The 57,671-nt window shown below is 45.1% G+C and carries 44 protein-coding genes and 1 pseudogene (1 of these 45 running past the window's edge); 24 read left to right on the top strand and 21 right to left on the bottom strand.

Going from position 1 to position 57,671, the window contains the following annotated elements; genetic code table 11:
* From accC to DW640_RS08000, 4 genes are all read left to right on the top strand, one after another.
* Positions 1 to 1,493: the 3' portion of an acetyl-CoA carboxylase biotin carboxylase subunit gene (accC, locus tag DW640_RS08015; RefSeq protein ID WP_008761157.1), read on the top strand. It extends 19 nt beyond the left edge of the window; the window shows 1,493 of its 1,512 coding nt (coding positions 20-1,512); its start codon lies off the left edge, out of view; its stop codon occupies positions 1,491 to 1,493.
* Positions 1,494 to 1,513: 20 nt separating this feature from the next.
* Entirely contained in the window at positions 1,514 to 2,023 is a 510-nt protein-coding gene (locus DW640_RS08010; RefSeq protein WP_008761156.1) for an acetyl-CoA carboxylase biotin carboxyl carrier protein subunit, read from the top strand.
* A 20-nt stretch (positions 2,024 to 2,043) separates the two neighbouring features.
* Complete coding sequence (locus tag DW640_RS08005) at positions 2,044 to 3,579, top strand: acyl-CoA carboxylase subunit beta (RefSeq protein WP_113748213.1); 1,536 nt, start codon at positions 2,044 to 2,046, stop codon at positions 3,577 to 3,579.
* A gap of 162 nt (positions 3,580 to 3,741) precedes the next feature.
* Entirely contained in the window at positions 3,742 to 5,244 is a 1,503-nt protein-coding gene (locus tag DW640_RS08000; protein ID WP_074856247.1) for an arylsulfatase, read from the top strand.
* Positions 5,245 to 5,426: 182 nt separating this feature from the next.
* Here DW640_RS08000 and DW640_RS07995 read toward each other — a convergent pair whose 3' ends face one another.
* Positions 5,427 to 6,461: a YeiH family protein gene (locus tag DW640_RS07995; protein ID WP_022470621.1), complete on the bottom strand. Its 1,035-nt coding sequence runs from the start codon at positions 6,459 to 6,461 to the stop codon at positions 5,427 to 5,429.
* 579 nt (positions 6,462 to 7,040) lie between these two features.
* Positions 7,041 to 8,081: an N-acetylmuramoyl-L-alanine amidase gene (locus tag DW640_RS07985; RefSeq protein WP_117577792.1), complete on the bottom strand. Its 1,041-nt coding sequence runs from the start codon at positions 8,079 to 8,081 to the stop codon at positions 7,041 to 7,043.
* Positions 8,082 to 8,202: 121 nt separating this feature from the next.
* Between DW640_RS07985 and DW640_RS07980 the strand changes: the two genes are divergently transcribed.
* Entirely contained in the window at positions 8,203 to 9,483 is a 1,281-nt protein-coding gene (locus DW640_RS07980; RefSeq protein WP_022470619.1) for an O-acetylhomoserine aminocarboxypropyltransferase/cysteine synthase family protein, read from the top strand.
* A 213-nt stretch (positions 9,484 to 9,696) separates the two neighbouring features.
* Positions 9,697 to 10,464, top strand: a complete 768-nt coding sequence (locus DW640_RS07975; protein WP_054960008.1) for an MBL fold metallo-hydrolase — start codon at positions 9,697 to 9,699, stop codon at positions 10,462 to 10,464.
* A 279-nt stretch (positions 10,465 to 10,743) separates the two neighbouring features.
* Here DW640_RS07975 and DW640_RS07970 read toward each other — a convergent pair whose 3' ends face one another.
* From DW640_RS07970 to DW640_RS07930, 7 genes and pseudogenes are all read right to left on the bottom strand, one after another.
* Entirely contained in the window at positions 10,744 to 11,268 is a 525-nt protein-coding gene (locus DW640_RS07970) for a DUF4369 domain-containing protein (RefSeq protein ID WP_055298849.1), read from the bottom strand.
* A gap of 99 nt (positions 11,269 to 11,367) precedes the next feature.
* Entirely contained in the window at positions 11,368 to 12,234 is an 867-nt protein-coding gene (locus DW640_RS07965; protein WP_016269629.1) for a BT1926 family outer membrane beta-barrel protein, read from the bottom strand.
* Positions 12,235 to 12,260: 26 nt separating this feature from the next.
* Positions 12,261 to 15,083 (bottom strand): hypothetical protein, encoded by a 2,823-nt coding sequence (locus DW640_RS07960; RefSeq protein ID WP_173664628.1) that lies wholly within the window; start codon positions 15,081 to 15,083, stop codon positions 12,261 to 12,263.
* Between the two features lie 396 nt (positions 15,084 to 15,479).
* Positions 15,480 to 16,426: pseudogene (locus tag DW640_RS07950) on the bottom strand (tyrosine-type recombinase/integrase).
* A gap of 461 nt (positions 16,427 to 16,887) precedes the next feature.
* Complete coding sequence (locus DW640_RS07945; RefSeq protein WP_016269626.1) at positions 16,888 to 17,985, bottom strand: OmpA family protein; 1,098 nt, start codon at positions 17,983 to 17,985, stop codon at positions 16,888 to 16,890.
* Positions 17,986 to 18,107: 122 nt separating this feature from the next.
* Entirely contained in the window at positions 18,108 to 20,726 is a 2,619-nt protein-coding gene (locus DW640_RS07940) for a hypothetical protein (RefSeq protein WP_016269625.1), read from the bottom strand.
* Positions 20,727 to 21,094: 368 nt separating this feature from the next.
* Positions 21,095 to 22,042 (bottom strand): site-specific integrase, encoded by a 948-nt coding sequence (locus DW640_RS07930; protein ID WP_117577790.1) that lies wholly within the window; start codon positions 22,040 to 22,042, stop codon positions 21,095 to 21,097.
* 230 nt (positions 22,043 to 22,272) lie between these two features.
* On the opposite strand from DW640_RS07930, the gene DW640_RS07925 reads away from it, so the two are divergent.
* Positions 22,273 to 23,001 (top strand): TetR/AcrR family transcriptional regulator, encoded by a 729-nt coding sequence (locus tag DW640_RS07925; protein ID WP_117577788.1) that lies wholly within the window; start codon positions 22,273 to 22,275, stop codon positions 22,999 to 23,001.
* A gap of 474 nt (positions 23,002 to 23,475) precedes the next feature.
* Here DW640_RS07925 and DW640_RS07920 read toward each other — a convergent pair whose 3' ends face one another.
* Genes DW640_RS07920 through DW640_RS07905 form a run of 4 tightly spaced genes read right to left on the bottom strand, consistent with a single transcriptional unit; the run spans position 23,476 to position 29,826 of the window.
* The gene (locus DW640_RS07920) at positions 23,476 to 24,084 is read right to left on the bottom strand and encodes a TetR/AcrR family transcriptional regulator (protein ID WP_117577786.1); all 609 of its coding nucleotides are present in this window, start codon (positions 24,082 to 24,084) and stop codon (positions 23,476 to 23,478) included.
* A 9-nt stretch (positions 24,085 to 24,093) separates the two neighbouring features.
* The gene (locus tag DW640_RS07915; RefSeq protein WP_199610304.1) at positions 24,094 to 25,461 is read right to left on the bottom strand and encodes a TolC family protein; all 1,368 of its coding nucleotides are present in this window, start codon (positions 25,459 to 25,461) and stop codon (positions 24,094 to 24,096) included.
* Between the two features lie 6 nt (positions 25,462 to 25,467).
* Entirely contained in the window at positions 25,468 to 28,665 is a 3,198-nt protein-coding gene (locus DW640_RS07910; RefSeq protein ID WP_061473760.1) for an efflux RND transporter permease subunit, read from the bottom strand.
* An 18-nt stretch (positions 28,666 to 28,683) separates the two neighbouring features.
* The gene (locus DW640_RS07905) at positions 28,684 to 29,826 is read right to left on the bottom strand and encodes an efflux RND transporter periplasmic adaptor subunit (protein ID WP_081109807.1); all 1,143 of its coding nucleotides are present in this window, start codon (positions 29,824 to 29,826) and stop codon (positions 28,684 to 28,686) included.
* A 154-nt stretch (positions 29,827 to 29,980) separates the two neighbouring features.
* Here DW640_RS07905 and DW640_RS07900 point away from each other — a divergent pair, with 154 nt between their 5' ends.
* From DW640_RS07900 to DW640_RS07880, 5 genes are all read left to right on the top strand, one after another.
* Positions 29,981 to 30,829 (top strand): helix-turn-helix domain-containing protein, encoded by an 849-nt coding sequence (locus tag DW640_RS07900; protein ID WP_062694610.1) that lies wholly within the window; start codon positions 29,981 to 29,983, stop codon positions 30,827 to 30,829.
* A gap of 189 nt (positions 30,830 to 31,018) precedes the next feature.
* Positions 31,019 to 33,310 (top strand): NADP-dependent malic enzyme, encoded by a 2,292-nt coding sequence (locus DW640_RS07895; RefSeq protein WP_008766293.1) that lies wholly within the window; start codon positions 31,019 to 31,021, stop codon positions 33,308 to 33,310.
* The gene (locus tag DW640_RS07890; protein WP_008761139.1) at positions 33,307 to 33,483 is read left to right on the top strand and encodes a hypothetical protein; all 177 of its coding nucleotides are present in this window, start codon (positions 33,307 to 33,309) and stop codon (positions 33,481 to 33,483) included. Before DW640_RS07895 ends, DW640_RS07890 begins: the two co-directional genes overlap by 4 nt.
* Positions 33,484 to 33,647: 164 nt before the next feature.
* Positions 33,648 to 34,982, top strand: a complete 1,335-nt coding sequence (locus DW640_RS07885) for an NADP-specific glutamate dehydrogenase (RefSeq protein WP_008766295.1) — start codon at positions 33,648 to 33,650, stop codon at positions 34,980 to 34,982.
* Between the two features lie 404 nt (positions 34,983 to 35,386).
* Complete coding sequence (locus DW640_RS07880; RefSeq protein WP_011108073.1) at positions 35,387 to 36,853, top strand: catalase; 1,467 nt, start codon at positions 35,387 to 35,389, stop codon at positions 36,851 to 36,853.
* Between the two features lie 230 nt (positions 36,854 to 37,083).
* Here DW640_RS07880 and DW640_RS07875 read toward each other — a convergent pair whose 3' ends face one another.
* A complete protein-coding gene (locus DW640_RS07875) occupies positions 37,084 to 40,056 on the bottom strand; it encodes a PEP/pyruvate-binding domain-containing protein (RefSeq protein WP_117577782.1) in 2,973 nt (990 codons plus the stop codon).
* Between the two features lie 366 nt (positions 40,057 to 40,422).
* Here DW640_RS07875 and gdhA point away from each other — a divergent pair, with 366 nt between their 5' ends.
* Together gdhA and DW640_RS07865 are read left to right on the top strand one after the other, a co-directional pair.
* Positions 40,423 to 41,760, top strand: a complete 1,338-nt coding sequence (gdhA, locus tag DW640_RS07870; RefSeq protein ID WP_062695904.1) for an NADP-specific glutamate dehydrogenase — start codon at positions 40,423 to 40,425, stop codon at positions 41,758 to 41,760.
* A gap of 152 nt (positions 41,761 to 41,912) precedes the next feature.
* The gene (locus DW640_RS07865; RefSeq protein ID WP_008766347.1) at positions 41,913 to 43,076 is read left to right on the top strand and encodes a Xaa-Pro peptidase family protein; all 1,164 of its coding nucleotides are present in this window, start codon (positions 41,913 to 41,915) and stop codon (positions 43,074 to 43,076) included.
* Between the two features lie 137 nt (positions 43,077 to 43,213).
* On the opposite strand, the gene DW640_RS07860 is transcribed toward DW640_RS07865, so the two are convergent.
* Entirely contained in the window at positions 43,214 to 44,647 is a 1,434-nt protein-coding gene (locus tag DW640_RS07860; protein ID WP_199610294.1) for a CCA tRNA nucleotidyltransferase, read from the bottom strand.
* 300 nt (positions 44,648 to 44,947) lie between these two features.
* On the opposite strand from DW640_RS07860, the gene DW640_RS23705 reads away from it, so the two are divergent.
* Positions 44,948 to 45,787, top strand: a complete 840-nt coding sequence (locus DW640_RS23705) for a hypothetical protein (protein ID WP_199610302.1) — start codon at positions 44,948 to 44,950, stop codon at positions 45,785 to 45,787.
* Positions 45,788 to 46,156: 369 nt separating this feature from the next.
* On the opposite strand, the gene DW640_RS23700 is transcribed toward DW640_RS23705, so the two are convergent.
* The 3 genes from DW640_RS23700 to ruvA all read right to left on the bottom strand — a co-directional run bounded on the left by DW640_RS23700 (position 46,157) and on the right by ruvA (position 47,972).
* A complete protein-coding gene (locus DW640_RS23700; protein ID WP_008766350.1) occupies positions 46,157 to 46,294 on the bottom strand; it encodes a hypothetical protein in 138 nt (45 codons plus the stop codon).
* A gap of 14 nt (positions 46,295 to 46,308) precedes the next feature.
* The gene (locus DW640_RS07845) at positions 46,309 to 47,298 is read right to left on the bottom strand and encodes a DUF3843 family protein (RefSeq protein WP_117577776.1); all 990 of its coding nucleotides are present in this window, start codon (positions 47,296 to 47,298) and stop codon (positions 46,309 to 46,311) included.
* A gap of 68 nt (positions 47,299 to 47,366) precedes the next feature.
* A complete protein-coding gene (gene ruvA, locus DW640_RS07840) occupies positions 47,367 to 47,972 on the bottom strand; it encodes a Holliday junction branch migration protein RuvA (protein WP_008766351.1) in 606 nt (201 codons plus the stop codon).
* Positions 47,973 to 48,150: 178 nt separating this feature from the next.
* On the opposite strand from ruvA, the gene DW640_RS07835 reads away from it, so the two are divergent.
* The 4 genes from DW640_RS07835 to DW640_RS07820 all read left to right on the top strand — a co-directional run bounded on the left by DW640_RS07835 (position 48,151) and on the right by DW640_RS07820 (position 50,469).
* Positions 48,151 to 49,050 (top strand): diaminopimelate dehydrogenase, encoded by a 900-nt coding sequence (locus tag DW640_RS07835; protein ID WP_008761129.1) that lies wholly within the window; start codon positions 48,151 to 48,153, stop codon positions 49,048 to 49,050.
* A gap of 95 nt (positions 49,051 to 49,145) precedes the next feature.
* The gene (locus DW640_RS07830; protein ID WP_008761128.1) at positions 49,146 to 49,451 is read left to right on the top strand and encodes a hypothetical protein; all 306 of its coding nucleotides are present in this window, start codon (positions 49,146 to 49,148) and stop codon (positions 49,449 to 49,451) included.
* Positions 49,448 to 49,777 (top strand): hypothetical protein, encoded by a 330-nt coding sequence (locus tag DW640_RS07825; RefSeq protein WP_008761127.1) that lies wholly within the window; start codon positions 49,448 to 49,450, stop codon positions 49,775 to 49,777. Before DW640_RS07830 ends, DW640_RS07825 begins: the two co-directional genes overlap by 4 nt.
* Positions 49,778 to 49,818: 41 nt before the next feature.
* Complete coding sequence (locus DW640_RS07820; RefSeq protein WP_032850333.1) at positions 49,819 to 50,469, top strand: hemolysin III family protein; 651 nt, start codon at positions 49,819 to 49,821, stop codon at positions 50,467 to 50,469.
* 33 nt (positions 50,470 to 50,502) lie between these two features.
* Here DW640_RS07820 and DW640_RS07815 read toward each other — a convergent pair whose 3' ends face one another.
* Together DW640_RS07815 and DW640_RS07810 are read right to left on the bottom strand one after the other, a co-directional pair.
* Positions 50,503 to 50,724 carry a helix-turn-helix transcriptional regulator gene (locus DW640_RS07815; RefSeq protein WP_008761125.1) on the bottom strand — a complete coding sequence of 74 codons (222 nt, stop codon included), beginning with the start codon at positions 50,722 to 50,724 and terminating at the stop codon, positions 50,503 to 50,505.
* A complete protein-coding gene (locus DW640_RS07810; RefSeq protein WP_008766355.1) occupies positions 50,714 to 51,172 on the bottom strand; it encodes a hypothetical protein in 459 nt (152 codons plus the stop codon). Before DW640_RS07810 ends, DW640_RS07815 begins: the two co-directional genes overlap by 11 nt.
* Before the next feature lie 199 nt (positions 51,173 to 51,371).
* Here DW640_RS07810 and rpiA point away from each other — a divergent pair, with 199 nt between their 5' ends.
* Together rpiA and DW640_RS07800 are read left to right on the top strand one after the other, a co-directional pair.
* Positions 51,372 to 52,073: a ribose 5-phosphate isomerase A gene (gene rpiA / locus DW640_RS07805; RefSeq protein ID WP_008761124.1), complete on the top strand. Its 702-nt coding sequence runs from the start codon at positions 51,372 to 51,374 to the stop codon at positions 52,071 to 52,073.
* Between the two features lie 180 nt (positions 52,074 to 52,253).
* A complete protein-coding gene (locus DW640_RS07800; protein ID WP_062694608.1) occupies positions 52,254 to 54,695 on the top strand; it encodes a DUF3987 domain-containing protein in 2,442 nt (813 codons plus the stop codon).
* A gap of 325 nt (positions 54,696 to 55,020) precedes the next feature.
* Here the strand turns inward: DW640_RS07800 and DW640_RS07795 are convergent, their stop codons facing one another.
* The gene (locus DW640_RS07795; protein ID WP_008761123.1) at positions 55,021 to 55,257 is read right to left on the bottom strand and encodes a DUF4248 domain-containing protein; all 237 of its coding nucleotides are present in this window, start codon (positions 55,255 to 55,257) and stop codon (positions 55,021 to 55,023) included.
* Between the two features lie 225 nt (positions 55,258 to 55,482).
* Here DW640_RS07795 and DW640_RS07790 point away from each other — a divergent pair, with 225 nt between their 5' ends.
* From DW640_RS07790 to DW640_RS07780, 3 genes are all read left to right on the top strand, one after another.
* On the top strand, positions 55,483 to 56,565 hold the full coding sequence (locus DW640_RS07790; RefSeq protein WP_008766357.1) for a YhcG family protein: 1,083 nt from the start codon (positions 55,483 to 55,485) through the stop codon (positions 56,563 to 56,565).
* A gap of 301 nt (positions 56,566 to 56,866) precedes the next feature.
* Complete coding sequence (locus tag DW640_RS07785) at positions 56,867 to 57,352, top strand: HU family DNA-binding protein (RefSeq protein WP_008766358.1); 486 nt, start codon at positions 56,867 to 56,869, stop codon at positions 57,350 to 57,352.
* 39 nt (positions 57,353 to 57,391) lie between these two features.
* Positions 57,392 to 57,671 (top strand): N-acetylmuramoyl-L-alanine amidase (locus DW640_RS07780; RefSeq protein ID WP_199610286.1); only part of this gene is annotated, 280 nt, incomplete at its 3' end.

Raw genomic sequence — 57,671 nt, 5'->3', positions numbered from 1 at the left:
TAGCCAATCGCGGTGAAATTGCCATAAGGGTGATGCGCTCCTGCCGGGAGATGGAGATAACGAGTATCGCAATTTTCTCCGAAGCAGACCGGACCGCGAAGCACGTGCTCTATGCAGACGAAGCTTATTGCGTAGGACCGGCAGCATCCAAAGAGAGTTATCTGAATATAGAAAAAATCATCGAAGTGGCAAAGGAATGCCATGCTGACGCTATTCATCCGGGATATGGTTTCCTGTCCGAAAACGCGACTTTCGCCCGACGCTGTCAGGAAGAAAATATTATTTTTATCGGACCGGACCCCGAAACGATGGAGGCAATGGGCGACAAGATATCCGCCCGTATTAAAATGATCGAGGCAGGGGTCCCTGTCGTTCCCGGCACACAGGAGAATCTGAAAAGTGTGGAAGAAGCCGTAGAACTCTGCAACAAGATCGGTTATCCGGTGATGCTGAAAGCATCTATGGGCGGCGGCGGAAAAGGTATGCGCCTTATCCACAGTGCGGAAGAGGTGGAAGAGGCTTATACAACTGCCAAGAGCGAGTCACTTTCTTCTTTTGGCGACGATACCGTTTACCTGGAGAAGTTCGTGGAGGAACCTCATCACATTGAATTTCAGATTCTGGGTGACAAACACGGAAACGTGATTCACCTGTGCGAACGCGAATGTTCCGTACAGCGCCGCAACCAGAAGATTGTGGAAGAGACGCCATCGGTTTTCGTGACTCCCGAACTGCGTAAAGATATGGGTGAAAAGGCGGTAGCCGCGGCCAAAGCGGTCAACTATATCGGTGCAGGCACGATTGAGTTCTTGGTCGACAAGCATCGCAATTATTACTTCCTCGAAATGAACACCCGTCTGCAAGTAGAACATCCGATAACGGAAGAAGTGGTCGGAGTGGACTTGGTGAAAGAGCAGATCAAAGTTGCCGACGGACAAGTGCTCCAGCTGAAACAGAAAGATATCCAACAACGCGGCCATGCCATCGAATGCCGTATTTGTGCCGAAGACACGGAAATGAACTTCATGCCGAGCCCGGGAATCATCAAGCAGATTACAGAACCGAACGGAATCGGTGTTCGTATCGACAGTTACGTTTACGAAGGATATGAAATCCCGATCTATTATGACCCGATGATCGGCAAACTGATCGTATGGGCTACTAACCGCGAATATGCCATCGAACGGATGCGCCGCGTACTCCATGAGTATAAACTGACAGGGGTAAAGAACAACATCAGCTACCTGCGTGCCATCATGGACACTCCGGACTTTGTGGAAGGCCATTACGACACAGGCTTTATCACCAAGAACGGCGAGCATCTGCAACAATGCATCATGCGCACCAGCGAACGTGCCGAAAACATTGCCATGATTGCTGCCTACATGGATTATCTGATGAATCTTGAAGAAAACAGAGGTGACGCAACGGACAACCGTCCCATCAGCAAATGGAAAGAATTCGGTTTGCACAAAGGTGTACTTCGTATCTAAACTAAAAACAGCATTCAATTATGGAAATTCATATAGGAGACCGCGTAGCGGAAATAGAGCTCGTCAGCAAGGAAGACAATAAAGTGGTACTTACCATTGACGGAAAACCGTTTGAAGCAGATGTTGTGATGGCCGAAAATGGCACCTGCAATATTCTGATGGACGGTCGCAGCGCAAACGCACAACTGATTCGCCGCGAAAACGGTAAAAGCTATAAGGTAAATACGCATTATAGCAGTTTCAATGTTGAAATCGTGGACAGCCAGGCAAAGTATCTGCGTATGCGCAAGAAAGGCGAAGACGAACAGAACGACCGCATCACTTCCCCAATGCCGGGAAAGGTGGTGAAAATCCCTGTTACGGCAGGACAGGAAATGAAAACGGGAGATACCGTCATCGTCATCGAAGCCATGAAAATGCAGAGCAACTACAAAGTGACTTCAGATTGCCGCATCAAGGAAATTCTGGTTCAGGAAGGCGACAACATCACCGGTGACCAGACATTAATAACATTAGAGCCGATTGTATAATACTAAAAACGGATTGCATCATGGAAGAAATAAATAAAGCATACGCCACGTTCCAGGAACGTGACCGCATCGCTTCCCTCGGTGGGGGCGTGGAAAAGATTGAAAAGCAACACGAAAGCGGAAAGATGACTGCCCGCGAACGCATCGAAATGCTGCTCGACAAAGGTACTTTTGTTGAACTGGACAAGTTGATGGTTCACCGCTGCACCAACTATGGCATGGACAAAAACAAGATTCCGGGAGACGGCATCGTATCCGGTTACGGAAAGATTGACGGGCGCCAGGTATTTGTTTATGCCTACGACTTTACAGTCTACGGAGGTTCACTGTCTGCTTCGAACGCGAAAAAGATTGTGAAAGTGCAGCAACTGGCATTGAAGAACGGTGCTCCGATAATTGCGCTGAATGATTCCGGAGGTGCACGTATTCAGGAAGGAATTGAAAGCCTTTCCGGCTATGCGGACATTTTCTATCAGAACACAATGGCAAGCGGGGTGATTCCTCAGATTTCGGCTATTCTTGGTCCGTGTGCCGGAGGCGCCTGCTACTCTCCTGCCCTCACCGACTTCATCTTTATGGTGAAAGAAAAGAGTCACATGTTTGTGACAGGTCCGGATGTGGTAAAGACTGTGATTCACGAAGAGGTAAGCAAAGAAGAACTGGGCGGTGCCATGACACACAGCAGCAAAAGCGGTGTCACTCACTTTATGTGCAATACCGAAGAAGAACTGTTGATGAGCATTCGCGAACTACTTTCCTTCTTGCCTCAGAATAATATGGACGAAACGAAAAAGCAGAACTGTACTGACGAGACCAACCGTGAAGATGCCGTACTCGACACCATCGTCCCCGCAGACCCGAATGTACCATACGACATGAAGGATATCATCGAACGGGTAGTAGATAACGGCTATTTCTTCGAAGTAATGACTAACTTCGCAAAGAATATCATCATCGGTTTTGCACGTCTGGCAGGCCGTTCGGTTGGTATTGTCGCCAATCAGCCGGCCTACCTTGCCGGTGTTCTCGACATTGACGCCAGCGACAAGGCAAGCCGCTTCATCCGTTTCTGCGACTGTTTCAACATTCCGTTGATTACTTTCGAAGATGTGCCGGGATTTCTTCCCGGATATACGCAGGAGAACAACGGTATCATCCGCCACGGTGCTAAAATCGTTTATGCGTTTGCCGAAGCTACCGTTCCCAAACTGACAGTCATTACCCGCAAGGCATACGGTGGCGCGTATATTGTGATGAACTCCAAACAGACAGGTGCAGATGTGAACTTCGCTTATCCGAGTGCGGAAATCGCAGTCATGGGTGCGGAAGGTGCGGTAAACATCCTGTTCCGCAAAGCGGATGCAGAGACAAAAGATAAAGAACTGGAAGCCTACAAGGAAAAGTTTGCCACTCCCTACCAAGCTGCCGAACTAGGATTCATCGATGAAATCATCTATCCGAGACAAACCCGCAAACGTCTGATCCAGGCACTGGAAATGACAGAGAACAAGATGCAGACGAATCCGCCTAAAAAACATGGAAATATGCCTTTATAAGTTATAGGCGATTACCTATAATAAAAGAGACTGTTTCAGTACAGGTGCCCCCACCTGTTTCTGAAACAGTTTCTTTTTTCATATAAAAAGCAGAAATGCTTTCACGCAAAATAGATAAAACTTTATACCTTTGCAGTATTACATTATGAAAAACCTGAAAATATGATTAACCTGAAATGTACATTTGCCGTCACGGCCGGATTGTGCTCATCTTTGGCCTATGCACAAAACCAACCGCACATTATCTTAATTATGACCGATCAGCAACGTGGCGACGCCATGGGATGCATGGGTAATGAATCTGTAATCTCCCCCCATCTGGACGCTTTGGCAAGCGAAGGAACGTTGTTTATGAACGGATATTCTTCGTGTCCCAGCAGTACCCCTGCCCGTGCCGGACTGTTGACCGGACAGTCTCCCTGGCATCATGGCTTGTTAGGATATGGCAAAGTTGCCCCCAAGTACAACCACGAAATGCCTCAGATGCTGAAAGATGCTGGATATTATACCTTCGGTATCGGAAAAATGCACTGGCATCCGCAACGAATCAAACACGGTTTCGAAGGAACGCTGCTGGATGAAAGCGGACGCCGGGAAGATCCGAATTTCATCAGTGACTATCGCTTATGGTTTCAAATACAAGCACCGGGAAAGAACCCGGATGAAACCGGAATCGGATGGAACGATCACGGAGCAGCTACCTATAAACTGAAAGAAAGTCTGCACCCTACTTATTGGACCGGTGAAATGGCTTGTCAGATGATACAGAATTATGATAACGGCAATCAGCCTTTATTTCTGAAAGTTTCCTTCGCCCGTCCCCACAGCCCGTACGACCCGCCTCAACGCTTTCTCGACATGTATAAGGATGCACAGGTTCCCGATCCCGTCATTGGTGACTGGTGTGGGAAATACGCTAAAGAACTGGACCCCGAAAAAGCAGCCAAAGATGCTCCCTACGGCAACTTCGGAAATGAATATGCACGTCACTCCAAACGCTATTATTATGCCAACATCACTTTCATAGACGAACAGATAGGGCGTGTCCTCCAGACCTTAAAAGACAAGGGGATGTATGATAATTCCCTTATCATTTTCGTTTCCGATCATGGAGATATGATGGGAGATCACTACCACTGGCGGAAGACTTACCCGTATGAAGGATCTACGCACATACCTTATATTATTAAATGGCCAGCCAAAGCGCAAGTCGTTCCCGGTAAGGTGGATAATCCCGTAGAACTTCGTGACCTGCTGCCAACTTTCCTCGAAATAGCGGGAACCTCCGTTCCCACCGACATAGACGGACGCTCTCTGCTATCTTTGGCTAAAGGCACAGAAACGGAATGGCGCAAATACATTGATCTGGAACATGCCACTTGCTACAGTGATGGCAACTATTGGTGTGCCTTGACCGACGGAAAGATTAAATATATCTGGTACTTCTATACAGGTGAAGAGCAATTGTTTGACCTTGCCAAAGATCCTAAAGAACTGCATAATGCTGTGAACGACAAGAAATATAAAAAGCTGCTGGCAGGCATGCGTGCAGAAATGATCCGCCACCTCAGTGAACGGGGAGAGGAATTTGTGAAAGACGGTCAATTGGTTGTCCGCAAAAAAACGATGCTTTACGGTCCTAACTATCCGAAAGAAAAGCGATAAATATAGCCTGCCCGGATGAAACGCATCACTTTCGCCACAAATTGTATCTATCATACAGATAAAATGGGAAGTTCTCAGTGACTGACACTTAATTTATCCGTCTAAGATTGTACAATTTGCGGTGAAAGTGATAATAAGTATTTTGCAAGGAGACGTTTTTCCCTTACATCTGATGATTTCTCCTACATCAGATAAGGAGTGAGATACTTCACAAGGAAATATCCGCCGACTACCAGCCACACATAAAGTAAAAGAGCCAGTACGAAAGGTTTGGCTCCGGCCTTTCTGAATTTATCGATGCTTGTTTCTGTCCCGAGTGCCGTCATAGCCATTGTCAGCAAAAAGGTATCCAGTGTGTTAATACCTGCCACCAACTGCGCAGGAAGCAAATCAAAAGAATTGAAAGCGATGACACCCATAAAGCCTATTGCAAACCAGGGCACCGCAATCTTCTGAAACTTCTGTCCTTTCTGCACTTGTCTTTTCCGCGCTCTCGCCACCAGATAGGTAGTAATCAGAAGCACAGGAACCAACATCATCACACGAATCATTTTCACTATGATGGCAGAATCCGAAATACCGTTTCCCATCGCGTCTCCGGCACCTACTACATGGGCAACCTCATGCAGAGTAGCCCCCGTATAAATCCCCATCTGATCGGGAGTCAGTGCACAAAGTCCGTTCCGGTACAAGAAAGGATACAGAAACATGGAAATAGTACCGAAAATCACGACAGTAGACACGGACACAGCCGTTTTATATGGCTTTGCCTTGATGGTCGATTCAGCCCCCAGAATAGCGGCGGCTCCACAAATTCCACTTCCGATGGAAGTAAGCAATGCGATTCCACGGTCCATCTTCAGCAGCTTACCAAGATAGATGCCGCCACAAATAGTCACAGCCACAATAATCACATCGATCAGCATAGCCGGCAACCCGATAGCCATCACATCCTGAAAAGTCAATCTGAAACCATATAAAATGATACCGATACGCAGAATCTTCTTCGAGCAAAACTGGATACCCGGCACCCACGTTTCCGGAAGGTGGTTTCGCAGACTATTGGCATAAAGCATACCCAAAATGATACCGACAATCATCGGACTGAAAGAAATACTTCTTACAAAAGACATCTCGCCAATATAAAATGCAGCACAAGAAAATAATGCTATCAACAGGACACCGTGCAGCATGCTGCTTCTCTTTTCATTGAACATAAATGATTTGATTTAAGTGATACTTAATTATTTCTTTTTTGCAAAGGAAGACATTTTCCGGCAGACTGAATCACAGAATTTTATTATGTCGGATAATCCCTGGTTATAACCCCAAAGCGGTTATAACAAAAAAACGGCACCTCGATTCACATCGCAGCACCGTCACAACACAAACACAAAATAAAACACGACAAAACTACTATGCAATCTTACCTGTTATGCCGGGGAGGCATATCTTGCTTGACTTATCTATATTCGCATACCCATAAGAAGCTTTATCAGGTGATTTGCATAATAAATAACGCACCCATTCGGATTTTGTTCACAAGAGTTCTGAAAAAAATGAAGTTAAGACGACTTTTTAACAAAAAAAACGGTACCCCGATTCACATCGCAGCACCGTCACAACACAAACACAAAATAAAACACGACAAAACTACTATGCAATCTTCCTGTTATGCCGGGGAGGCATATTCACTGACTCATATATATTCGCATACCTACAAGCAGCCATCAGGCGATTTGCACATATATAACATCCCGATTTTCGTTTTGTTCACGAAAAAAAGAGATTGAAGTTTATTTTCTCCCTTTAAAATCTTTCAGAAAGCCTTCCATCAACCATTTGGCAAGGGCCTGACGGTTGGAATCCATCACCAGTCTCCGCTGGTCAAATGTATTCTGTATATTCCCCAGTTCGACAAAGACAGAAGCAGGAGTAGTGTGTGAAAGTACATATAAATTGCGTCCGCTCACCGTTCCGGAAAAGCCGCGGTTCGGCTGATGCTTTCCATATTTGGATTCGAACGTATCTTTCATATTGTTTGCCAGCCGTTTGCTTTCGGCTTTCTTATTAGAATGATAGAAAAAGACATCTGTCTGCTTTTTTTTGCTGCGACTGTCTACATGGATGAAGATAGCGCGACAGTAAGTATAGTTCTGACGGTCTTTCTGATAAAGAGCATTGATTTTATTGCAACGCTGCTGAAGACGCTGCACCTGATTCAATGGAATCGGGTCGCCCATACAAGTCTCACGCTTGCTGTTAGAGAGGTAAGCGTCATTACGGATACCATCTTTGGCATCCTGAATAATGATATGCACTTCCGCCCCTTCCTGCATCAGATTCCGGGCGAGACGAAGTGCAATGTCATAGGCATATTCGTCTTCGTGAAGTTCGTGCTTCCCTACCCGTCCGATGGCTCCCGGATCAGGACCGCCATGCCCGCTGACTACATAAAAGCAGGCACCTGCCAGTCGGTTGGAAGTGACCTTTACATTCGCCAGTTGCTTACCGAAAAGAGGTTCATGAAGAGTGGTTCCTATTTTCGAAGCCTTTGAGGATTGTTTTCTTGCCGGTGTCTCTTTATCAGCCGCCGTCGATCTCTTGACAGGAGGAATTATATATGTCACCCCCAGTTTCAGCACATTTCCTTTCCCCAGCTTTGCCTTATTCAGTTCCACAAAATCATCGTAATATTTCTTTGGAGCACGGTTATGACGCAGCAAAAAAGTAGAAATCCCCTCACCTGCTTTCGGAGTAGCTTTTTGTTGCGCCTGCACATCAGCCAACGAAAGAAGAAAACTAATTAATAAAAGAATATAGAATCTTTTTTTCATATTCGACTACTACCTTATCAGTATCATTTCACTTATAAACAGGACAAAAATACAATTATTTTCCCTACTTTTGCCCCGTTAAAACTTTTTTTGGCAATAAAACTTAAAACCCTATATCATTATGGCAAAACAATTCAAACCCGAAACCCTGTGCGTACAGGCCGGATGGACGCCTAAAAAGGGTGAGCCGCGTGTGCTACCCATCTATCAGAGTACAACTTTCAAATACGATACCAGCGAACAAATGGCACGCCTTTTCGATTTGGAAGACAGTGGTTATTTTTATACCCGCCTGCAAAACCCGACTAATGACGCGGTTGCCGCCAAGATTGCCGCCCTTGAAGGTGGTGTAGCTGCTATGCTTACATCCAGCGGTCAGGCAGCCAACTTTTATGCCATTTTCAATATCTGCCAGACAGGAGATCATTTCGTTTGTTCATCCGCCATCTATGGAGGAACATTCAATTTATTCGGTGTCACCATGAAGAAACTCGGCATCGACGTTACATTCGTTAATCCGGATGCCAGCGAAGAAGAAATCTCGGCAGCTTTCCAGCCTAATACGAAAGCACTGTTCGGAGAAACGATCTCCAATCCTTCTCTCGAAGTGCTGGATATCGAAAAGTTTGCCCGTATCGCACACAGTCACGGAGTGCCTTTGATTGTGGACAATACATTCCCGACTCCTATCAACTGCCGTCCTTTCGAATGGGGAGCAGACATCATCGTTCATTCTACTACCAAGTACATGGACGGACACGCCACCAGCGTAGGCGGCTGTATCGTCGACAGCGGCAACTTCGACTGGGATGCCCATGCAGACAAATTCCCCGGGCTCTGTACACCGGACGAATCTTATCATGGTCTGACCTATACAAAAGCATTCGGCAAAGGCGCTTACATCACCAAAGCAACCGCACAACTGATGCGTGACCTCGGCAGCATCCAAAGCCCGCAAAATTCTTTCTTACTGAATCTTGGACTTGAAACACTGCACCTGCGTATGCCTCAACATTGTCGTAACGCTCAGAAAGTAGCAGAATATCTTTCTAAGAACGAGAAAGTGGCTTGGGTTAACTATTGCGGCCTGCCGGATAACAAATACTATGCACTGGCACAGAAATATATGCCGAACGGCTCCTGCGGAGTAATCTCCTTCGGACTGAAAGGCGGACGTGATGTATCTATCAAGTTTATGGATTCATTAGAATTTATCGCTATTGTGACTCACGTAGCTGATGCCCGTAGTTGTGTGCTTCACCCCGCCAGCCATACTCACCGCCAGTTGTCGGATGAGCAGCTGATGGAAGCAGGTGTACGTCCCGACTTAATCCGTTTGTCCGTAGGTATCGAGAATGCGGATGATATCATTGCAGATATCGAGCAGGCATTGAATGCGTAAAAGCTGATTACTATCAGATAACAAACAGCAAAGGCACAGGATATTTTGACTCTGTGCCTTTCTCTTTTCACCAATGCCTCATCCCTTTCTTATTTACTGCCTATTATCCTCCTTCTCAATAAGAAAGTTAATTTCCAACAGAATATGTTTAATCATGAACTGATAAATCGCTATAGATGTTTATCTTTGTAAGGAACCAAACTCTGTATAGATATGAAAAAGATTTTATTAGTAGCACTCGCGCTGTGCCTTTCTTACGGATTTGCTTATTCCTGTTTATTCAATCATTCAATTAATCTGACCACAAAGATGCAGAACTTCGAAACGGATTCGTTTACCACCAAGAACGGGAAAAGCCTGAAGATCACTTTCTTTAAGCATGCCAGCTTGTTAATAGAATATGCTGGAAAAAAGTTTTTTATTGATCCAGTCTCTGATTACGCAGACTTTACACAGCAACCGAAAGCTGACTATATCCTGATAACACATGAACACCATGATCATTTCGATACCAAAGCGATTGCTGCTATCGAAACTCCGGATACAAAAATTATTGCCAATCCGAATTGCCAGAAGATGCTGGACAAAGGACAAGCCATGAAAAATGGTGATATACTGCAAATTACACCCGAAATCAAACTGGAAGCAGTACCTGCTTATAATACAACTCCCGGTAGAGACAAATTCCATCCCAAGGGACGTGACAACGGATATATCCTCACTGTGGGCGACACCCGGATTTACATTGCCGGAGACACGGAAGATATCCCGGAAATGAAACAAATAAAGAATATCGATATAGCCTTTCTACCTGTCAACCAACCGTATACGATGACACCGGAACAAGCTATACAATCTGCTAAAATCATTCAACCGCATATTTTATATCCGTACCATTACGGAGATACGAATATCAATGAAGTGAAGGACGGATTAAAAAACGAAAAAGAAATAGAAGTACGTATCCGTGCTTTACAATAAAAAGACAAACCTAGTTGAAAAATAAAAGGACGTTCCTGGGGAAAAAGGGGAAATGTGGGAACAGGAACGTCCTTAAAAACATAATAATACAAAAATCCGGACTTTCGCAAGGGCGCATCTTTGTTTCTCGTCTTATGGATATCCCCTTCATAAAGAAGTAGTGCATTAATCCGGAAGATATCAGGAGAAGGATTATTATGATTGAGCTCTTATTTATTAAATTATCTCTGTATTCGTATATCTTATTTGTTATAGAAATGAAAAAGAATATTTATCGTATTATAGTGATGACTGGTAAGCTGTCTGAATATAAGTACCAATTACATTGTCATTATTCATCTCGATATATCTCTTTAGTAATTCCGAGAATCCGGATTGTATCTGTTCCACCGGCTTATCCGTACAAGCAGCAGAATATGCATCTATAGCCAGAAGAAAATCCTGCATCCGTTCGTTCAGCATCGTTCCTTCCGTACAAACGACATCGGCAATACTCGCTTTTATGGTACCGTTTTCAATCACAACAGGCAAACGGTATTCCAGTCCCATTTTACTGGCATGGATCGAAAGTATCTTTATGACCGGATTTTCTATTTTTGTCGTGTCTGCAAAAGCAAACTTTCCATTTATTATCCTTGCGCTGTCAACAGGGGCATCCGTCGAAACATCTTTCATGTAAACCATTTTACCCTCAAATTCCGGCAGAGGCGCACTACCGTCAATTCTGTAACCTTTTATTTGAGAGCAAGCTCCCAATACTAATACCCCAATAAAAAAGGGCAAAAGTCTTATACATCTATTCATCGGACTTTTATTTCTTCTTGAAAAGAAAGAAAAGCCGCCCGCCAATATCAGCAGAGCGGCTTTCACTTTTCATTTATACATTTGTATAATCATTGTTCGTCAGAATCTGAAGCCAAGTTTCACCACAGGCATTTCGAAAATTTTGATGTTATGGTGACTGACATTGTACCTATCAAATCCTTTCGGACAAATTTGTATCAGATCATAGCGATAAGCTAAAGGATGCATCTCAAACCCGAAAATAAATCCTTTGGCAATGCTATACTCGATACCTGCTACGGCAGCTACTTTCATACCATACATCTGACCGGCTTTGCTTCCTGCGGTATAGACCTGAGAAGGAAGTTCTTCCGAATCATCGCTATCCTTATAGGTATCACCGGTGTATGGTTCTGTAGTTTCAATGCGTGCCATCTGGAAGCCAAGGGCGCCTCCTACGTATGGATGAATACGTTCGTTGCGAGTCTTGAAGTAATAGTTGGAGCCGACAGAGGTATACCAGTTATTAGTCATCTGCGCATTGATATAACTTTGCGCGGGTATGATCATATCGGGTACACTGTTGTCGCCTTCTACATAGTCTTTCTTGGGAGTCAGGCTGATGTTCATGCTAAACTGGAAATTGATGTCCCAGTTGTCAGACAGAAAATACTTGCCTTCGATTCCAGCTATATTGACCAGACTATTATTATTCAGACTACCGATATTCAGATAGCGGTTCAGGTCACCGGAGTTATCCGTTCCTCCATTGGGAAGTCCGACGACTCCTTCGGTGTTGGTGAACTTGGGAAGCAGATAAGAGGTGTTCTCATTGAAGAACTTTCCGCTACCAAGTAAAACCGAAACCTGCCACTGTCCTTTCTTCGGAGCAAACGACGCATCATCACTGCTGCTGTAACGCTGCGCCAATGAAGGCGCAGCTGTTATACAGGTCAGCAAAAGTAATGTGCATAGTTTCTTTATCATTTTGTTACTTTTACGTGATTAAGAAATTACTTACTCAAGGTTTCCAATACAGCCTTAACTTGTGCAAGAGCAGTATCATAGATTGCTTTCGCTACATCATAAGCTTCTTGAGCTGTTTCCAAAGCAAGTTTCTTCTGTTCTATTACATAAGCTTCCTTATATTCACCCTTGTTGAACAGTTCAATGCTCTTTTCTGCTGCAGTAACCTTCTGTTTAGCTTCTTCAACTGATTTTTCCTGAGTAGCAACTTCATTCTTCCAATAATTCAGAACAGATTCTACAGTTACCACAGTACCAGTGACTACACCACCGTTGATACCATCAATCTGATCTTGAACAACACTGATCAAGCCATCGTAATCTTGGATCAATTCAGCAAACTTCTTACTATTAGCCTCAGCTTCAGCAGTCAATGCATCTTGTTCCTCTTGTGCTTTCTTCACCTCTTCTTTAGCAGTCTTCAGAGCAATACGAGTCTCGTCAGCTTTTGCAATAAACGGATCCATTAAAGCTGTATTCGTATTTATTTCTGCATTCAGATCGGCAAGTACACCTTCCATTTGAGCCTTCAATGGTTTAATCAAGTCGGCAGCAGCAATCATATCTTTGCAAGTCTGTACATCGTCATTAGCAGCCATCATAGCTCCCAAAGTACCAAAGTCAGTCAAAACAGCACTATTATTCTGCTTAATATAAGCGCGGACCATTGCTTCTGTTACTTCAACAAGTCTGTCTTCGCCAGGAATCACAGTACCAAAAGTAGCATCAGAGGTATACTCTAAAGCATCTTCAGCTGTATTGCGATCTAACTTAGTTGCACTTAATTTAGTAAACTCATCTGCAGAAATATCAGAGCGTAATGCCTGCATGTGGCCAGTTTTCTTACCATCTTTTTCCTCTTCTTTATAGAAAGCATCTTTGCCTGTCATATCTTCAACACTAACTGTATTAGCCAGTATCTGACCGTAAGGATTAGCAGCAAGAGCAGAATAAGTACTAATTGCAGGAGCCACCTTAGCAACAGCAGTAGCAGCCTTTCCAGCAGCTTCAACCAATGCAGCTTTAGCCTTTTCTACTTTCTTATCTTTATCATCAGCAAGAGCTTGATTTCCTGCAGCTTCACCTTTGGCAGCCAAATCAGCAACAGTCTGATCAAGTTTCAGCCATTCAGCCAAAGTAGCATTAGCATCAGCCTTTGCTTTAGCTTGTTTCACTGTATCGTCCAATATAGCTTCCAGTTTGCTGGTAGTTTGTTCAGCAGGAGTCAATGCCTCCCATGCAGCCTTACTAGTAGGAGACAATGCGGTAATCATATTGTCACGGTATGTTTTCTCCAATACCGAAGCTTTTTCTTTTTCTACAGCAGCATCATAAGCAGCTTGATATACGGCATCCCATGCACTATTATAAGCTTTCACTGCAGATTCTACTGCGGCATAAGAAGAATTATAAGCATCTGTCACCTTTTTCAAATCAGTAGTTGGTACTGTAGTTGCTGTACCTTTTACCGCTTTTGCAGAAATTTCCCAGTTAGCTTTATCTTTTTCAAATTTTTCTTTAGCATCTTTGGCTGCCTTTTCTTTTTCTGCCAAAGTCAACTTATTCCATTCAACTCCATTTTCGTCTACAGAATATTTACCTAAAGCATCAATCCAGGCATTTACTTTCATCAGAGTAAGAGATGCCTGACTAGTTCTGGCTGTTACATCTTCTATCTTCAAATCGGCATTGTACTCAGTTTGCGTATACTGAACAGCCTGATAATCAAACACACCTGTACTAACAGTATATCCATCTAAAGATGTAAAATCATTGCTACTACTAAATAATGTCTTCAATCCTTCATTAATAGGTTCAGATTTATAAGCTGCAATATCAAGCTGAGTATTAACCTGTGTTGTAGAGTCTGCTACAGCTTTATCATATGCCTCTTTAGCAGCTTTACGCGCTTTTATCTTTTCGGCTACTTTTTGTTCTGCAGCTTTATAATTTGCGGAAGTCTTAATAGTAGCGATCTCAACATCAGCTTTGCTCTTTTCACTTTCATATTCAGATTTCTTCTTCTTCAGATCCAGGATCTTATCATCCCATGCAGCTGCATCAAAGTCTTCTGCCAAAGCTAACATATTATTTTTCTCATCCAATAAGATTTCTGCCTTTTCAACTGCAATCTGTGCCAACTTCAATTCAGCCTGCAAGCTAGCTAATGTCGGAAGATTAGGATTAACCAATGCATCATAATAATTATCCTGAGCTGTCTTTAAAGCATCGTAATATTGGTTCAGACTAGCAGAAGCAACATAAAGTCTTTGCTGTGCTTTATCAATAATAGCTTTTTCTCCATCAGAAAGCAGAAGTTTTCCTGCTTCAATCAGTTTCATTGCATTATCATAAGCTTCTTGTGCCTGTGCAGTCTGAGTCTGATAGTTCAACATAGCTGCTTTGAAGATTTCAGCTTCTTCAGCCATTTTATTTTCCCAGTAAGCTTTGTCTCTGTTAGCTTCAGCAATCTTAGCTTCCGCCTCAGCTTTTGCTTGTTCGGTAGCAGCTTGTGCGCGTTCTACTTCCAGTTCTTTCAGTTTCACGTCTAAAGCATGCATCTGAACATCGTACTCTTTGTACTGATTATCCAATTCTTTAGATTTGTTTACCAGTTCCTGATAAGCTACTTGCGCTTTTTGCCATTCCACTTCCACCAGTTTTACCGCAGCTTGCGCTTTAATCAGTTCGGATTTTGCTCCCCGCAGATCAACGATACCTTCCGGTTCATCGGTATCAATACATCCCGTGAATGTAGCTGTCGTACCCGCCATTAGCAAGGTTGCGACCAAATACGTCCATTTTCTCATAAAAGTAAATTAAATGTTATACAATTAATAAATAAAAAATTTGTTTGCTGTCATTTCATAATCCATCTCATCTTGGTGGTCTGTCTTTCTGTTACTTCTTAGGTAACGGGAAAGCGTGTATTTCCACCCCGACAGAGGTGTCTGCGGGCTACATTCATTAAATAAGTAAAGAATATTTTTAGCCCCTGCTCACAGACGATGGCAGAGGGGAGGGAAATCTTTTGCAAAAATTAAAGACCAGATCGTGTTCTTCTCAAAAAATCCGCAGTTTTGTTCAGTGTGTTTCCTTTTTTTAGTAGTTTATCAGAAAAAATATCATTTTTGTTTGCATGTTTTCCAAAATATACCCATATTTGCAGCGTCTTTTCTTCCCGTTACCTAAGAAGTAACTCCACTCTAATTCAACAACTTACCAATCACACAAGCTTTCTTTAAGGAAGTAATTACCGCCACATTCGCTTCATCAATTTTCTTATTCTTAAAAGGCTTCAGATACGTCTCTGTTACGGTGATGGAAGAATGTCCCATCGCTTCAGAAATGACGCCGGGATGTATCTCACAATAGTATGCCATAGTAGCCCAAGTGTGGCGGGCAGTGTATGAGCTTAATTCTGAAGTCAATCCCAAAATCTGTTTCAAAATCATTAACTGATAATTAAAATTGCGTAATGCCAGCTGATATTCTTTATAAGAAGTTTCCGTCCCTTCCTCACTGGAAATCAACGAAAAGAGATAAGGAGAAGCCGGATCTGTATTCATATACCTTTTTATTAGCTTCATAGCTTCCGGCACAAGTGTTACAGTCAGAAGTTTGCCAGTCTTTCTGCGACGGTAAGTAATTGTGTTTCCATCCATATCCTTTTTTTTAAATAGGCAAGGTCTACAAATGGTATCCCACGAAGTAAAAACATTAAAAAGAAAAAGCCGCGCGTACGCTGTAAATCTTTGTTCTCCAGACATAATCGTTTCGGAAGTTCTTTCATCAGACGTCCCATATCTTCCTTATCCAGTGCCCGCTTCCTGTCCGCACGTGTTCCTGTATAGACATACCGGAAATGATGAGGCACATAAGGTGCCATATGACGGTCGACTGCCCGGTTATACACTGCACGCAATGTACGCATATAAGTGGAAACTGTATTCCAGCTACAATTTTTCCTCCGCAAATACGATTCGAAACTTTTAAGAAACTCCTGAGTAACTTTCCTGAAAGGAAGTTTATCACTTCCATGGAATGCAATCACAGCATTCAAACTACTCCTGTAAATATGAGCAGTGCCATAATTCCCACTTTCCCGTAGCCCATTGGCTACTTCCTTCATAAATGAAATTAAATTCCCCATCTTCTATTAATTTAAATAATACTTTAAAAGGCTTTTCTGAAGAAGTTTGTTCCCTTTTCCCATACTTCCTGAAAACAATGCCTTTTCTTTCCATTTCTCAAAACTATGAATTACAAATATAACGATATAATTGTTCAGTATACCATAAAAAACAGTTTTAGGAATACATAAAGATATAACCGGATTAATCACTCCTAAAATAAAAATGGGACGTTCCCAGGGAAAAAGGGGAAATCAGGAACGTCCCTTGGGTATAGAGAGCTAGTAAAAGCCCGGTCTTTCACAAGTGCAGACCTTTTCTCTCTTCACTAAAATAAACTAAGGACATAGTGGGGAAAATCCTTAGTGGGAAACACGATTATAAACCTCTTCACAGAGATATATAACCGAAAAGTAGTCATATTCAATCACTACATATTGAAAATACAACAATTTTTTATGCGTTATATTCTACCTACTTTCTATTCGGCAATACAAATACTTACCCGGTTTTCTTCGGGTGTTTTGTATGGCTGAACAGTGTCACCTTTAGAATCAACAAGGATCCTATCGGTGCTTATCCCTCTTGCCTTCAAAGCATCGGCAACGTTAACAGCTCTTTTTTCGGACAATACTTTATTGATTCGCGCATTACCGGTATTCACATCAGCGTAACCGGTCACCTGTACTTTTGCTGATGGATTCTTCTGCAAGTATTCTGCCAATCTATCAATCTTTGGCTTTTGGTCATCTTGAATACGTGCCGAATTCAAAGCAAAAAAGATATCTTGCTTCATTGGCTGTACTGCTACCACTTCCTTCTTTGGCTGTGGCTGTTCTACCACAGGAGCAGGCCTCGGCTGTTCCATTACAACCGGTTCCGGTTCGTAATATACAGGCTTGGTTTCTTTATATCCTTTGCCGAACTTAATATTCAAACCAACCAAAGCATTGAACTGCCAGTCGGAGTTTCCTGCTTTTTTGGAATTGAACTTATCAGAAAGAATATTTGCATTACCTTCAATATTGATAGCCAAACGATCATTTAGACGTAAATTGCATCCTAAGCCCAGACGTCCGGCCACAAGAAACTTTCCTTCCGTCCAAAGATAATCCATTTTGTAACCGTTTGCATCAATTGCAACCGCTTCATCATTATCAAAACCACGATTAAGACCTATACCTGCAAAAACATAACCATTGAATACACGTTTGGGGTTGAAACCACAAAACAACGTACTCAAGTCTGATACAATATCAGCATTGCCTTGCAAATATTTATACTGGTAGTCTTGTTGTGGAGTAACCCAACGACCTTTCGCCTGCCATCCGCTGCCTCCTACCCGTGCACTCCACGCAGGGGCAAACTGATAACCGATATTAACAGCAGCAGCCGGAGAAATAAGATCAAAGAACTTAGCTTCTCCAACTGTATGGGCAGCACCTGCCTGCACTTGCATAAACCAATGAGGTCTAAATTCTATTTTACCTTCCTCTTTGATTTTCTGTTCCTGTGCAAAAGATACTGTTCCACCTAAAGCTAAGACAAATGCAGTCAACCACAGTTTCTTTCTATTCATACTTATCTCTTTTCTTTTAAAGAGAGAGCATCCCTTTTGATTCAGCAGGGATGCTCTCAGTTTAGAGTTATTCATGTCCGGGTTTTCACCCCAACGAGATTATTCTCTGTTTTGAACTACTGTTACTGTCTCTTTTTAAGCGGAGCATCAACTTTGCATTGACTTGTTGCACCCCATTTATCCAGAACAGACAAAGTAACATAACTATCAGTTGCCGCTACATCATTCTTGATGTCAGTTACACTCGTTTTCAAGGCAATTGTAACCTTATCACCTGCCTTAATTTCAACAGGTTCGGTACCTTCGTGCAGAGTTCCCGTTCCTACTTGAATTGTCATATATCCGGCAGCAACCTCACTTAATGCCACTGTGTATTTGCTGACTCTGGTTTCACTAGCCCAATTAATATAAGTATTACCACTCATATTTACATCTTGCCACTTAATATCAGTATTGTTCATTGTAAAGTCAAAGCTCTTCTTATCCAAAGACAGAGATTTGCCAGTAATCCCCTTCTGCTTACCTTCTTTGATCGGTGACTTAATTGTCAAATTGTAAGTATAGCTATAAGTAGCCAAACGTTCATTGTTAAACGGATGATAAGTAGAGACAAACTTACGTGCAGAGTATGCACCTGCATTATCTTCGTCAGCTACACCGTCAGCTTCTTTAACATCCTTCATTGGGTCTACACTTATCGCATCTGTTGCACCAGTCAACCATGCAGCAGCTTTCACACCATTGAATGTAGGTACTGTTTCTTCAAATGTGATATATTGAGCATCCGCTGCAGATACACTGAATAGTTTATTCAGGTTATACAGGATCTTATCACCAGTAGCATTCAATTCACCAAAAGCAGTAGCTTCAGTCTTAGTAGCATCAAAATATGCTGACAACGGTTCAAACTTAAAGATTGCATCATTATCTTGTTTAACAACAACTTTAAACTTAGTAGAATATACAACCTTATTGTTATCCTTAGTATCTACAATATTCAATGTTACATCGTGAGATGTTGCAGCTACCTTGGCAGGGTTAAAGCGAGCTACCACGCTAAACGTTATACCCTTAGCATAATCATCTACAGTATTAATTGTGATAGGTTCACCATCAATATCAGCAGCCTGCAGTTCGAATTGAATGCTCTTATCGGCATATACATATTCCCAATCTTTACCATTAACACGGATTTTACCGTCAGTATAAGCTATTTCTTTAAGCTGAATATTATAACGGCCTTGTCTGAGCAAGTCTTTCATAGCTGTCACATCAGAAGAAGTCCATTGGTTCTTCACATCCGGTGTGATAGTCCATTCCATGTCAGCTACAGTTACATCAACTACAATGTTCTTGAAATCAATATTCATGGTAGTAGTTGCTGTTGTTCCATCTGTTTTCAGATAATGAATAGTCACAGGCATTCTTCCTTCTTTTTCTGCATAAATTGTTCTGGCATCCGCATCAAGTTTGACACCTAATAATTCTGCAGTATTTCTATCAGCACCTTCAATAGTATAATAGAAATCAACAGCTGCATTCATTCTGTCTCCGACCAGTTCATCCAAACTATGCACCGTACGATAAACAGCATCTACAGCAGGACCGCTACATGACATTGCCTGCATTTTAGCCGTCACTTTTACAGCATAGTCTGATATAATTTCATTTCCAAAAGCATCTTTTGTTGTTAAAGCATATGCAATATCATTGCTGCCTGGAAGATCACTGTAAGCTACTCCGTCAGCAACTGCAATACTTAAATCAAATACACCCTTATTAGGTGTTTTATCTGCACGAGTTAACGGTTTTTCGCTTATGTTCTGAGCAACTTCAGCGATTGTATAGTTTGTATTGCCTTTAGAATCTGTCAAATCAAGAGAATATGCACTAAGATCAAGATCTACCGGATTAATTAATGCATTAATTGTAGCTCCTTTAGAAGTCAATAAATCACCGGCAATATATTTTTTTCCGTTGAATTCAAAATCTTTGGGAACACGTCCATAATACATATTAACAGTAGTAGCAGTAGTCGGGATCTCTATTTTATTACCAGTAAGCGTTACTACTTTCATGCTTGAAATTTTGTCAGCAGACGGCAAAATAACAGTTTGGTCAGTATATGAACCATCCGCATTCTGAGCTCCTACGTGAAGTACCCAATTCGGGCGGTCTGTTCCTTTTACAATGTATACACTTGTCTGTGCGTAAGCTCCTTGTACAAGTTTACCGTTGCCACCTTCTGCAGTTGCATCCCAAAAGTACCAGTATCCATCTTCACCGATAAAAGGCGATTGTCCGTCTTTACCATCCTTACCGTCTTCTCCTTTTGCAAACCATCCGGTAGGTTCGTTATCAATCAGCCATTCGCCGGTTTTCTCATCAATAGTAACTTTTGAGCCTGGAGCGCCATCAGCACCTGCTGCTCCCGGAGTACCAGCCGCACCTGTATCTCCTTTGTCTCCCTTATCTCCCTTGTCACCTTTGGCACCATTTACGATTTCATAAGATTTTTCATCGTTAAATGTAATCTTGAATCCCCCTGCAATAGATTCTACATTTGTAACCCACTTACCACTATCTACAAACTTCTGCAAACTTTCGATACTAGCTTTGTTTGCGTCAATCTGAGTTTGCAGATTGTCTATGTCATCATCGTAGTCCTTACAGCCTACGTAGGTGACAGTTGAAAGCGCTAATGCTCCGAAAAACATCACTCTAATAAATTTTTTCTTCATAACTACTTAAAAATTACATTAATAATATATTATTAAACACTAAGTTTCAATAACACCTTCCCGTTACTTTGTAGGTAACGGGAAAGCGTACTTTTCCACCCCGACAGAGGCGTCTGCGGGCTACATTCATTAAATAAGTAAAGAATATTTTTAACCCCTGCTCTCAGACGATGGCAGAGGGGAGGGAAATCTTTTGCAAAAATTAAAGACCAAGCCGTGTTCTTCTCAAAAAATCCGCAGTTTTATTCTGTGTGTTTCCTTTTTTTAGTAGTTTATCAGAAAAAATATCATTTTTGTTTGCATGTTTTCCAAAATATACCCATATTTGCAGCGTCTTTTCTTCCCGTTACCTACAAAGTAACAGTTCTCTAATTCAACAACTTACCTACACTATAGACCTTCTTTAAGGAAGAAATAACCGCTACATTCGCTTCATCAATTTTCTTATTCTTGAAAGGTTTCAGATACGTTTCCGTCACGGTGATGGAAGAATGCCCCATCGCTTCGGAAATAACACCGGGATGTACCTCACAATAGTATGCCATCGTAGCCCAGGTATGACGGGCAGTGTACGAGCTTACTTCAGATGTCAATCCCAAAACCTGTTTCAAAATCATTAACTGATAATTAAAGTTGCGCAATGCCAGCTGATATTCCTTGTAAGCAGCTTCCGTTCCCTCTCCACTGGTGATCAGCGAAAAAAGATAGGGAGAAGCAGGATCGGTATTCATATACTGTTTGATCAGCTTCATAGCTTCCGGTACAAGAGTCACTGTTAATAACCTGCCGGTTTTTCGACGGCGGTAAGTCATTACATTCCCATCGATATCATGCTTTTTCAGATAGGCAAGATCCACAAAAGGAATCCCACGAAGTAAAAACATTAAAAAGAAAAGACCACGAGTACGCTGTAGTTCCTTGTTGTCCTGACACAGCTGTTTCGGAAGTTCCTTCATCAGACGCTCCATGTCTTCCTTATCCAGCGCACGTTTCCTGTCCGCGCGCGTTCCTGTATAGACATACCGGAAGTGATGAGGCACATAAGGCGCAAGATGGCGGTCGACCGCACGGTTATACACTGCACGCAACGTACGCATATAAGTGGAAACTGTATTCCAGCTACAGTTCCTGCCACGCAGATACGATTCGAAACTTTTAAGAAACTCCTGACTTACTTTCCGGAAAGGAAGCTTATCACTTCCATGAAAGGCAAGGATTGCACTCAGGCTACTCCTGTAAATATGGGCAGTCCCAAAATTCCCACTTTCCCGCAGCCCATCGGCTACTTCCTTCATAAACGAAATTAAATTCCCCATTTTCTACTGATTTAAATAATACTCAAAAGATACGTTCGTAGAGAAAGCCGTTCCCTTACCCACTCTGCTTTCCCCAGTGTTCTTTGTTTTTCTATTCTCTAAATACTAATAAGACAAAGATAGAAATAAATTTGTTCGGTGACCGAACCGTTTCATAAATCTGTTTTATAAAGGAAAATAAGTGACTTATACTTATTTTTCATACTTTTGTATGCAACAAAGAAGTAAACATGGAACAATCGAAGAATAAACGTGCACGCCGTACCCGCGCCGAACTGGAAGCGGACGTGTTTGATGCCATCCGGCAGTTAGCAAGTGAAAAAGGTCTGGCGCAAATTACCTTTACGGATATTATGCAAAGAGCCGACATACAAATGTCCGTCCTGCTCAATAACTATAAGAATATTGAGCGGTTGCTGGATAAGTACGCATACATCTCTGATTATTGGCTACACGATTTATTCGATGAAGAACACCCTACAGACAAAGCCAACGAGGACATCATGAAAAGCACCTTAAAGGCTTTGGCAAATTACTTATATGACAATACCGATATGCAGCACTTGCTAGTGTGGGAACTCGAAGCAGACAATTCGACCACAAGACGTATGGCACGAAGCAGGGAAAAGCATTACAAAGTGGCTATAGAAGAATACAAAAATTTGTTTGAAGGAACGGGTATCCCAATTGATATAATAGCGGGACTTCTTACTGCCGGAACATATTACCTGATATTACACCGTAAGCGTTCCACATTTTTTAGTGTGGATTATCAGCGGAAGGAAAATCGGGAACGCTTGTACAGTACACTTGAATATCTTTCCAGTCTGGTGTTCTCCGCGCTCAAAGAGCACAACCAAACCATAGAGATAGCCCGCAATTTCAAGCAGAAAGGTATAGCGGATGATGTGATAGCAGAATGCACGGGTTTGTCTGTCGATGTGGTGAAAGGGCTTTAGATTGATCATTTGTCAAGTTTTCATACGGAGACAAAGGACAGTCCATCCGCCTTAACCAAACAAGCGAAGAACTACATTATTAGAAATTAAACGTTTTGAGCAGTCATAAAACAGCAGTTATAAGACAGATACCGCTGTACTGCTATCCGATTAATACATAGCATGATACAAGTTGCTATATTCTCAAAGTATTCTCATGCCTTTGAGAAAAAATTCTCACCACAGTGAGAAAAAGTTCTCATGCCTTTGAGAATTATTTCTCAATGCGATGAGAAAATATTCTCACGGGCATGAGAATAAAAGCGTTTATACTAACCTGCCAACGGTTAACTGCCTTTCTGCTTATCTCCGGGTTTAATTGACAAGATTTAAAAAACAACTTAATATATCACATGATCGGGAATTTCAGAGAATAACTCATTTCAAACAAATAAAAAGGCGTGCCTGCTTAAAAAGCAATACACGCCCTTCCTTTCATACACAAACATTAAATTTATCCAGTTTCAGGTGTTCGTCAATATACCGAATGCCGTCCACCTCAAAAAGTCCTCGTAAGAGAGTATGGTTCAGCGCCTGCTGAACAACATACGGAGTACCTTGCAGGCAACTCTGATAAATAACCTCCTGCAAATCTGCCGCAAAGCGATCCGGATCGACTCCCGGAAGCAGGTAACCACAGATTTTACAATGCGTCAGTACGTCGATAAACTGCTGCAACCAGAAGGCCTCTTCCCGTTTGAAGGAAGCGCTGTAATCTTCGTTCGCGGCGATATCCAGCAATAAAGTCTTTCCTAACGAATGCAATAGCGTGAGATACCCGTTCACTGTGGCAAAAAGCACCTGCATACACGAACTGTCCATCCGCATCTGACTTTGTTTCAGACAACTTCTGATCCCGTTGGTGAAATCAGAAAGACAGATGCGGAACAGACAAGTCTTACTGGGGAACAGCTTGTAAAGCGTACGCTTCGACATCTTCATCCCCTTGGCTATGTCATCCATGGTCAGTCCGTCAGCACCGTGCAGATACATCTCGTGTTTGGTGTATTCGATTATCTGACACCGTACTTTTTCAGGATTCATACTATCCTCCTACATCCGGCCTCCGCCCAAAGCCTGATACAGTGTAATCACGCCCTGGATTTCGGTAAAGCGATTGGCTACCTGTGAAAGTCTGGCGTTCAGCAATGTCTGCTGTGCGGTCAGTACTTCCAGATAAGTAGTATTATTACTATGTTCCATCAACAGACTAGTGCTTCTGGCAGCAGTCTGCAAAGAGGTGATCTGCTTATCGTAGAAAGCGGATTTCTCACGGGCCGTCTGATATTGCACCAGTGCCTCGTTTACTTCCACACCTGCGTTCAGCAATGTCTGTTCAAAGCTGAGGCGGGCTTCTTCCTGCTGTGCCTTCGCTATTTTCAGCTGGGCGATATTCACTCCCTTGTTAAATAAAGGTTGCGTCAGTGAAGCTACGGCAGAAGCAACGAATTTGCCCGGATTGATAATCATGCTACCGGCACTGTTTGTCCATCCGGCACTCCCGCTCAGCGTGATGGAAGGATAGAAAGCAGCACGGGCAGCATTCGTCGTATAGAATGCCTGCGCTAAAGAGAACTCCGCGCTACGTACATCCGGACGGTTGGAAAGCATCTGCAAAGGAATCCCTACGGAGAGGTCTTCCGGCAACTGCTGGTTTTCCAGTTTGCCGCGTTGTATCTTGTGAGGTGTTTCCGCCAGCAACAAAGCCATTGAGTTCTCCGTCTGATTGATTTGTTCTTTCAGGTCGAGCACTGCCGTACATATATTATAATAGGTGGCTTCCGTCTGAGCCAGTCCGGCTTCGGTCATCATACCGGCCTTCTTCATGGCACGGGCTGTCCGCACGCTCTCTTTCCATGCCGCTTCGGTGGACACGGAAATCTCATATTGAGCGTCGAGCATCAACAAGGTATAATAAGTATTTGCCACGGCAGACACCAATTGCGTCTTCACCGCCTGTTCATACTCCTTGCTCTGCTCATAGGCCGCTTTTGCCCGACGTTTGGCCGTGGTCACCTTTCCGAAGATATCCAGTTCCCACGAGGCAGTCACCGGCAATGAGTAGGTCTGAGTCGCTTTGCCACGGTCGAAGCTGCTCACAGCTCCTTCCGGTGCGAGAAACAAAGAGGGCAGATAAGAAAGCTTGGACGTCAGCAACGAAGCCTCCGCTTCTTTCACACGGAGATGCGCTGTCTGCATATCCGTATTCCGTACCAAAGCCGAATCGATCAAATTCTGCAAATACGAGTCAGTAAAGACCTCTCTCCACGAGAGATTACCGAAGTTCGCCGTATCGGCGGAAGCGACGGTTTCGCTTCCATAAAGTCCTTCGGGGACTTCCGATACAGGTTTGTATTTATTGTAGATACCGCAACTGCTCAACACGAGCGTTGCTGCGGATAAGATTAATATTTTCTTCATCATCAATTATTTTTTTCCTGCTTTAGATTTTTCTTCTTCACTCACCTTGATTTCTTCCTCGATCTGCCAGTCTTCCGTAGGTCTGCTCTGCACCGGGCGTAAGCGTTCCTGCAACCACTGGAAAGCGATAAACAAAGTAGGCACGATGAAAAGTAATGCCAGCGTACCGATCGTCATACCACCGACTACACCCGTACCCAGCGAACGGTTACCATTGGCTCCTACACCACTGGACAACATCAATGGGAACAGACCGAAGATCATCGTCAATGCTGTCATCAGAATCGGACGCAGACGGGCTTTGGCTGCACTTACCGCAGAAGCGATCAGTCCCATGCCTGCCTTACGGCGTTCGGCAGCGTATTCGGTCAACAGGATGGCTGTCTTTGCCAACAGACCGATCAACATAATCAAACCTGTCTGCAAGTAAATGTTATTCTCCAGTCCGAACATCCATGCGAAGAGGAAACTTCCCATCAATCCGCAAGGCACACTCAGAAGCACGGCGAACGGAATGATAAAGCTCTCGTACAATGCACTCAGAATCAGATAAATCATCAGGAAGCAGATACCAAAGATGATCATAGTCGTACCGCTTTGCTGATTTTCCTCACGGGTGATGCCTCCGTAATCATAGCCATATCCCTTGGGAAGAGCCTGTACGGCTGTTTCCTGTACGGCCTTGATAGCATCTCCCGTACTATATCCGTCTGCCGGCATCGCATTCACGGCGATGGAATTGTACATATTGAAACGGCTCAGCGACTCTGCGCCGTAGCTGCGTGTCAACGTTACGAACTGGCTCAGCGGAGCCATCTCTCCGTTCGACATACGTACGAAAGCATTGTCCAGTGAAGTTTCGTCCAGACGGAATTGCGGGTCTGCCTGAATCATGACTCTGTATACTTTAGAGAAACGGTTGAAGTTGGACACATACTGACCGCCATAATAACCGGACAGTGTGCTCAATACCGCATCCGGTGTAATGCCTGCGCGTTTACACTTGGCTGCATCCACCTCTACCGTCCACTGCGGATAGCGCACGTCGAACGTAGAATATGCCATCGCAATTTCCGGACGCTGGTTCAATGCTCCCAGATATTGCTGGGTAGTGGTAAAGAATTCGTTGATATCACCGCCCATCTTATCCTGCATATGGAGTTCCAGCGCATTACCCATACCGTAACCCGGAATCATACCCGGCGAAATAGCGAAGACACTGGCATCCTTGATATCGGCCGTACGACCGTACACCTGACCGATGACTGCCTGCACATTATCCTCATCATTCGGACGTTCGTCCCACGACTTCAATTTCAGAATCAACATACCGAACGAGCTTCCCTGTCCTGCCAGCAATCCGTAGCCGGCCACTTTCTGCACGTGCTTAATCTGCGGAATATCCATCAGACGCTTTTCGATGCGTTCCATCACTTCGTCGGTCGTAGTCAGCGAACTACCGGCCGCCGTACTTACATTGACGAATACCACACCCTGGTCTTCGTCCGGCACCAGACTGGTCTTTGTTGTGTTCATCAGGAATACAAGCAACACTACAGAGCAAACGAGCAGCGACCATGCCAGCCATCTGCGTTTGATAAAGATCAGTACCACATTCTTGTATTTCTCTATCAGAATATCGAAAGCCGAGTTGAATGCTTTACGGAAACGTGCCGCAAAGTTATTCTTCTGCGTACCGTCTTCATTGATATAAGGCTTCAACAGCAACGCACATAATGCCGGACTCAGCGTCAACGCATTAATAGCGGAAATACCAACGGCAACCGCCATCGTCAGACCAAACTGGGTATAGAACGTACCGGAAGTACCGCCCATGAAGGATACCGGAATAAATACTGCCATAAACACCAGCGAAGAGGTGATAACAGCATTACTGATACCTTTCATTGCATCGATACTTGCCATATAGGACGACCTGTATCCTACGTCGAAGCGTGCCTGCACCGCCTCGACGACAATAATGGCGTCGTCCACCACCGTACCAATGACGAGCACGAGCGCAAACAGCGTGAGCAGATTGATACTGAATCCTGCCACCGCCATGAAAGCAAACGTACCGATGAGCGAAACAATGACTCCCACCAAAGGAATCAGCGTAGAACGAAAGTCCTGCAAGAACACATATACCACCAGAATCACCAGGATAATCGCCTCGATCAACGTCTTCACCACCTCATGGATAGAAGCGAACAGGAAGTCGTTCGAGCTCATCATCTGTGTCAGTTCCACTCCTTTCGGGAGGTCTTTACGGGCTTCTTCAAGGAATTTATCAATGTTCTGGTTTACTTCGGTCGCATTGGAGCCCGCCGTCTGAAACACCATGCACGAAACGCCCGGATGACCGTCCATTCCACCGTGATAAGCATAGCTATCCTGTCCCAACTGTATCTCGGCGATGTCTTTCAACTTCAGGACCTCACCATTGTCCGTAGAACGAATGACAATATCTCCAAATTCTTCCGGAGTGATCAGACGTCCTTTATATTTCATTGTATACTGATAGGTTTCGTTCGAGTTTTCACCGAATGAACCGGTGGCCGATTCGATATTCTGTTCGGCAAGCACACCGGTGATATCCGATGGAATCAGTTTGTACTGGGCCATCACGTCCGGCTTCATCCATACACGCATGCTATATTCACCTCCCATAATCATCAGGTCGCCTACACCCGAGATACGCAGAATCTCCGGTTTCAGATTGATACTGATATAGTTGGAAAGGAAGTTTTCATCGTAGCTATCGTCCGGACTGGAAAGCGAGAACATCTGCAGGATACTTGTCTGACGTTTGGAAGTAGTCACACCGACCTGCGTTACTTCTGCCGGAAGCTGTCCCGTCGCTCTCGACACGCGGTTCTGTACGTTGACCGCTGCCATGTCCGGGTCTGTTCCCTGCTTGAAGTACACGGTGATACTCACTGTACCGGCATTGGTGGCGCTGGAAGTCATGTAAGTCATGTCTTCCACACCATTGATCGCTTCTTCCAAAGGAGCAATCACACTCTTCTGCAAAGTTTCCGCACTGGCGCCATAATAGGTGGTACTCACCATAATGGTCGGCGGAGCAATATCGGGATATTGTTCGACGGGCAGACTGAACAGCCCGATGATACCCACAACGACAATCGTAATAGAGATGACTGCCGATAATACGGGGCGTTCAATAAAGGTTCTTAAATTCATGGATGATTCCTCCTTTGTTTAATTTTCAGTAGTTGTCGTAGATGCCTGGGCAGTCTTTGCCTTAATCGGAGTACCTTCACGAAGCAATCCTACGCCTTCCGCCACAATCACATCGCCCGGAGCCAGTCCTTCATCCACGATAAATTCGCGGCCGCCGTTCACACGGGTCACCTGCACCAAGGCAGATTGCGCTTTGCCGTCTACTACCTTATATACATATCTCTTATCCTGTATTTCGAACGTAGCTCCCTGCGGAATCACCAAAGCTCCCGTTTTCTGTACCGGAATCACTACGTTACCCGCACCGCCGCTGTGCAGCAGTCCGTCCTTATTAGGGAAAACGGCACGCAGGCTGACAGTACCCGTCGAACGGTCAATGACTCCGCTGATAGACTCGATCTGTCCCTGTTCGGGATAAGCCGATTTATCGTTCAGCTGCAAGTCGATGGCAGGCATACTTTTCAGCGCCTCGTCTTTAGAGCCATACTGGCGAATCAATCCCAGCAACTGGTTTTCCGTCATTGAGAAGTAGACGTACATGTCCGAATTGTCGGAAACGGTGGTCAGCGGTTCGGGAATGCTGGAACTCACCAACGCACCTACGCGATAAGGCAATGTACCTACCACTCCGTCTGCCGGACTCTTCACTACCGTATAAGAAAGGTTATTACGGGCGCTCACTTCTTGTGCCTTGGCCTGTGCCAGTTGGGCTTTGGCAGCCAGAAGAGAATTTTTTGCCGTACTCAGATCGAAAGCGGAAACTACATTCTCCTTATACAGTTCCTCTTTGCTGTCGTAAGTCAGCTGTGCCGTTGCCAGAGACGCTTTGGCTGACTCTACATTCGCCACTGCCGTCTGCAGGGCTGCCTCATACGGCACTTGGTCGATGATGAACAGCGTCTGTCCGCTCTTCACCCGCTGTCCTTCGGTGACACTGACTTTTGTCAGCGTACCGCCTACCTGTGGATAAATATCGATGTCCTGACGTCCGCGGATGGTCGCCGAATAGGCACTCGAAATCATCCGGTCGGTCGGAGAAACGGTCATTACTTCATATCCTGTTTCCATTTGTGTGGGTGGAGCTTGCTTACAACCTACAGCAGCAACCAGACAACCGAGCAACAATAGCCCTTGCTTCATTTTACATACCTTTTTACTCATTGTGTTACCTATTAAAATTTTTGATCGCGGCAAAGGTAGACTCTTTTCACCACAGAAAACTGGTCATAGTGCTTAGAGTTTTGTTCATTTTCGGAACAATATGAGCGATATTTAGTGAAAAAGTCCTATTTTTGCCCACTAAATAAGAATAGTTATGATACAGAGAAACTCTACCCTTGCCGTTCTCCGGGAATCATTTGTTGCCGGAAGCGATGAGAATTTGTCACCTATCATGCATCACCTCTGGAAAATGGAAGGGGGTGCCATCTATTTCTGCCGCAGTGGATGGGCACACGTCACCATCGATCTGAAAGAGTACGAAATCATCAAAAACACTCAGGTGGTACTGCTGCCGGGAAGCATTATCCGCATCAATGGCAGCAGCAGTGACTTCACAGCCTCCTTTTTCGGATTTCCCAAAGATATGTTTCGGGAAGCCTGCCTGCGGTTAGAACCGACCTTCTTCCGCTTTATGAAGGAAAGACCGTGCTATGTACTTCCCGATAAGGATACCGGAGCTATCAACGGATTGATACAGGCGACAACTGCTATTTATAATGATCGCGAGAACCGCTTCCGCAACCAGATAGCCAAGAATCATCTCCAATCCTTCATGCTGGATATTTACGATAAATGCTACCGCTACTTCGACAAACAGGAAATAGAAGGGGGAAGCCGGCAGGACGAAATCTTCAAGAAGTTTGTCGCATTGGTGCACGAAAACTGCATTTCACAACGGGAAGTTAACTTCTACGCCAACGAACTTTGTATTTCGACCAAATACCTGACAGGCATCTGCCGCAGTGTGACCGGAGATTCTGCCAAAAAGATCATTGATGATTTCGCCATTCTAGAGATCAAAGTACTGCTTCAGTCTACGGAGCTGACAATGCAGGATATAGCCGACCGGCTCGGTTTCCCGGACCAGTCGTATTTAGGAAGATATTTCAAACGGCATGAAGGAATGTCGCCTAGAGAATATCAAAACAGATATGTTATATAGCAATCAGAAAAAAGAAATAACCATTATACATTAAGGAGTACAGAGACCCGGATAGCAACCATAAGTTTGTGCAAAATCAGTCATTTTGCTATAAAATTAATAGAAATTATCATCTAAAGACAACAATGTATAACTTTTATTCCTACATTTGCAGCCAAATGATAACTTATTAATAAAAATACCAATACCATGGCTAAAATAACCAAAGAAGCCGCTTTGCTCTACCATTCGCAGGGCAAACCCGGTAAGATCGAGGTAGTTCCTACCAAACCTTACAGTACACAAACTGATTTATCACTTGCATACTCTCCCGGCGTGGCAGAGCCTTGCCTCGAAATAGAGAAGAATCCGCAGGACGCTTACAAATACACAGCCAAAGGCAACCTGGTAGCTGTTATTTCTAACGGTACAGCCGTACTCGGACTGGGTGACATAGGCGCACTGAGCGGCAAACCGGTGATGGAAGGCAAAGGTCTGCTTTTCAAAATCTACGCAGGAATCGACGTGTTCGATATCGAAGTGGACGAGAAAGACCCGGAGAAATTCATCGCTGCCGTAAAAGCAATCGCTCCTACTTTCGGCGGTATCAATCTGGAAGACATCAAAGCTCCCGAATGTTTCGAAATCGAACGCCGTCTGAAAGAAGAACTTGACATCCCTGTGATGCACGACGATCAGCACGGAACCGCTATCATCTCCAGCGCCGGACTGGTAAATGCCCTGCAAGTGGCCGGAAAGAAAATAGAGGATGTGAAAATCGTCGTAAACGGTGCCGGAGCATCTGCCGTATCCTGTACCAAATTATATGTATCACTGGGGGCACGCCTCGAAAATATCGTCATGCTGGACAGCAAAGGCGTTATCAGCAAGACACGTACCGACCTCAACGAACAGAAGAGATATTTTGCCACCGACCGCACGGATATCCACACACTGGAAGAAGCGATCAAAGGCGCTGATGTATTCCTCGGCTTGTCCAAAGGTAACGTACTGAGTCAGGACATGGTGCGCAGCATGGCTCCCATGCCGATCGTATTCGCACTGGCAAACCCGACACCGGAAATCTCTTACGAAGATGCAATGAGCGCCCGCCCCGACGTACTGATGGCAACCGGACGTTCCGACTATCCGAACCAGATCAACAACGTAATCGGCTTCCCGTACATCTTCCGCGGCGCACTCGATACACAGGCCAAAGCGATCAACGAAGAAATGAAAATCGCAGCAGTACATGCTATCGCCAATCTGGCAAAACAGCCTGTACCTGATGTAGTGAACACAGCATACCACGTCAACAACCTCTCTTTCGGTCCGGAATACTTCATCCCGAAACCGGTAGACCCGCGCCTCATCACCGAAGTTTCCTGTGCCGTAGCCAAAGCAGCCATGGAAAGCGGAGTGGCACGCACGGAAATCAAAGACTGGGACGCTTACTGCGTGCATCTGCGCGAACTGATGGGATACGAATCCAAACTGACCCGCCAGCTTTATGACACCGCCCGCCGCAACCCACAACGTGTCGTATTCGCCGAAGGCATCCATCCCAACATGCTGAAAGCCGCCGTCGAAGCAAAAGCCGAAGGCATCTGCCATCCTATCTTATTAGGAAACGACGAAGCAATCGGCAAACTGGCCGAAGAACTCGACCTGAGCCTGGAAGGCATCGAAATCGTCAATCTCCGCCATCCGGACGAGTCGGAACGCCGCGAACGCTACTCACGCATCCTTGCCGAAAAACGTGCCCGCGAAGGCTTTACCTACGAAGAAGCCAACGACAAGATGTTCGAACGCAACTACTTCGGTATGATGATGGTAGAAACCGGAGATGCAGACGCATTTATCACCGGACTCTACACCAGATACAGCAACACCATCAAAGTTGCCAAAGAAGTAATCGGCATCCAGCCCGGATTCAACCATTTCGGAACGATGCACATTCTTAATTCAAAGAAGGGTACCTACTTCCTGGCAGATACGCTGATCAACCGTCATCCGGATACGGAAACTCTGATTGACATCGCCAAACTGGCTGACAAGACAGTCCGTTTCTTCAACCATACACCGGTCATCTCGATGTTGTCGTACTCCAACTTCGGCGCCGATACCTCCGGCAGCCCTGTCAAAGTGCACGGAGCAGTGAACTATATGCAGAAGGAATATCCGGAACTCGCCATCGACGGTGAAATGCAGGTGAACTTTGCCATGAACCGCGAACTGCGTGACGCCAAGTATCCGTTCACCCGCCTGAAAGGTAAAGACGTGAATACGCTGATCTTCCCGAACCTGAGTTCCGCCAACGCAGGATACAAACTGCTGCAGGCAATGGACCCCGATACGGAATTTATCGGCCCTATCCAGATGGGATTGAACAAGCCTATCCATTTCACTGACTTTGAAAGTTCTGTCCGCGACATCGTGAACATCACAGCCGTAGCCGTGATCGACGCCATCGTAGTGAAGAAGAAAAACGAAAGCCGATGAGAAGGCCGTTATCAAAATCACAAATAGTTTGCGTCAGCCTGCTTTGGCTGGCGCTTTGCTATTTAGTTCTCACAAAAGCCGAACGTATTGACGGTATGACGATAGTAATGCTTGTCATTTCGGCAGCATTAGTCTTTATTCCTGTCTATAAGTCGATGAAAAAGAATAAATAAATATCTTTTTTCTGAGTTTTAATGCAATAAAATATCAAATTTGATGTTTTATTGCATTTTTCTTTATAAAATGTTTGCTAGTTCAATTTTTATCTTTACTTTTGCAACCGCATAAAAGAAATAGGTAATCGAAATTTAATCAACCAATAAAAGAAAAAAAGATTATGAATGCAGCAAAGGTATTAGACGATCTGAAAAGACGGTTCCCCAATGAACCGGAGTATCATCAGGCAGTAGAAGAAGTACTTTCTACTATTGAAGAAGAATACAACAAACACCCGGAGTTTGACAAAGCAAACTTAATCGAACGCTTGTGTATTCCTGATAGAGTATTTCAGTTCCGTGTAACTTGGATGGACGACAAAGGTAATATTCAGACAAACATGGGTTACCGTGTTCAGCACAACAACGCTATCGGCCCGTACAAAGGCGGTATCCGTTTCCACGCATCTGTAAACCTTTCCATCCTGAAATTCCTTGCCTTTGAGCAGACATTCAAAAACTCACTGACTACGCTGCCTATGGGTGGTGGTAAGGGTGGTTCCGACTTCTCTCCACGTGGTAAGTCAAACGCTGAAGTAATGCGTTTCGTACAGGCATTCATGCTGGAACTGTGGCGTCACATCGGTCCCGAAACTGACGTACCTGCAGGTGATATCGGTGTAGGTGGCCGCGAAGTAGGTTTCATGTTCGGTATGTACAAGAAGCTGGCTCACGAATTTACCGGCACATTCACTGGTAAAGGCCGCGAATTCGGTGGTTCACTGATTCGTCCGGAAGCTACCGGTTACGGTAACATCTACTTCCTGATGGAAATGCTGAAAACCAAAGGTACTGACCTGAAAGGTAAAGTTTGTCTTGTTTCCGGTTCGGGTAACGTAGCTCAATATACAATCGAAAAAGTAATCGAACTGGGTGGTAAAGTAGTTACTTGCTCCGACTCTGACGGTTACATCTACGATCCGGACGGTATCGACCGCGAAAAGCTGGATTACATCATGGAACTGAAGAACCTGTACCGTGGTCGTATCCGCGAATACGCAGAGAAATATGGTTGCAAATATGTAGAAGGAGCTAAGCCTTGGGGTGAAAAATGCGATATCGCACTGCCTTCTGCCACTCAGAACGAATTGAACGGCGACCACGCCCGTCAGTTGGTAGCAAACGGCTGTATAGCTGTATCTGAGGGAGCAAACATGCCTTCTACTCCGGAAGCTATCAAAGTATTCCAGGACGCTAAGATTCTGTACGCTCCGGGTAAAGCAGCTAATGCAGGTGGTGTATCAGTATCAGGTCTTGAAATGACTCAGAACTCCATCAAGTTGAGCTGGAGCGCTGAAGAAGTAGACGAAAAGTTGAAGAGCATCATGAAGAATATCCACGAAGCCTGCGTTCAGTATGGTACTGAAGCCGACGGATATGTAAACTATGTGAAAGGTGCTAACGTAGCCGGATTCATGAAGGTTGCCAAAGCTATGATGGCTCAGGGTATCGTATAATCAGCAAGATATAAGAAAGCTATAGTCATTTTTAAGATAAAGGCTCCCGCCTTCCGAAAGGAAGGACGGGAGTTTTTTTTATGTTGTACCGCAGTGATGAAAAACAAGTAAAAGAGTGCAGGCAAACATGTAAAAGAGTGAGTGACAGGAAGTACTTCATTCCGGCAAATGATGTAGAAGAAAAAGGCAAAAGAAGTACATGACTTGGATGAAAGATGTACTTGAAATAAAAAATATCGGAGGTTTTAAAGATTGTTCATAGTTATTCTCTATCTTTAGATAGAAATTATCAGTTTGACAAGCAAGCAAAATCGGTCTATCTTTGTTACATATTATAAACCCGGACAGAAGAATAAAAAAGACTTCGGTTTATTTAAACTTTGCCTCCGACTAACATCTATTTTATGGAAGAAAAAAAACTAACTGCCGCGAACGGTCGTCCCATTGCCGACAATCAGAATTCGCAAACCGCAGGTCAACGCGGACCTGTCATGTTACAAGACCCATGGCTTATTGAAAAGCTTGCTCATTTTGATCGTGAAGTGATTCCGGAAAGACGTATGCACGCCAAAGGTTCGGGAGCTTTCGGTACATTTACCGTCACTCACGACATTACGAAGTACACCCGTGCAGCCATTTTCAGCGAAGTCGGAAAGCAAACTGAATGTTTCGTCCGTTTCTCTACCGTAGCCGGAGAGCGTGGGGCGGCAGATGCCGAACGTGATATCCGCGGTTTTGCCATGAAATTCTACACCGAAGAGGGCAACTGGGATTTAGTCGGAAACAACACTCCTGTCTTTTTCTTACGTGATCCGCTTAAATTTCCGGATTTGAATCATGCCATCAAGCGCGACCCGAAAACGAACATGCGCAGCCCTAACAGCAACTGGGACTTCTGGACACTTCTGCCCGAAGCGCTTCATCAGGTGACAATCACTATGAGCCCTCGCGGCATTCCTTACTCCTATCGCCATATGCACGGATTCGGAAGCCACACCTATAGTTTTATCAATGCGGACAACCAGCGTATCTGGGTGAAATTCCACCTGCGCACCTTGCAGGGAATCAAAAACCTGACAGATCAGGAAGCGGAAGCGATCATCGCCAAAGACCGCGAATCTCATCAACGCGACCTTTTTGAAAGCATCGAAAAGGGAGATTACCCGAAATGGTTATTCCAGATTCAGTTAATGACGGAAGAGGAAGCAGACCATTACCGCATCAACCCGTTCGACCTGACCAAAGTATGGCCGCACAAAGACTTCCCGCTACAAGACGTCGGAATCCTTGAACTGAACCGTAATCCGGAAAACTATTTCGCAGAAGTAGAACAAGCTGCTTTCAACCCGATCAATACCGTAGACGGCATCGGATTCTCACCGGACAAGATGTTACAGGGACGTCTGTTCTCTTACGGCGATGCACAGCGTTATCGTCTCGGAGTGAACTCCGAACAGATTCCGGTGAATAAACCCCGTTGCCCGTTCCATGCTTACCACCGTGACGGAGCCATGCGTGTAGACGGCAACTACGGTGCAACCAAAGGCTACGAACCCAACAGCTACGGAGAATGGAAAGACTCTCCTCACATGAAAGAACCGCCTCTCAAAGCATCCGGCAACGGAGAGATATACAATTATAATGAACGCGAATACGATGATGATTACTACAGCCAGCCGGGCGATCTGTTCCGACTGATGCCGGCAGACGAGCAGCAACTTCTGTTTGAAAACACGGCACGTGCTATGGGAGACTCCGAATTATTCATCAAACAGCGTCACACCCGCAACTGCTACAAAGCAGACCCCGCATACGGTGCCGGAGTCGCCAAAGCATTGGGCATTGATCTGCAAGAAGCATTGAAAGAATAAAAGAACAACCAACCATTTGTAAAAGAAAGAGCATATTTCCCGACGGATTTATGCTCTTTTTTTCGACAGAACAGTAAACAGATGTATATCAGCAGAATAAAAATCCTTTTTTATTCCTTTAAAAGGAATGCCCCGTTGGTTTAAAACCAACGGAACTATTTAAAAAAAGTTCTGCTTTTCCAATGAGAGCAGAACTTTTTTGTTTTATTTATTTATCAACCGGAAAGAGATCAGTCAATCCCCGGCATCAGAACAACACCGAGCTTCTTCTTACCATCCATCTTGACTACCATCGGCTTTTCAAAGCGGACATGACGCAGGAATTTCGTTTCTTCCACCGCAGGTTGGGCGTTGAGGAAATCCTGATTGTAGACTCCGTCATTCATAAAGGCATTGATCGTAAAATAGCCTACGCCGAACGAAGTGAGGTTCTGGAAGAAGTGAGTTCCCTGACTCGGGTCTACACGATAATTGGTCAGTCCGGCCTCCACTATCACACGGGCGGCGGAGATATGCGGCCACTTCACCGGAATGCCCAGCCATGTGTCACTGCTGCCCCAACGTCCCGGACCTACAAGTACATAATTCCTTCCTGCATTGAGGAATTGCAGGTTCATCTTCTCTATTTCCCAGGCAATGGCCTGATTGTTCGAAGCACTGTATCCATCCGTCTTGACGTAGACGATATCATAAATTTCGTTCATGACGCCATGCCCCAATGAGTTATTGGAACGGAGCACCACGTCTTCATCCGGTATCAGCGTCAAGTCTTCGTCCAGCATTTCTTTGCTGTCCACAATCGGGCGGATTTGCAACAGGTAGAATGTACCCGTCTTATCTTGTTCACGGCTCAAGGTCGCGGCAAACTCAATCTCCACCGGGCGCCGCATTTCCTGTTCACCGTACTTCAAAACCAGTTGCAGGATGCGTGCCAGCGGGAATACATCGTGTTGAAGGATATTGGCAAACGTGATTACCTTGCGTCCACCGGGATACAAACCGTCACGGATCACCTGATCATACGGATCGTAAGTAGAAGCGATATAGCGTAACGAACCGTCACTTTCGGCTTCCTTCACATGAAGTTTCAACAGGTTAAAGCCGTCGTCGATAGAGAAATCATGCCCTGCGTTTTTCAAGTCCAATGCGTAGAAACGGGTCTGTGTTTCTTTCAGGGCTATTTCCATTTCACTGGTTTGCAACACTTGATTCGGGTGATAAGGAGAGAAACGAAGCGTCATACCTCCGTCTACAATATATTTTCCTAATCCAAGAGCCAGGTTCACCGTGCCTTCTTCGGCTTTTTCATCTCCCAAGGGATAATAATTGAGCGAACGTGCCACGCCGGACATAGACGGGTAGTAACGGTCTCCGTATTGATTTCCCACAACTTCCTGCAAGATGACTGCCATCTTTTCCTGGTCGATCACGTTCGATGTAGCCTGCATATAGGCTTTACTGTCTCTGAAGTAAACAGACGCATAGACTCCTTTGATCGCATCGGAAAGCATACGGAGCATTTCGTAACGGTCGTCCAAATAAGGAATCATATACGTATTGTATATTCCGGCAAACGGCTGATAATGAGAATCTTCTAACAAAGAAGATGAACGGATGGCAATCGGGGACTTCACCACATCAAAGAAGGTGAAGAAGTCCTCTACCAACCGGTCGGGCAGTTTCGCCTTTAGGAAATATCGTAGAATCGTATCATCGTCGGCATCCGATAGAGCGATTTGATAAAGATTATTGGTCTCCATAAACTCGTCGAAGACATCGGTACACAGTACCACTGTCTTAGGAATTGCCACCCGTGCATTTTCGAACTCTTCAAATTCGGGATAACGCTTCACCATATTATCAATGAAGGCAAGGCCACGGCCTTTTCCTCCCAGCGAACCGTCGCCGATACGGGCAAAGTTGGAGTAACGGTCGAAACGGTCACGTTTGAAGACGGCAACCACTCCCTGATTTTTCATCTTCCGGTACTTCACGATCGCCTCGAAGATAATCCGGCGGTGTGCATCTACGTCCTGAAGACTGGTCCACGTGATCGGCTTCAGAAACTCGGCTACCGGAAACATGGCACGCGAATAGAGCCAGCGCGAAACGTGATTCCGGCTGATATGATACAAGAAGGACTCGGCAGGCACGGCAAACAGGATATTCTGCAGCTCTTTCAGGTTCCGCACACGGGCAATCTCTTCTCCGGTCTCCGGATTGCGGAACACAAAGTCACCGAACCCGAAGTTATCGGAAACGATGCGCCGCAGGTCAACGTCCATCTTTTTAGAATTCTTATCGATAAAGCTGGCACCGTATTTGGCGGCATACGAAGAGTTTTCCGATTCGGAGGACTGGATAATCAACGGTACGAACGGATCGTTCTTGCGTATGGCGGCACAAAGCTTGATACCTGCCAGACCGTCTTTCTCGCCCCGTTCCACTTTCGGGAAACGGACGTCGGTAATGACTCCTAATATATTATTCTGGTATTTGCGATAGATTTCCATCGCTTCCTGATACGTACGCGCCAAAACGATTTTAGGACGCCCACGCATACGAAGCGTGCGCTGGTGCGCATTCAGAGCTTCGGTAGAAAATTCCTGGCTCTGCTTCAACACGAATTTATACAGGTTGGGAAGAATGGAAGAATAGAACCGGATGCCGTCTTCCACCAAAAGTATCATCTGCACGCCTACTTCCTGCACATCATGTTCGAGGTTCATCTTATCTTCCATCAGTTTGATAATAGAAACCAACAGGTCGGTATTGCCCAGCCAGCAGAACACGTATTCAAATGCGCTCAGGTCTTCGTTGATAATCCGCTTCGTAATACCGTGACTGAAAGGAGTCAGGATAACGATCGGAATATGTTCGTATTTCTCTTTAATATGCCGCCCGATATCAAAACTGTCATTGTCTCCCGTACTCGGCATACAGATCACCAGATCGAATGACACATTCTCCAACTGCGTCAATGCTTCCTCTTCCGTAGAAACCTGTGAGAAACGAGGCGGATAACGAAGTGACAAGGATGTATATTCATTAAATATTTTTTCGTCAATGCGTCCGTCATCTTCCAGCATGAAAGCGTCATACGGGTTGGCAATCAACAGAACATTGAAAATCCGCCGTGTCATCAAATTGGCGAATTGCGTATCTTTGAAGTAAAGCTGGTTTAATTTATACTTGCTGAGCATAGTCTCTTTCTATTTTTTATTCCATAATGAAATGATTCATAGTACAGTCTACTTGACGTTTACCCTGCAAAGTTAATTTTTTAAATCTCATTTGCTATCATCTTCTTTATAAAGTTTATAATAGGTAATAAGTAATAGGTAATAAGTAATAGGTAACAAGTAATAACCATGCGGTTTACAGCGCAGCTTATTACTTATTACTTATTACTTATTACCTATTACTTATTACCTATCACCTACCACTATCATTTTATCATTATTTAATCAAAATATCACCATAAAACCAATCATATTTGAAAAATTTTCCTATATTTGCAGTGTGAGCAGTTTACATTTTATCAGAATAACCTTTTAAAATATGATATCATGAACATCCAGAAAATCATGTCCTCTTTGGAGGCAAAGCACCCCGGTGAATTAGAGTATCTTCAAGCAGTAAAAGAAGTTCTTCTTTCGATCGAAGATATATACAATCAGCATCCCGAATTTGAAAAGGCCAAGATCATAGAAAGACTGGTAGAACCTGATCGTATCTTCACTTTCCGTGTCACTTGGGTAGACGATAAAGGGGAAGTTCAGACCAATCTCGGTTATCGTGTACAGTTCAACAATGCAATCGGTCCGTACAAAGGCGGTATCCGTTTCCATGCTTCCGTCAACCTCTCCATTTTGAAATTCCTCGGCTTCGAGCAGACATTCAAGAATGCGCTGACTACCCTTCCGATGGGTGGCGGCAAAGGCGGTTCGGACTTCTCGCCCCGTGGCAAGAGCGATGCTGAAATCATGCGTTTCTGTCAGGCGTTTATGCTTGAATTGTGGCGCCATCTGGGACCGGACATGGATGTACCTGCCGGTGATATCGGTGTAGGCGGACGCGAAGTAGGTTATATGTTCGGTATGTACAAGAAGCTGACCCGCGAATTTACGGGAACCTTTACCGGAAAAGGACTGGAGTTCGGCGGTTCGCTGATTCGTCCGGAAGCTACCGGCTTCGGCGGTTTGTACTTCGTTTATCAGATGTTGCAGGCAAAAAATATAGATATCAAAGGCAAGACAGTCGCTATCTCCGGCTTCGGTAACGTAGCTTGGGGCGCTGCCACCAAGGCGACCGAATTGGGTGCCAAAGTAATTACGATCTCCGGACCAGACGGATATATCTACGATCCGGACGGCATCAGCGGAGAAAAGATAGATTATATGCTCGAACTTCGGGCTTCGGGCAATGACATCGTTGCTCCTTACGCCGAAAAATATCCGGGTGCAACCTTCGTAGAGGGCAAGCGTCCGTGGGAAGTAAAAGCAGATATTGCACTTCCTTGCGCTACTCAGAACGAATTAAATGGAGAAGATGCACAAAATCTCATAAAAAATAACGTTCTTTGCATTGGAGAAATTTCCAACATGGGATGTACGCCGGAAGCAATCGACTTATTTATCGAAAAGAAAGTAATGTATGCTCCGGGTAAGGCAGTCAACGCCGGTGGTGTTGCCACTTCCGGACTGGAAATGTCTCAGAACGCCATGCACCTGAGCTGGAGCGCTGCTGAAGTGGACGAAAAACTCCACGCCATCATGCACGGTATCCATGCACAATGCGTGAAATACGGCACAGAACCCGACGGATATATCAATTATGTGAAGGGAGCTAACATTGCCGGATTCATGAAAGTAGCTCACGCAATGATGGGACAAGGCGTTATTTAAAAGAGACTTTGTTTAGTTGTATTTGTATTTGTGGTTTGCGCTGCTCGCCTCCTGTGACAGGACGCGGGTAGCGCTATTTTTTTGAGATTAACATTATTTTCTTCAATGGAATTAATTATCTTTGTAGCATTATACAGTAATAACAATAAAAAATGCTACAACCCGAATTAAAACTCCGCCGCGACAAGATTCGCAGTCTGATGGTGTCACAGGGCATTGATGCCGCCCTCATTACTTGTAATGCAAATTTAATCTACACCTATGGCTGTGTAGTCAGCGGCTATCTTTATCTCCCTCTTCATTCACCGGCACTGCTGTTTTTCAAGCGGCCCAACAATATCACAGGCGAACACTCGTTCCCCATCCGCAAGCCGGAACAGATCGTCGATATTCTGAAAGAAAAAGGTCTGCCTTTGCCCACTAAACTGATGCTGGAAGGCGACGAACTTCCTTATACCGAATATGTTCGTCTGGCAGGTTTGTTCCCGGACGCTGAAGTCGTGAACGGGACACCGCTGATCCGTCAGGCACGCAGCGTGAAGACAGCTATCGAAATCGAAATGTTCCGTCGTTCGGGCATGGCGCATGCCAAGGCATACGAACAGATTCCGTTCGCATATTACCCTGGAATGACAGATATCGAGTTCTCGATAGAAATCGAACGTCTGATGCGTCTTCAAGGTTGCCTCGGCATCTTCCGCGTGTTTGGCCGCAGCATGGAAATCTTCATGGGAAGTGTGCTGACCGGAGATAATGCCGGTTATCCTTCTCCCTACGATTTTGCTTTAGGGGGTCGCGGACTCGATCCTGCCTTGCCCGGAGGCGCTGACAAGACTCCGCTGAAAGAAGGACAAAGTGTTATGGTCGATCTGGGAGGCAACTTCAACGGATATATGGGCGATATGAGCCGTGTGTTCTCTATCGGCAAATTGTCGGAAGAAGCATATACCGCTCATCAGGTTTGTCTGGATATTCAGGAAAAGATCGCTTCGATCGCCAGACCCGGCATTCCTTGCGAAATGCTGTATAACACTGCAATCGAAATGGTTACCCAGGCAGGTTTTGCCGATAAGTTCATGGGAACGGGACAGCAAGCCAAGTTCATCGGTCACGGCATCGGACTTGAAATCAACGAAGCGCCTGTACTTGCTCCGCGCATCAAACAGGAACTGGAACCGGGCATGGTCTTTGCTCTCGAACCGAAAATCGTTCTTCCCGGTGTAGGCCCTGTAGGTATCGAAAACTCTTGGGTAGTGACAAACGAAGGAGTTGAGAAACTGACTAACTGCAATGAAGAAATTATAGAATTGTCATAAGGGACTGACTAAAAAGTCGGTTCTACCTCTATTGGGGCTGACTAAAAAGTCAATTCTATCTCTATTCTCCTCCTTCGGGAAGGAGGAGAATAGAGATAGAATTGACTTTTTAGCCACTCCAATTTGAACAAGAAAAGCTATTTTACAGGCTTCAGCCCCATCTTCGCCGCCCGTTCCAGCATAAAAGCATGGGCTGCCTCATACTCATTGGGGATAACTCCATCCAGAATAGCATCCTTTATCGCACTTTTCAAAGCACCGACTTCACGACAGGGCTGTAAGCCGAAAGTTTCCATGATCTCTTCTCCACTCACCGGAGGCTGGAAATTACGGACACGGTCTTTTTCTTCAAGGTCTTTCAACTTTTGGCGAACCAGCTGGAAGTTATTCAGAAATCGCTGCTTGCGCTCCATGTTTTTCGAAGTGATGTCCGCTTCACAAAGTGTCATCAAGTCGTCGATATCATCCCCCGCCTCAAAAAGCAGACGGCGTACGGCAGAATCTGTCACTACATCATCCGCTATCACAATGGGACGCATGTGCAAGCTGACCATTTTCTGCACATACTTCATCTTCTCATTCATCGGCAACTTCATCTTCCGGAAAATATTCGGAATCATCTTCTCACCGATAAAATTATGATTATGGAACGTCCAGCCCGCTTTAGGCTCCCAACGTTTCGTTGCAGGCTTGGCGATATCGTGCAGCAAAGCTGCCCAACGCAACCAGAGATTATCCGTCTTTTTGCTGATATTGTCCAGCACTTCCAGCGTATGGTAAAAGTTATCCTTGTGCGACCGTCCGTTTCGTGTTTCTACTCCCTGCAAGGCAGCCAGTTCCGGAAAAATTAACGGAAGCAGTCCGCTTCGTTCCAGTTCTACAAAGCCTTTTGAAGGGATAGGCGAAAGAATGATCTTGTTCAGCTCATCCGCAATCCGTTCACGGGATATGATTTCAATCCGGTCTTTGTTACGGCAGAGCGATTCGAACGTATCGTCATCGATATAAAAATTCAGTTGCGTGGCAAAGCGAATGCAACGCATCATGCGCAGCGGGTCGTCACTGAACGTGATATCCGGATCGAGGGGTGTGCGGATGGTCTTTTCCTTCATGTCCGCCATGCCGCCAAACGGGTCAACCAGTTCGCCAAAGCGTGCTTTGTTCAGGCAGACAGCCATCGCGTTAATAGTAAAGTCACGGCGGTTTTGATCGTCCTCCAATGTTCCGTCTTCCACGATGGGCTTCCGTGAATCCCGTTGATAGGATTCTTTGCGGGCACCTACAAATTCGACTTCCGTAACTTTATATTTCACTTGTGCCGTACCGAAATTCTTGAAAACAGAGACGTGCGCACCACGCCCCAAGCGTTTTCCAAGTGCTTCCGCCATTGCGATCCCGCTGCCTACTACTACTACATCTATATCTTTGGAAGGACGTTGCAGAAAAATATCACGAACGTAACCGCCTACCACGTAACACTCCAGTCCGAGTGCGTCAGCGGTTTCGGCAATGTGTCCGAAGATCGGTTCGCTAAAATACTGTTTCAGTTCCTCTTGAGTCAACTCTATCATCTTTTTAATGCTTAACGACTGGCAACAGACAGTTAAATAGTTGATGAAAACACCGGTCGGGCGGTCCATAATCATCAAACACTTATTGCCAATACAAGTTTTGAGGGGGCAAAATTACAAAAATAAGGGATATATTTGTATTTTTGTCGCTATAAAGTAAACGATGAACGGGCGAGGAACGGTAAACGGCAAGTAACACGAACGGCAAACCGCAAGTAACGAACAGTTGGCGGTAAGTCGTGAACACTGCACGTCCCATCTCCATCGCAAATCGTCTAATAGTAAAATGTAAATGGTATGATGAAAAAACTGATTATCTTCTTTTGCGGCACGCTGGCACTGACAGCCTGCGGAAACGGCATCGAGAAAAAAGCCAATGAAAAACTGACGATTGCCCGTGCTGCCTACGAACGTGGCGACTACGAAGAAGCAAAGACACAAATCGACAGTATCAAGATTTTGTATCCCAAAGCATTCGAGGCCCGCAAAGCCGGTCAGGAATTGATGCTGGATGTGGAACTCAAGGCTCAACAAGAGATTCTGGCCTTTCTGGACAGTGCTCTCCAGGCAAAGCAAGCAGCGTTTGACGCCATCAAAGGCAAGTACACCCTGGAGAAAGATGCCGAATATCAGCAAGTGGGTAACTACATATGGCCTACACAAGCCATCGAGAAGAATCTCCATCGTTCCTTCCTTCGCTTCCAAGTGAGCGAGCAGGGAATTATGAGCATGACTTCCATTTATTGCGGAGCCGGCAATATCCATCATGTAGGCGTCAAAGTGATGACTCCCGACGGCAGTTTTGCCGAAACTCCGACTTCGAAGGACAGCTACGAAACATCGGATATGAACGAGAAAATAGAAAAAGCCGATTACAAATTGGGAGAAGACGGTAACGTGATCGAATTTCTGAACCTCAACAAGGACAAGAATATCCGTGTGGTATTTATCGGCGACCGTAGATACACAACGACGATGAGTCCGACCGACCGACAGGCAGTAGCAGGCGTTTACGAACTGTCGAAAATCCTTTCCGCCATGCAGCAAATCAAGAAAGAACAGGAAGACGCCAATCTGAAAATCGGATTTATCAATAAGAAAAAAGAACGGAAAGCGATGGAAGAAGCTGCCGAAGAATAAAGGTTCTTTCGGAGTAACGGCTTTCCGGAAAAGTGATAAAAGCGCTATCGGAGAAGAATAAATCAAGCAGTCCGAAAAGGATAAGTAAAAAACGGTAAGCGATGAAAATTTGTGTTTATCAGAGATAGCACATTTATTTTTTCATCGCTTACCGATTTTTATTTCAATTCAAGAGACTGTTCTCCGACTTATCATTAGGCACAAATAGTAATGATATTTCATTCCAACTTTAAAGAGACGCAGCATTGTTTTCTTGCTCGCACCCTTTTACCTTGGAGAAACGGCGTAAACCAGCATCCTAAAACGGCGTAGCCTGCCTACATAAAACGGCGTAGCCTGACAGGTAGAAAGGGCGCAGTCTCCAAAGGCTTATTTCACTCTCCTATTCAACTGATTATTAGCCTTCTCCACCTTTGACTTACCTATCCGTTTCCCCGTCCCTTTCTTTTTTCCGGCAGCAGGCTTCGCCTTTCCGGCGAACGGATTGTTACTTTTTTTGATTGGCATAACTTAACAAAGTATCATTCTCCTTCGTAATACTCGCCCAAAAACCAGCGGGCAATAAAGTCCCAGTTTTCGTGCAGCAGCTCTTTCCCGTTCTCGAAAGGGAATTGCGCTTCCGGCAGCAGGTCATGTTCCATGCCGTACTTCAGCAGATCGAACGGGCACAGCCCTTCCTCGCAGAAAAGTTCGTACGCCTCTTCCTCAGCCATTTCCGCATTATACAGCGGATTCCGTTTGTCGGCAAAGTAGCGGGCTACGTCCGGACCTATCAGCAAACCTTTCGGATTAGCGTACATCACGAAATCCGAAAACTCCTTCAAGTCGGGCAACAGAGCATCTTCCTCGTCCTCCCATTGCAGGGCCTGCACAAAGAACAGTTTCAAAGCCTCATACGAATCGAAGAACATCAACGGCTCGCCACCACTCGCTTTCAGAAAGCGTTCCACATTCACGGGCAACTGATCGCCCGGCGAGGCAACAGGCAAAGCAGTCCGCTGCTTCTCCATCAGCTCCGATTCCATCAGCCAGTCTCCGGCAAGTCCGTCGCTGATAGGCGCTTTCTCGAAAACATCCTCCAACTGCGCATAGATCACATCGGCAAACTCCAGCAAGTCCGCATCCAAGGGATTCTCCACACCGTCAAAGTCATCGCCTACCGGCGAATTAATTCCCCACAGCAAGAAAGCGATATCCTCTTTATTGATCTCGTCGGTGAGATAACCTTCCGACAATTCATAAAACGGCAGGTAACGTCCGTAACTCCTTTTATGCCAACGGATGAACTGGCGCCAGTTGCCTCCGTCCGTCACACAGTCTTCCAGATAAAGAGTCAGCATCAGAGTCACCTGATTCTGGCTTTCCTGTGTCTCCGACTTATATAAATAAGATTCGCTGACGACAGGCAATAAAAGATTGGCAAATTCAAGATACCAGTGATCCGTCGCCAACACCTTTGCACGGCCATGAAGATCCAGCCATGCTTTCATATAAATTTTCCCTTGTTTCATTATTATTCTGTTGCTTGTTTTAGTTTCTCCACGCCCTATTACTTATTACCTATTACTTGCTACCTTTTTTACAGTCTTTTCAAAGCCAGTTTTATTACTTTCTCCACCGGAGCATCCGGTTCTTCCTTCAAGATAGCCAGTACCACTTTCTGCGAAGGCGCGGCGGCAAAGCCAAGCATGGTCAGAGCGGCTACCGCTTCCTCCTGCACTTCTACGCTGGCAGATTGCAGCAGCATTCCGGCAGAAGCGCTTCCTCCTGCCACGGTGGCTCCCATCGTCTTTATCTTGTCTTTCAGGTCGACAATGACACGCTGCGCTGTTTTCAGTCCGATCCCCTTCACCGTTTTCAGCAAGTTCGCATTTTCGGTGCTGATCACATTCACCAGTTCGGCAGGCGAAAGGGCAGAGAGAATCATACGCGCCGTATTGCCTCCGATGCCCGACACGGAAATGAGTAGCAGGAAAATCTCCCGCTCCTGCTTGTCGGCAAATCCGTAGAGCACATACGCGTCCTCCCGAATAGCTTCATAGATATATAACTTACAGTTTTTCTTCCCCTGAATAGCCGAATAAGTATTCAGGGATATATTGGCGGCATAGCCTACCCCGTTACAGTCGATTACTGCGGTTGCCGGACTAAGTTCGGCAAGTTCGCCTCTTACATATTCTATCATAGTGTGAGCAAAGATAAGACAAATTCACCACAGATGAAAAGACTTTCGCAACATTTCCGCCTCGCAGTCAGAGGTGAAAAAATTAAAAATAATGCAGGCAGTAAACAAAACTTCCTAGTAATTTGTTTACTTTTGTGGCAGAATTAAAGAAAAATGTTCATATAAAACCAATAAAAGAATGAAAAAAGTAAGAGCAGCTATTGTCGGTTACGGCAATATCGGACACTATGTACTTGAAGCGCTACAGGCAGCGCCTGATTTCGAAATAGCCGGAGTAGTTCGTCGTGCAGGAGCAGAGAACAAGCCGGAAGAGTTAGCAAACTATGCAGTAGTCAAAGATATCAAAGAGCTGGAAGGAGTGGAAGTGGCCATCCTCTGCACACCGACCCGCAGCGTTGAGAAATACGCGAAAGAATATTTGGCAATGGGAATCAACACGGTGGACAGCTTCGACATCCACACAGGCATCGTTGACCTGCGCCGCACGCTGGATGCCACCGCCAAAGAGCACAAAGCCGTATCCATCATCTCCGCAGGATGGGATCCGGGAAGCGACTCGATCGTACGCACCATGCTCGAAGCAATCGCTCCGAAAGGCATCACTTACACCAACTTCGGTCCCGGCATGAGTATGGGACACACCGTAGCCGTAAAAGCGATCGACGGAGTGAAAGCCGCCCTCTCCATGACGATCCCTACTGGAACGGGAATCCACCGCCGCATGGTATATATCGAACTGAAAGACGGATACAAGTTTGAAGAAGTAGCCGCAGCCATCAAGGCAGACCCTTACTTCGTGAACGACGAGACACATGTAAAACTTGTGCCCAGCGTAGACGCACTGCTCGATATGGGACACGGTGTAAATCTGACTCGCAAGGGAGTTTCCGGTAAAACGCAGAATCAGCTGTTCGAGTTCAATATGCGCATCAACAATCCGGCACTGACTGCACAGGTACTTGTGTGCGTGGCACGCGCTTCCATGAAGCAGCAACCGGGGTGCTACACCATGGTAGAAGTCCCCGTCATCGACCTCCTTCCGGGCGACCGCGAAGAGTGGATCGGACACCTGGTATAATCTTTTATCCGCATAACTGAAATAAAAATAGAGAAAGGAGACACACCTTTCTCTATTTTTTTTATCTTTGTCGGAGAAGACAAAACACACTCGATATGAAAAGACTATTCATATTCTCAACATTTCTGTTATGCTTGCTATCGACTACCTTTTCACAGCAGTCCGATAACACGATCAAACCGAATCTGAAGTACGGAAAACCCTCCAAGGAAGAGCTCACCATGACCAGCTTTGCTCCCGACACCACCGCAACGGCGTATGCCGACATCCAGATACCTTATTACTCCAACGGACGCAATCCGACACTGAAAGAAAACGTCAGCCAGCTTGCGTTATTCCTTGATTTCCGAAAACAAGTAGCAAAACAATTTAATAACAAAATTATAATAAAGAGAATATGAAGATATACAAAAAGAAAGAACTTCCCAGACATGAGGAAGAAGAGTTTTCAGTCATAGTACTGACTTGTGACGAACACGGAGAAACCAATCTTGGGTTTTATAACTTTGACACGGAAGATTGGAGTTTTCTTTCGGAAGCTGACCAAAGTTATAGAGACTCTGAATTTGTATGGATATACCCACCAGCCAATCAGATGAAAGAGTTTTTGATAAAATCAATCAAAGCTGAACGCGAATCAGCTCCACCTTCATCGAAGGAAAACTGGTTTAGAAAGAAAACCCAACCTATTAAAAAGAAAATCACTCTGGCTTTCAAGAAAAAATAAAAGTGTACCTTTGCGGCTCTAACCAAAGCCGAAAGGAAACATTGGAAAATAAAAGATACAATAACGTCGAAGAATGGGCAAACACGCTCAGTCACGGAGCAGGTATACTGCTTGGAGTCATAGCCGGCTATTTCCTGCTCGCGAAAGCGGCGGCGGGTGCCGAACCGAAGTGGGCGGTAGCTTGTGTAACCGTCTACCTGTTTGGCATGCTGTCTTCTTATGTCAGCTCCACCTGGTATCACGGCAGCCGTCCGGGTAAGCTGAAGGAATTGCTTCGCAAATTCGATCACGGGGCTATCTATCTGCACATTGCGGGGACGTACACTCCGTTTACACTGCTCGTCATGAGGCACGCAGGCGGTTGGGGATGGGGAATTTTCTCTTTTGTCTGGCTGTCGGCTATCGTCGGTTTTATACTGAGTTTCAAGAAACTGAAAGAACACAGTAATCTGGAAACCGCTTGTTATATAGCTATGGGAGCCTGCATCCTCGTGGCTATGAAGCCTTTGATGGATCATTTAGCAGAGATGGGAGCCGGTCCGGCTTTTTGGTGGCTGATAGGCGGAGGAGTTTCGTATATCATCGGGGCAGTGTTCTATTCGCTGCGCAAGCCATATATGCACGCTACGTTCCATCTGTTCTGTTTGGGAGGAAGCATAGGGCATATCATAGCGATCTGGCTGATATTGTAAGTAAAAGAAAGCCGTCAGGCAGAGTTCATCATTTCAATACGATGCTTCATCATTCAACACAAAAATTTCTTCCACCGGAACCCCAAAATAACGTGCTATCCTCAGCGCAAGGACAGTAGAGGGAATAAACTTTCCGGTCTCTACCGTATTGATTGTCTTTCGGGTTACTCCAATGGCTACAGCCAGTTCTTCCTGGCTGATATTCTTCATCGCCCTGTAGACCTTTATTTTATTGAGCAGTTCTTTATTTTCCATCTTTATAGGGATTATACAGAAGCAATCTTCTTATTTCTGAGAAAAGCATAGCTACCACCACTATAACCAGAGCACCCATACGTACCGAGAGATTAAAAAAATCTCCAAAGCAATAAACTAATAATCCCATTTGCATAGCTGCATAAAAGCCTGCTGTCAAAGCCTTAGAATTATAGTCCGAATATATTTCACTATCTAATGCTCCCATTAATTTCTTATCTTTCTTTATTCTCTCCAAAATATCGGAAGCTCTTATCGCTACAACGACATACAGCAAAACTGCAAATGCAAATATATACCATGTCTCTCCCAAAAATCCCTTTCTGCCAGTATCAAGACAAAATGTCTCCCACATTAATACTCCCATAAACAACATACCGACAATCGTCCGCATCAAAAGAGCATTAAACCTTTTAATCTCCATTTTCTCAATCGTAATATTTTCCATAACCATAGAATTTAGTCCATATTCTTATTTTTAAGTTTCACCCATAGGTTCCAAAAAGAAACCTTTAGGTTACAAATATAGATATTAAAAACTATATTCCAACCAATCATCCATCTATTTTTTAATTCTTCCGTTTTTGTTGAACCAAACACTCCCTTTCATTCGTTATATAAATAGAGACTCTAAAACTGCAAGAACCATGAACTGGGAAAATCACCTGATCAAAGACCTCCAATGGTCCAATGAGATTATCAACAGAGAAGCGAAAGAACGTGTAGCACGTGAGATCGCCGCCACAGCCAAAACAGGCGATGTGATAGGGGCCGGCTCCGGTTCCACCGTCTACCTCACTTTGTTTGAGCTGGCAAAGCGGATTCACGAAGAGCACCTATATCTGGAAGTGATTCCCGCCTCTCAGGAAATCTCCATGACTTGCATACAACTGGGCATCCCGCAGACCACCCTTTGGGACAAACGCCCCGACTGGACATTCGACGGAGCGGATGAGGTAGACCCCGACCGCAACCTGATAAAAGGACGTGGCGGAGCCATGTTCAAAGAAAAGCTGCTGATCAGAAGCAGCGGAAAAACCTTCATTATCGTCGATCCCAGCAAACTTGTCAATATCTTGGGAAGCAAATTCCCCATACCGGTAGAGGTGTTCCCGCATGCACTGTCATACGTCGAAAAAGAACTGCGCCGACTGGGTGCCTCCGAAATATCACTACGCCCCGCCCACGGAAAAGACGGTCCTATTTTGACAGAAAACGGAAACTTTATCCTTGATACCCGTTTCCATTATATTGACGCTTCGCTGGAAGAACAGCTGAAAACAATCACGGGCGTTATTGAAAGCGGACTTTTCATCAATTACGACATTGAAGTAGTTGTAACCAGATAAAAACCAAGCATAGCACATAGGAAAATCACTTTTTTAACATTTCACCCTTCCTTACACCCGGTCTATCTTTGCAGCCGACTTAAGGAACCGACTATTCTGCACTCAATAAAATAGTGAAAGCACTATTCTCCCTTCTTTATCTCATACTATCATTTATCAATAAAAACAAAAAAACATAGTATGGAAAAGCAAAGCTTACCACAAACCGAAAATTTACAATTTCAATTTTCTTTTTTTAGAAATACTTGGAGCAAAGAGTCTACCATAATCACCCTGTACAACCTTTATCTGCAAACCATCGGCACACTTTGGAAAGCACAGACCGAATGCTACCGCAAACTACAAGACCGTCCCGACCGCAGCAATGAAGCCAAAATGGTAAAAGACGCCATGCCTGTCGTCATCATCGAGGGCATCTGCCGCCCGCATTGCAGCCATGCCGCAGCCAATCTGGAAAAGATGAGCCGACTAGCCATGTACGACCTCGACCACCTGAACGAACGGACATCTGCCGTCAAAGCCCTTTTCCGTGCTCTCCCCTACGTGGCCTACACGCAGACCAGTATCTCCGACAGAGGCCTCAAAGTCGTCGTATTTCTCGATGCCCGCACCCCGGAAGAGTATCCTCTCGCCTACGCCATCTGCCAGCAGACACTGGAACGCATCGCCGGGCATCCGTGCGACGAACAATGCGCCCGCATCACCCAGCCCTGTTCTTGCGTATGGGATGCCGACGCCTACTACAATCCCACTCCCGAACCTTATCCGTGGAGGGAAGAACTCGACACCGACCCTTCGTTAACCAACCTGATCAAGGATAAAAGAAACCTTCCAGGCAGCAACGGCACCCCTTATACCACCAGTAACGGCTCCTCCTCCCCCTTCCCTCCCGCTACCGAAGCCTGCGGATACATCGAAACCTTCGCCCGTAACTTCACCCATTACCACCCCTGGCAGAAAGGCAACCGCCACGAGTCTATGCTAGCAATGGGAAGAAGCGCACGACGTAAGGGATTTTCAAAAGAAGACCTTGAAAAATTAACATCTGTTATGTCAGTAGAGATCGTGAGAAACGGCTACACGCTGCAAGAACTCAGAAAAGACTTATCAGCTGGATATCAATACGTTGATCTATCTTATGCACCCCAAGAGACCCACAATTCACTGCCAACACTGACAACTGACACCTTTAGGCCTGTTTCTGTGGGAAATGAATCGGGGAAAGAAGAAGAGTTGTCCATAAAAAATGAAGAATTACGAGGATCTACTCCCTGCATTCCTAACCAAGTATACGACCATCTTCCCGACTTTCTGAAAAGAGCCATGAAACCGGCACGCAGCAAACGCGAACGCGATATACTGCTTCTAGGACTGATCGCCAACCTGAGCGGATGCCTGCCACAAGTCCGCATCAGTTTCGACCAGCGTCCTTACAGTCCGCAGCTCTACACCCTGATCATTGCTCCCCCCGCCACCGGTAAAGGACTTCTCACACTGGCAAACATGCTCCCACGAGAAATCGAGAATTATCTGAAAGGAGAAAACAAACGGAAAAAGGATGCCTACGACCGTGAACTCACGGAATGGGAACGAACCAACCAACAAATCAAAAAAGGGACGAAATCTACAGCAGCCTCCCCTGCTCCCATGCCCGAACCACCGGAATATTACCACCTCTGCGGTGCCCCCAGCACTTCCAGAAACCAAATTATCCGCCGGCTGAAAATCAACGGAGACCTCGGACTCATTATCTGTGCTACCGAATTGGACATGATCTCCGGCGCCATCAAGCAGGATTACGGCAAGCACGACGATGTGTTCCGTGCCGCCTACCATCATGAACCGGTAGCCACGGACTATAAGGTAGACGGCGAACTCATCTGCGCAGAAGTACCGCGCCTGGCACTCTGCCTGTCCGGCACCCCCAGCCAACTGGCCAACTTTATCCGCTCTTTGGAAAACGGACTTTACTGCCGTTTCGGTATCTACACCTGCGGAGCACGATGGAAATACCGTTCGGCGGCCCCCATCAAAGGACAGGAAGATTATATCACACTCTACAAGGGATTCGGCAAGGAAGTATTGGAGATGTACTTCTTCTTCCAACAATCTCCTACGGAAGTCACGCTGAGCGACAGACAATGGGAGGAACATACCGCCTACTTCGACTGTCTGCTCAACGAAGTGGCCAGCGAACAAGCGGACGCGCCGGGCTCTATCGTACTCCGTGGCGCACTGATGGTGGCACGCATAGCTTCCATCTTCACCGCCCTGCGCAAGTATGAAGGTGCCATGCAGATGAAGGAATACATCTGTACAGACGAGGATTTTCATGCCTCCATGCAGATCGTACAAACCATCCTCAACCACAGTCTGCTGGTCGCCTCCTCACTGCCGGGAGAGAAAATGAAACCTCAGCCTATGCAGTCATACTTCCGAATCCGGTCGGTCGTAGAGAGCCTACCTAGGATTTTTACTTACAAACAGATTAAAGAGAAAGCACTGACAGAAGGTATCAGCGAACGAAGTACCTGTAGATATCTAAAAAGCCTCATCGAGCTAAAATACATTGAGAAACAAACAGATAAATATATCAGAATAAAAGAATTCACTGACAAATAAGCGCTAAGTGGCAGTTGGCAGTGGCAGTAACGGAAAACGCCCGATAAATTGGTATAGAAAACGTACATCGAAGTAACGACAGAGTTCAGAAACGTACCGGAAACAAGTACAAGAAAGAAGCAAAGGTTGTACAAGAACCGAGAAGTACAAGTACTTGAATCAGGGAAAAGAAGTACTGAAACTGCCTCCATCAAGTACTGGAAAGAAGAAAGACATATACATGAAGAGAGAAAGAGAAGTACAACAATCTGCTGAATGATATACTGGAAACCGGAAGTAGACGTATGAACAGCAGCAGAGATAAAGAACTTCATTCTCTCTTTTTTCAAGGCTCGCCCAAATGACGGACAATCTGTTCCACCTCCTGACGCAGGAAACGATGCCGCCGCACATTATATCCGATGCCGCCCAACGCCTGCATCAACGGCTGGCATTGCTTGATCCATCTCATCAGTGTTTTAAGAGCTGACTCTGCCGAACGTCCCGGACAATAAAGCAGAGCCAGCTCTACTTTGTCATAGGCTCTCATTTCAAACTTTTTCTCTTCAATTAATTCTTTCATAATCTCATTTTATTAGCATTTTATAATGGTATAAAGGTACTAATAAAAGTTCGTTTTGTAAAATAATCAGTGCTATTTATTGAAGTAAATACGGACTTTTGGGGATAAAAAAGGACATCGGCGGACACCTGCGGACAAATACAGACAAGCAAAGAAAATAATTAGAACAGGGGGAGCGATTAACCAATAATAAGTAGTATCTTTAGCGGAACAAACGAAATCAAAATGGAAAATCAAAACCATGCATTCAACTATGCATATCTACTCAAACAAGTAAAAGCAAGAGTACTACTAGCACAAAAAAAGGCGATTTACACAGCCAATGAAGAAATGCTTTCAATGTATTGGGATATTGGCAAACTACTGTCCGAGAGTCAAAAACAAATAGGTTGGGGAAACAATGCCCTGGAGAAGCTCGCCAATGACTTGAAGAATGATTATCCGGAGATGAAAGGATTCTCTGTCAGGAACTGCCAGTTCATGATACAGTTCTATAATGAATATAATCAGCAACTTACAAATACGAAACGGGCCGTTTCGTATTTGAACAATAATGAAATAGTCCTACCTATCAGCAAATTAGGCTGGTCACATAATATAACCTTAATGCAACGCACTAAAGACATAAAAGCCCGCTACTGGTACATGATCCAATGCCTGAAAAACGGTTGGAGCCGGGATTTCCTTATCGAGGCAATCAAGCAAGACTATTACCATTCTCACGGAGCATTGGCTAGTAACTTCGACACCACTCTTCCCGAAATACAAGCCAAGCAAGTAAAAGAGACATTAAAAGACCCCTATATTTTTGATATGCTTACGTTCACCGAAGAGTACGACGAAAGAGATATTGAACTGGGCCTTATAAAACATATCGAGAAGTTTCTCGTCGAAATGGGTGCAGGCTTCGCCTTTATGGGCAGGCAATACCATATCGAAGTATCAGAAAAAGATTTCTACATTGACATTCTTATGTACAATGCCTTCATGCATAGATATCTGGTCGTAGAACTTAAGAGAGGAGAATTTCAACCCGAATATATCGGCAAACTCAATTTCTATTGCTCGGCTGTAGACGATATCCTTTGCCGGGAGGGAGACAATCCGACCATCGGACTGCTACTCTGTCAAAACAAAGACCAGATTATGGCGGAATATGCCTTACGGGATGTACATAAACCTATAGGAATCTCCGATTATGAACTTGGTCAAGCCCTGCCGAAAGATATCAAATCCGGACTTCCCAGTATCGAAGAGTTGGAAAACAAACTTAGCCGGGACCTACAAGACATAGACAATAAAGAATAAGACATAGCATAACATAGTCCTAAACCCCAATCAGGAACGAATCGTTCCATTCCCTGATGTGAACTGAACAGTATTATTCAGCTCGCATCAGGGAATTTCTTTTTAATCCCGGCCTCAAACCACCACAAGAACAGACATCCGCAGACATTTCCAGATAAAAAAAGACATCTGCGGACACCTGCGGACAAATACAGACATCGCCCATCCCCACTACCGTACTTTTGTCATGTCACAAGCAAGGAACCACCTGTGACGCAACACTTTATTATCATTTATTCAAGAACTTAAAACCAGTAAAGAAATGGCAAAAGTATTTTCATTCACCAGCGTGCTCCGCAAGAACATGATGGAAAAAGACAAACCGGACCTATATTACGCTCTCGCCAAATCGAGCGGAGAGATCGATATAGATGAAATGGCGGAACGCATCCAGCGTTCGAGTACCGTAAACTGGGCAGACGTAGTGTGTGTGCTGCGTGCCCTGCAGACAGAAATGATCGACAGTTTCAAGAAAGGAGAGATCGTCCGCCTGGGGAATATCGGTTCGTTTTATGTCACTTTGCGCAGCAACGGCGTACTCGTCCAGAAGGACGTGAAAGAAGGATTGATCAAAGGTGCCCGTGTCCGCTTCCGCCCCGGAAAGGAGATTAAAGACGCACTGAAAACGCTGGACTTCAGCAAGTACAAACCGGAAAACAGCGAAGGAGACAAGACCGATCCGGAAAACCCCAAACCCAAACCGGATCCCGATGACGGTGACGAAGAAGCTCCGGACCCAACCGTATAAGGCAATCATAAACCGGGGATTTACCAAATCTGACGAATCATGAGAAAGATCGATTTAATCGTGATCCACTGTTCCGCAACACGGGTGGACCGGACACTGACGGCCTTTGATCTGGAGACGCTGCACCGACGACGGGGATTCAACGGAACAGGTTATCACTACTATATCCGCAAAGACGGGACAACACTCCTCACTCGTCCCATCGAACGCATCGGGGCACATGCAAAAGGATTCAATGCGTCGAGTATCGGAATCTGCTATGAAGGCGGTCTGGACTGCCGGGGACGCCCGGCAGATACACGGACGCCGGAACAACGTG

The organism is Bacteroides sp. AM23-12, assembly GCF_003434395.1.
Lineage (GTDB): Bacteria > Bacteroidota > Bacteroidia > Bacteroidales > Bacteroidaceae > Bacteroides > Bacteroides thetaiotaomicron.
This window is presented reverse-complemented; position numbering and strand designations above follow the sequence as displayed.

Bases quoted from the DNA above. Each gene is read 5' to 3' on its own strand.
- DW640_RS07795 (WP_008761123.1), bottom strand. From the start codon at position 55,257: ATGAAAGAATTAATTGAAGAGAAAAAGTTTGAAATGAGAGCCTATGAC.
- DW640_RS07785 (WP_008766358.1), top strand. From the start codon at position 56,867: ATGGCAAAAGTATTTTCATTCACCAGCGTGCTCCGCAAGAACATGATG.
- DW640_RS07925 (WP_117577788.1), top strand. From the start codon at position 22,273: ATGGAACAATCGAAGAATAAACGTGCACGCCGTACCCGCGCCGAACTG.
- DW640_RS23705 (WP_199610302.1), top strand. From the start codon at position 44,948: ATGAAAAAACTGATTATCTTCTTTTGCGGCACGCTGGCACTGACAGCC.
- DW640_RS07895 (WP_008766293.1), top strand. From the start codon at position 31,019: ATGGCTAAAATAACCAAAGAAGCCGCTTTGCTCTACCATTCGCAGGGC.
- DW640_RS07860 (WP_199610294.1), bottom strand. From the start codon at position 44,647: ATGATAGAGTTGACTCAAGAGGAACTGAAACAGTATTTTAGCGAACCG.
- gdhA (WP_062695904.1), top strand. From the start codon at position 40,423: ATGAACATCCAGAAAATCATGTCCTCTTTGGAGGCAAAGCACCCCGGT.
- rpiA (WP_008761124.1), top strand. From the start codon at position 51,372: ATGAACTGGGAAAATCACCTGATCAAAGACCTCCAATGGTCCAATGAG.
- DW640_RS07845 (WP_117577776.1), bottom strand. From the start codon at position 47,298: ATGAAACAAGGGAAAATTTATATGAAAGCATGGCTGGATCTTCATGGC.
- DW640_RS07930 (WP_117577790.1), bottom strand. From the start codon at position 22,042: ATGGGGAATTTAATTTCGTTTATGAAGGAAGTAGCCGATGGGCTGCGG.
- DW640_RS07965 (WP_016269629.1), bottom strand. From the start codon at position 12,234: ATGATAAAGAAACTATGCACATTACTTTTGCTGACCTGTATAACAGCT.
- DW640_RS07905 (WP_081109807.1), bottom strand. From the start codon at position 29,826: ATGAGTAAAAAGGTATGTAAAATGAAGCAAGGGCTATTGTTGCTCGGT.
- DW640_RS07900 (WP_062694610.1), top strand. From the start codon at position 29,981: ATGATACAGAGAAACTCTACCCTTGCCGTTCTCCGGGAATCATTTGTT.
- DW640_RS07790 (WP_008766357.1), top strand. From the start codon at position 55,483: ATGGAAAATCAAAACCATGCATTCAACTATGCATATCTACTCAAACAA.
- DW640_RS07945 (WP_016269626.1), bottom strand. From the start codon at position 17,985: ATGAATAGAAAGAAACTGTGGTTGACTGCATTTGTCTTAGCTTTAGGT.
- DW640_RS07975 (WP_054960008.1), top strand. From the start codon at position 9,697: ATGAAAAAGATTTTATTAGTAGCACTCGCGCTGTGCCTTTCTTACGGA.
- DW640_RS07890 (WP_008761139.1), top strand. From the start codon at position 33,307: ATGAGAAGGCCGTTATCAAAATCACAAATAGTTTGCGTCAGCCTGCTT.
- DW640_RS07995 (WP_022470621.1), bottom strand. From the start codon at position 6,461: ATGTTCAATGAAAAGAGAAGCAGCATGCTGCACGGTGTCCTGTTGATA.
- DW640_RS07830 (WP_008761128.1), top strand. From the start codon at position 49,146: ATGAAAAGACTATTCATATTCTCAACATTTCTGTTATGCTTGCTATCG.
- DW640_RS07880 (WP_011108073.1), top strand. From the start codon at position 35,387: ATGGAAGAAAAAAAACTAACTGCCGCGAACGGTCGTCCCATTGCCGAC.
- DW640_RS07970 (WP_055298849.1), bottom strand. From the start codon at position 11,268: ATGAATAGATGTATAAGACTTTTGCCCTTTTTTATTGGGGTATTAGTA.
- DW640_RS07885 (WP_008766295.1), top strand. From the start codon at position 33,648: ATGAATGCAGCAAAGGTATTAGACGATCTGAAAAGACGGTTCCCCAAT.
- DW640_RS07960 (WP_173664628.1), bottom strand. From the start codon at position 15,083: ATGAGAAAATGGACGTATTTGGTCGCAACCTTGCTAATGGCGGGTACG.
- DW640_RS07800 (WP_062694608.1), top strand. From the start codon at position 52,254: ATGGAAAAGCAAAGCTTACCACAAACCGAAAATTTACAATTTCAATTT.
- DW640_RS07825 (WP_008761127.1), top strand. From the start codon at position 49,448: ATGAAGATATACAAAAAGAAAGAACTTCCCAGACATGAGGAAGAAGAG.
- ruvA (WP_008766351.1), bottom strand. From the start codon at position 47,972: ATGATAGAATATGTAAGAGGCGAACTTGCCGAACTTAGTCCGGCAACC.
- DW640_RS07940 (WP_016269625.1), bottom strand. From the start codon at position 20,726: ATGAAGAAAAAATTTATTAGAGTGATGTTTTTCGGAGCATTAGCGCTT.
- DW640_RS07815 (WP_008761125.1), bottom strand. From the start codon at position 50,724: ATGGAAAATAAAGAACTGCTCAATAAAATAAAGGTCTACAGGGCGATG.
- DW640_RS07910 (WP_061473760.1), bottom strand. From the start codon at position 28,665: ATGAATTTAAGAACCTTTATTGAACGCCCCGTATTATCGGCAGTCATC.
- DW640_RS07875 (WP_117577782.1), bottom strand. From the start codon at position 40,056: ATGCTCAGCAAGTATAAATTAAACCAGCTTTACTTCAAAGATACGCAA.
- DW640_RS08010 (WP_008761156.1), top strand. From the start codon at position 1,514: ATGGAAATTCATATAGGAGACCGCGTAGCGGAAATAGAGCTCGTCAGC.
- DW640_RS23700 (WP_008766350.1), bottom strand. From the start codon at position 46,294: ATGCCAATCAAAAAAAGTAACAATCCGTTCGCCGGAAAGGCGAAGCCT.
- DW640_RS07865 (WP_008766347.1), top strand. From the start codon at position 41,913: ATGCTACAACCCGAATTAAAACTCCGCCGCGACAAGATTCGCAGTCTG.
- DW640_RS08000 (WP_074856247.1), top strand. From the start codon at position 3,742: ATGATTAACCTGAAATGTACATTTGCCGTCACGGCCGGATTGTGCTCA.
- DW640_RS07835 (WP_008761129.1), top strand. From the start codon at position 48,151: ATGAAAAAAGTAAGAGCAGCTATTGTCGGTTACGGCAATATCGGACAC.
- DW640_RS07810 (WP_008766355.1), bottom strand. From the start codon at position 51,172: ATGGAAAATATTACGATTGAGAAAATGGAGATTAAAAGGTTTAATGCT.
- DW640_RS07915 (WP_199610304.1), bottom strand. From the start codon at position 25,461: ATGAAGAAAATATTAATCTTATCCGCAGCAACGCTCGTGTTGAGCAGT.
- DW640_RS08005 (WP_113748213.1), top strand. From the start codon at position 2,044: ATGGAAGAAATAAATAAAGCATACGCCACGTTCCAGGAACGTGACCGC.
- DW640_RS07980 (WP_022470619.1), top strand. From the start codon at position 8,203: ATGGCAAAACAATTCAAACCCGAAACCCTGTGCGTACAGGCCGGATGG.
- DW640_RS07920 (WP_117577786.1), bottom strand. From the start codon at position 24,084: ATGAATCCTGAAAAAGTACGGTGTCAGATAATCGAATACACCAAACAC.
- DW640_RS07985 (WP_117577792.1), bottom strand. From the start codon at position 8,081: ATGAAAAAAAGATTCTATATTCTTTTATTAATTAGTTTTCTTCTTTCG.